This is a genomic window from Lacrimispora amygdalina (assembly GCF_003432035.1).
Lineage (GTDB): Bacteria > Bacillota > Clostridia > Lachnospirales > Lachnospiraceae > Lacrimispora > Lacrimispora amygdalina.
In genome coordinates this window covers 1-57,671 of the sequence record NZ_QOHO01000067.1, presented here as the reverse complement: position 1 = coordinate 57,671, position 57,671 = coordinate 1, and the positions used below count along the sequence as shown (strand labels likewise).

The window sequence follows — 57,671 nt, the reverse complement described above, 5'->3', positions numbered from 1 at the left end:
CCGGAGTTACTCCGATCACTGTGATATTTGCCTGATATGCCCCCTGGCTCATGATCGTATCTGCCTGCAAAAGCGGGGAAGCCGCCTTTACATGATCCATTTTTCCAAATTGGGCAATCACATCATCCGTCATGTGCTTTGGTTCGTTCTTTCCGTCTCCGCCAAACGATTGATTGGAGTACACGGTGATTTCAGTCAGGCTTCCATAAGAAGCGTACTGTTCCATGGTAAGTTCATTAAAACCGATCCCCAGAGATACCATAACAACAATGGAAGCCGTACCAATCAGAACTCCCAGAACAGTTAAAAATGTCCTCATCTTTCTCCGTCTTAAATTGTTCACACTCATGGAAAGCAAATCGCTAAATCTCATCGTTTAATTCCTCTTCTGCTGCCAGCTTCTTCTTTTTTCTTCTTTTCCAGAAGAAAATGGCGGCACCGGCTCCTGCAGCGATTAGTACGCCAGCGGCTGGGACAAGAATTTTACTGTACTTTGCAAAACCTGTGGGCTGTACATCTGCAGGCAGTTCACCCATATCACCTGTATCCGTCCCTGTCTCTTCCTGCTCTGTTACCATTAATGTGACTTCTTTTTCTATCGGATCAGAGACTACTCCGTTTTCATCCTCATAGGTAATTAGAATCTTGATTTTTCCGTCATCTGCTGTGGGAGTTGTACCCGTAATCATGGCATCTACATTACCGGTTTCTCCTGGCTTAATATTACCGATGTAGGTAGTAGTCTGCTGGATAGAATCTCCTACGAATGCCACCATAACATTATAAAGAAGAACCTTGCCCGTATTATTAACAGGGAACATAATATTGGTTTCAGATCCTGCGGCTATTGATTCCGGCATAATATCTATGGTTCCTGTATTTAAACGTGCAACCTGTTTGACCGGAATATTAACTGTTATCTTTTCTTCCGCATTTTTAAATTCAGGGCTGTCATATTTTTCATTTATGGTCAGTCCATAGGTTCTCTGGTCCACCCATGCCCCGGCCCTGAGCTTTACCTTGATGTCTGCGGTCTGTCCTGCCCCAAGAGTATTCACAACGATGGAAGAGCTTCCTTCATCGGTCGTAAACACAGCGCTTTCCGTTACCTTTTCAGACTCCAGATTAAAAAGAATGTTGCTCGCAGTAACACTCTCCGAGGCATTTTTCATATGCAGCGTAAGTTCAAACTCCTCACCGGCGTAAACCTTCTCCGGATTGGTTTCAAAGCCGTCAACAACAATCCTTGCCTTGGTTCTGTCATTGGCATTAAACTCCTTTGTCTCTTCCTCTTTATCCTTATTCTGCACCTTTACATAGAAAGTCTCTTCTGACTTCTGGATATCACCGTCTGTACTGTCCCGGTATTCGATATTAAATACAATAGGATAATATCCGCTGTAAACATCTTTTCTGATCATCATGCTGTAAGGCACGGATATGGTCTCCCCGCCCCCGATCCGGTCGTAATGTTTGGTATAATTCCCATCGTTGATATCAAAAGGGAATTTTGTACTGTCCTGATTTACGCCCATACGTACATTCACGTCGAATGCGGTTAGGGAAGAAGAATTACGGACATTCATATTGAAATTCATGACTTCCGGATAAGTGCCGAAGGGTGTGCTCTGATCTTCGCCAAGCTCAAAGCTTATGGTTCCTTCATTTGCTCCGGAAGAGGTTGTGGCGGAAGATTTCGTAATCCAGATATTTACCTTCTCGTAGGATGCATGGGCTCCATCATCTTTTTTCTTTGCATCTGTAACGACCTCTAACGGCACTAAGTAATAGCCCTCAGATACATCTCTCCTGATTCTGGCAGTCAGGCTGAAGGTTTTAGAGCTGCCGCTTTTAACCTTGCCCAGCTTTTTGTTATCAAAGGTGTTTGAGGATATTTCGAAAGGAAACACGGAGCCTGTATAAGTAGTGGTTTCCTCCGCGTCTTCCGTGGCCCTGTATTCCTGTTCCGGAATATCCCTGTCAAATCTCACTGCCACATCCTCCAAATCACTGCCTGTATTATTGGTAAAAACCATGTTGATGGTAATATTCTCTCCTGTCTTTCCAGACGGAGTCTTCTTCACATCAATATAGGTATTTTTGCTTAAATCATATTGTGCAAAAGCTGTTGCCGGTATTGATGAAGCCACCATAAGCACAGCAAGCAGCCATACAATTTTTCTCTTAACTCTGTACATGTTCCTTATCCCCCTCTGTATCCTCGTGGTGCTGTTCTTCAATCTTAAATATCTTTCCATCCACTATGTGGAACTGTCTGTCTGCAAACTTAGCTATATAATTATCGTGTGTTACCATGACAAGTGTCTGGTTCTGCTCTTTTACAATCTTCTGCATCAGATTAAGAACCTCTTTTGTCGTTTTGGAATCCAGATTTCCGGTTGGTTCATCCGCAAAAATAATCTTTGGATCAACTGCAAGCGCTCTTGCAATTCCCACCCGCTGCTGCTGTCCTCCCGACATCTCGTTTGCCATATGGTTCATCTGTTTCTCCAGCCCTACCAGCTTTATGTACTGTTTTGCCTTTTCATTCCGGACTTTTCTCGGTACTCCCCGAAATGACAGGGGAAGTGCAACATTCTCTACCGCATTCAATGTCTTTATCAGATTATAAGACTGGAAAATAAACCCGACATGCTTTCTTCTGAATGCAACCAGCTGATTCTCTGAAAGCTTTTCAATGTGATTTCCCGCAATGACAATTTCCCCCTTCGATGGTTTTTCCAAACCCGCCATCATATTTAAAAGTGTGGATTTCCCTGAGCCGGACGGGCCCACAATGGCGCAAAATTCACCTTTATATATTGTAAAGTCTACTCCGTTTAGTGCGTAGACTTTGGTATCTCCCACCTGATACACCTTATAAAGATTCTTAACCTGAATCATAGGTGTCTTATTTTCCACCACTTAAGCATCCTCCTTGTTTTATTCACGCAATGACATTATACAACAGGATTGGTAAATCCTGCATTCTTTATTTTCTTAATCTTCCTTACATATTCCTTACACCCCGGAAGGCCTTCCAAAAGGCTGTTAAAAATTTTTAAAAAAAGAGTGGAAATATTTCAAAGTATGCTTTATAATGGGATAGAATTTTAAACCATAACTCAGTGGATAAAGGAGATTCTTATGAGACATTTACTTAACCCGTTAGATTTCAGTCTGGAAGAAACCGGACAACTGCTTGATCTGGCAAAAGATATTGAAGATAATCTTCCGGAATATTCTCATGTATGCAATGGAAAAAAACTAGCGACACTTTTTTATGAGCCAAGTACAAGAACCCGTTTGAGTTTCGAGGCTGCCATGCTTAATTTAGGAGGCAGCGTACTTGGCTTTTCTTCTGCCGATTCGAGCTCTGCTTCAAAAGGAGAAAGTGTCGCTGATACCATTCGGGTCATCTCCTGTTACGCAGATATCTGTGCAATGAGACACCCCAAAGAAGGAGCACCATTAGTCGCTGCCAGCCATTCCGGTATTCCGGTCATCAATGCAGGAGACGGCGGACATCAGCATCCCACACAGACACTTACCGATTTACTTTCTATTCGTTCCTTAAAAGGCCGTCTGAACGATTTAACTATTGGTCTTTGCGGTGATTTGAAATTCGGCCGTACCGTTCACTCTCTCATTAACGCTCTTGTTAGATACGAAAACATCAAATTCATCTTAATTTCCCCCCCTGAACTGCGGGTACCTGAATACATCCGGGAAGATGTGCTAAGGGCCAACAACATTGAATTTATCGAAATGGACAGTCTTGACGATGCCATGCCGGATCTTGATATCCTGTATATGACACGTGTACAGAAAGAACGCTTTTTCAATGAAGAAGATTACATCCGTTTAAAAGACTGCTACATTCTGGATAAGAAAAAGATGAAGCTGGCAAAGGAAGATATGTATGTTCTTCACCCTCTTCCCAGAGTCAATGAGATCTCTGTAGAAGTTGATGATGATAAACGGGCCGCCTACTTTAAGCAGGCACAGTATGGTGTTTATGTACGTATGGCTCTTATCATGACATTACTGGAGGTAAATAAACCATGTTAAATATCGGCGGATTAAAAGAAGGTATCGTATTAGACCACATTGAGGCAGGAAAAAGTCTGGAGATTTATTATAATCTGGGGCTGGACAAGTTAGACTGCCAGGTGGCCATTATTAAAAATGCCAAAAGCAATAAAATGGGAAAAAAGGATATTATTAAAATAGAAGGCGGCATGGATCATATTAATCTGGAGATTCTCGGATATATTGACCACAACATCACGGTAAACATTATCCGGGATAATGAAATTGTAGAAAAGAAGACACTCAGTCTTCCCCAGAAGATCACCAACATCATCCAGTGCAAAAATCCCCGCTGCATCACTTCCATCGAACAGGGGCTTCCCCATGTTTTTTATCTCTCAGATGCGGAAAAGGAAACCTACCGCTGCATGTACTGTGAAGAAAAATACAGCAGATAATACTGTGACAGAACCGCTTCCTGCCTAACTGACCGGAAGCGGCTTTCTTTTGTACCTTTCCTTAATCATATCCCCAAAAGCAAATACAGCCTTGGACTGATATCCCATGGCAGAACAGGCCAGTGCCAGATCAAGAAAAATTCCCTGCCTGCCAACCGATATGTAAGCCGTATCCTCGTATTCCTCCATACAGGACCGGTAAGTAAAAGCAAGCCCAAGACCCGCTCTTGCCATTCCCACCGACAGGGCTGCAGTTATATTGCTGTTGTCCGAATGCACTTTTAAATTCTCTTTTTCAAACAGCTGCCTGCTGATAGTTCCAAGCATTGTATTGTAATCGCTGAGTATGAAGGAAAACATGGCGGCATCCTTTAGTTCCATGTGGTACTGCCCTGTTTTATCATCCCGATATACATATTCCATTGCAGGGTGATTTTTACTGCATACAATTACTACTTCATCCCTGTAGAATTTCTCCACTTTACCTTTTAAGTTAACGGGCAGTGCAACCACTGCCAGGTCAAGCTTGCCTGCAGTCAGTTCTTCCTCCAGTTCCATACTGTTAGCTTCTACAATGTCGACCTTCACCTTCGGGTACTTCTTCTGAAAGTCGGCGAGAATACCCGGAAGCATGTACCTTCCCCGAAAAGAACTGATACCAAAAATAATTCTTCCACCTTCCAGATTTACACTGTCCCATAATTCATTTTCCGCTCTTCTGTACTGAATTAAAATCTGTCTGGCGTTTTCTATAAAGTTTGCACCTCCTGTTGTGGGACGTATCCCTTTTGCAGTCCTTGCAAACAATGCAGTTCCAAGCTCTTTCTCGTACTGCTGTAAAAACTGGCTCAGACTGGACTGGGCCATAAACAGCCGGTCTGCTGCTCTTGATATGCTGCCTTCTTCTGCCAGAGTAACAATATATCTCAATTCTTTCAGTTCCATTTTTACCTCCCATCGGTTTTTTCGATATCAGCTATTACTTATTTTAGATTGCACCGATAATATATTCATTATAGAATCGACTTATTATTTGTGCAACTTTATAGATACAGGAAAAATTATCATCAGTTTCTGCCAAAACAACATAAATATTCTTTTTTTCCAAGAAGTGTATTTGATGATTTTCTACAAAGCTCTATCGTTGCCAGATAAAAGAAAGGAGATGTTAAATGAGTAAGGTATCTTTAGGGGGTATCATTGATATGCATGTCCACTCAAATCCTGATATTCGTCACCGTGCTTATGACGATTTCGAATTGATGGAAGCTGCCATAAAGGTGGGTGCCAGAGCAATTGTAATTAAAACACACCAGGGCACAACCGTGGACCGGGCATACTTATGTAACCAGCATAACAAATTAACACACAACGGTGACAATAACTTCACCATGTACGGCAGCGTAACGTTAAACAGACAGATTGGAGGAATCAACCCCGCTGCGGTTGAAAGCGGTTTAAAACTGGGCGCAAAAGTCATATGGCTTCCTACACAGTCTGCAAGAAATCATAAGCTTAAAATGAACCAGTCCACAGCTGACTGCATTGATGTGATCAGAGATTCAAAAATCGTACCGGAATTAAGGGATATTTTTGAGCTGGTTAAAGACTATAATGCAGTACTAGCAACAGCCCATATATCTCCAGAGGAGTGTTTTCAGGTTGTAGAAGCCGCCAGAGACGCAGGAGTTAAAAAAATAGTAGTAACTCATCCGGAATGGTGGCTTGTGAGCATGGACATTACTGATCAGGTACGCATTGTAAAAGATTACGGTGTAATTCTGGAACACTGCTTTGCCCAGCCGCTGGGAGGAGGGAAATATAAAAGCAACCTGCCTGTGAATCTGGAGGCCATAAAAGAATGCGGATATAGAAATGTCATGGTCTCCACCGACGGAGGACAGGTAGAAAATCCAAACTGGGAAATTGCAATGGAACAATATATGCAGTATCTTGTGGATAACGGCATACCGGACTCAGAGGTTTTCCACATGACTCATACAATCCAGTCAGAACTACTTGATATAACGTAACATGAAAGTCAATAAAACAAAAAAAGGGGTTATGTTTTATGATAAACATATTAATCGTATCAGCAATTGCACTTGCAATCATAATCGGGTACAAAACAGGCTTTAATACTGGTTTATTCGCAATTATATTCGCCTATCTGTTAGGCTGTTTTGCTCTGGGGTTAGCACCAAAAAAGGTAATCGGGGGATGGCCCGTCAATACCATGTTTGTAATATTTTCTGTTTCACTTTTCTATAACTTTGCTCTGGTAAACGGGACACTGGAAAAAACCGCCCGGTATCTGCTTTATGCCTGCCGCAGATTCCCTGGTCTTCTTCCCTTCGCTCTCTATTTTGCCAGCGCGGGAATCGCAGCATTAGGTGCCGGATTCTTTACCGTTATGGCTTTTATGGCACCAATTGCACTGTTAATCTGTGAAGAAGCGAAAATGGATAAAATGGTAGGGGCTGCAGCGGTTAACTGCGGTGCTCTGTCAGGAGCAAATTTCATGACCAGCGGAAGCGGAATTATATTCAGAGGGCTGATGGATGAAAATAATTATGCAAGTGTTTCATTTAACTATACTTCTGTAATCTTTATTGAGAGTGTTATCTTCTCTCTTTTACTGATTGTGATATTCCGCTTTATTACAGGAAAAAACAGAGAAGTACAAAAAAATATGGTGTTTGAAAAGCCGGACGCATTTACTGCAAAGCAAAAAACCAATCTTATTCTGATCATTGTTATGATAGCAGTTGTTCTGCTGTTCCCCATCCTGCACATTATCTTCCCTGCTTCTGCTGCAGTAACCTTTATTAACAGCAAAATAGATGTTGGTCTGACAGCCATTGCATTTTCAGCTGTTGCTTTATTTCTAAAGCTGGCTCCTCAGGATGAAGTCATCAAAAAGGTTCCGTGGAATACCATTATCATGATCTGCGGTGTGGGCATGCTGATCAACGTAGCCATCGAAGCAGGTACCCTTGATTTAATGGCATCCTGGGCAGGTTCCAGTCTGCCGGTTTATGTGGTTCCGGTCGCATTCAGCCTGATCGGATCAATAATGAGTTTCTTTTCCAGCACCCTTGGAGTTGTATGTCCTGCACTGTTTCCCCTGGTTCCTTCCCTTGCGGCTGCAACGGGAATCAGTCCGCTGATCATTTTCAGCAGCATCGTAATCGGCGCACAGAGTTCAGCGATCTCCCCATTCTCTTCCGGGGGAAGTCTGGTTCTGGGTACCTGTACTACTGACGAAGAACGCACTGCCATGTTCCCGCGTCTTTTATTTGTTGCTGTACCCGTCAGCGTCATTTCTGCTACTATCTTTAATGTTGTTGCATCACTGTTTATATAAAATGAAAAAGCCTGCAGCCAGAATAATATCTTTATTTTGGCTGCATATTTCATACGTTACAAATGAAAGGATATCTTATGAAAAATTGGAAAATAGGTCAGAAAATCATAGCAGCATTTGGATTGATTTTTCTCCTGTTTATTATCTCAGCCCTGCTCTCCGGCAGGGGAATGAACAAACTATACACAACTTTTACCTCTTTTTATAACCGCCCGTTTACAGTATCCAATGCCACACTGTATATCAAGTACGATTTACGTACAATTGAAAAAAACCTGATTCTGATTATCCAGAGCAAAAACGGAGATGATATTTCCAAATGGGAGGATGAAATTAATCAATCATCAGCGCGGCTCAATGAAAAAACCTCACTTTTAAAAAAGAACATGACACAACCGGAAAGTCAGGAAAAACTGGCTCAGATTATAGATTCCCAGAAGGAACGTGAGCAGATGGCTGAGGAAATCATTAATTTGAGTAAATCAGGCAGCTCTGCCAATGCTTTTCGCATCTATATAGATTCCTTTGAACCAAGTTCAGCCGCTGCCAGCGACATTGCCACTCAGTTAGAGCAGGCAGCCATCAATCGTGCAAGCCAGTTTTATACAGATGGAAAAACGGAATCAGCAAGAATTTATACGGTTCTCATTCTGTTTACGACAATCACATTATCTGCCATTGTTTTATTATGCATCTTCCTGACGAAAAGCCTCACTAGACCAATCAGGGAACTGGAACTTGCTACCACAGCTTTGGCCGCAGGTGAATTAGACACTGATGTCACCTACCAGTCAGCAGATGAGCTGGGTGTTCTTGCTGACAACGTCCGGAGTCTTATTAAAACACTGAATCTCTACATAAGTGATATTTCCCAGGTGCTAAAAAAAATGGCTGACAAAGATATGACTGTAACAATCAGCATGGATTACAGAAACAGTTTTTCACCCATCCGTACCTCAATGGAAACAATTCTGCATTCCTTAAACCTTACATTAAATCATGTGCAGACTGCCTCACGTGAGGTCAAAAACGGTTCTGAACAGGTATCACAGGGTTCACAGATTCTGGCGGAAAATGCCATAGATCAGGCCGATTCCGTTGAACGGCTTTTTGAAACAGTAAGCCATATATCAGGCCAGATCAAAGAAAACACTGACGGAATTTTAAAATCAAACGCTCTGCTGCTTGAAACACAGGAGGAACTTAGTACAAGCAATGACCGGATGATGGAACTGAATACAGCCATGAAAGATATCTCCGATAATTCCAGTGAGATAGGCGGAATCATAAAAACAATGGAGAGTATTGCCTTCCAGACAAATATTCTTGCCTTAAATGCTGCCGTAGAAGCTGCCCGGGCCGGAGCTGCCGGAAAGGGATTTGCTGTTGTTGCTGATGAAGTACGCCGCCTCGCTTCCTTAAGTACGGAATCTGCCCAAAAGACGCAGTATCTGATCGACCGCACGTTAAACGCCATAGTAAACGGAGCACAAATGGCTGATGATACCAAAGGTTCCTTAAACACTGTTCTCACTAAATCTGAGCAGTTAACCGAACTGATGAATAAAATTACCGAAGCTTCTTTATTGCAGACTTCTGCTCTGGAAAAAATCAGCCATGAAATTAACCAGATATCTACGGTTGTACAGACTACATCAGCCACCGCGGAAGAAAGCTCTGCTGCAAGCGAGGAACTGGCTGCAGAAGCAGAAAATTTAAATCAGCTTATTTACCAGTTCCAGCTGGATCATTCATCTGACATGATATAACAGTTTTCTATTTTCCGTAAAATAAGAGGGTAACGCCAAAATCACCAGAAATGTGATATAGCGATACCCTCTGTTTCATTTCATTTATTAAATGCTTTGAGTAAGACGATAAGCCGGGTTATGTCGTTGAATGGCCATCTATCTAGGCCTGCCGTCGCCGGCAGGCTCAAGCGACCTACCCGGAAGCAGACGGGCCGCCTTATGCTTCCTGTTCGGTCTTGCTTCGAATGGGGTTTACATGGACCCCTCCTGTTACCAGAAGAGCGGTGGTCTCTTACACCACCTTTCCACCCTTACCGCAGATGCGGCGGTTTATTTCTGTTGCACTTTCCCTGGAGTCGCCTCCGCCAGACGTTATCTGGCATCCTGCCCTGTGAAGCCCGGACTTTCCTCACCTGCAGCCTTTCGGCTTTGCAGCTGCGGCCATTTGTCTTACTCAAAACCATATAATTCTATCATAGTTCCAGGCATTTGTAAAGCTGCCTTTTCAATGACCTGATTTTTTTATACCTTAAAGCAGCTTCCTCCAATAAATTCTCTCACTATGGAGTTGCGTGGAATGTCTTCACTGTTGACTCCCAGAAAATAATCCAGGAATTTTAAAAGCCGTTTTGCTTCCATATATTCGGGCGATTCTCTGGGTATACCGAAAAGGAGCGGCTCTGCATACTGTTTCAAAACGGATAATTCATATACGGTAGCCGAATTAAACATCATATCTGCGGATTCCTGGAACGGAAAAATATAGGCTTCCTCTCCCTCTCTCACAGTCGGCCACATGCGTATGGTATCCTGGGCTGATGCGCCTCTTGTTCTGGCATCCCGCACCATACGCCTTATGAGGCGGCAGTCGGTAGTGGGAATCCGGTTGTGTTCGTCAATGTTTAACTGGGTCAGCGCGCTGACATAAACACGGAATTTACTTTCTTTTGGAAGTGAATAGGATAATCTGTCGTTCAGGCAGTGAATCCCTTCAATTACAAGAATATCATCCTTCCCAAGCTTTAAATAATCGCCCCGATACTCCCGTTCTCCTGTTTTAAACTGGTACCTCGGCATTTCTACCGTTTCTCCGGCTAGAAGAGCCGTCATGTCTTTATTAAACTGATCAATATCCAGGCATTCCAAAACTTCATAATTATAGCTTCCGTCTGGATTTTTCGGACTGTTTATTCTGTTTACAAAATAATCATCAACTGCAATTGGGTGGGGAATCATCCCCTGCGCCTTCAGCTGTACCGATAATCTATGGGAAAATGTTGTCTTTCCTGATGAGGATGGGCCTGCAATCATAACAAATTTTTTGCTCCGGTCAGCGCCGATCCTTGCTGCGATTTCAGCAATCTTTTTCTCCTGAAGTGCCTCCTGGATCAGGATCAGTTCATTGATATCACCTGCAGCTATCACTTCATTTAAGGCTCCGACATGAGAAACCTTGAGTCGCTCCCCCCATTTTACACTTTCTTTTAATACCTGATAAAGCTTCTGCTTTTTTTCTGCTTCAAAAACAGGCACCTCCTGGGGATTTTCCTTCTGGGGAAGCATGAGCATAAATCCCTCATCATAAGGAATGATATTAAAATACCTGATATATCCAGTATTCTGCACCATATAGCCGTAAAAATAATCTTCAAAACCGCCGATGCTGTATAAGTTAACGCGGGATACCCTGCGGTAGCGGAAAAGCCGTTCTTTGTCATACATCCGGTGCTTGTGGAACAGTTCTATGGCATCATCCGTATTAACGCTTCGCTTCATGATGGGGATTTTCTGGTCAACATATTCTCTCATACGCGCCATCACACGGTTTAACAGTTCTTCTGTAAGCGGTGCCGTTCCGTGAGGCTGAATGTAGTAGCCTTTTCCCAGGGAAAAGTCCACGGTCACCTTTTCGATATTCTCTGATCCCGCCACATCATAATATGCTTTCAGCATAAGGAAAATCGCACTTCTGTGATAGGTCTGTATCCCGGGCTGATCTCTTCCGGTAAAAAAATGAAGGCTGCAGTCAAACTGAACCGTCTTATGAAGTTCTCTTAACTTTCCGTTGATGCCTACCAGAAGAATCTCATCGTCATACTGCGGCTGATACTCCTTCGCTATATCCTGGTAAGTCGTGCCAATTGGGTATTCTCTCTTTGTTCCATCTATTGTTACAATCGCCATTCTTTTCCTCCTTATAAAAATGTCTCAGGAAATCTCACGTCCGCCTTGTAAATCTCCAGTTCCTCTCCTGCTTTTTTCTTCAGAAAATCTTCCATGTAATCAAGGAAAAGATATTCCAGACCATAATGACCTGCATCAATGACTGCCATATGGTTTGCTGCCGCGTCAGTTCCGCTGTGGTGTCCGATATCTCCTGTAATCAGTACTTCAACTCCCGCTTTCAGGGCAGGTTTTATCATGCTGGAACCTGCGCCCGGGCTGATTCCCACAAAAGCCACAGGTTCTTTTAGATCCTGCTCTCCGTATATGGTGACAAACGGAAGCCCGAACCTCTCCTTTACCAGTCCGGCCAGTTCCCTCACTGTCACAGGCTGTTCTAAATAACCGGTCTTTCCGATTCCATATGCAGTCTCCGCAGAGCCTTCCGTGATATCTGTCTTAACAGTTCCTTCTATTTCCAGGACATTCGTTTTCGTTAATCCCAGTATTCCCGCAGCCGCATCCGCCATACATCCGGGAGCCGCATCAAAATTGGTATGCATGGCATAACAGCAGATATCATTCCGGATCAGCTTCATCAGCCTCCCGGCAATAAAATCACTGTCATTAATCCGGTTTAAAGGCTTAAAAATTATGGGATGATGAGTCAAAAGAAGATCGGCTCCGCAATCCACCGCTTCTTCTATCGCTCTCTCATCCCCATCCAGGGCGATATACACCTTTTTTATCTCTTTTTTGCTCCGTCCTACAAGAAGCCCTACATTATCCCATTCACAGGCACAGGCGGCAGGTGCCAGTTTTTCCAGTATTTCAATCAGTTTGCTGCATTGCATCTTGTGCCTCCTTATTCCACTTTAAGTCCAGTTCCAGTTCTCCGATTCTGCTTTCTGCGTTTATTGTTCCGCTTGACTTTAAACCTTTTAAAATCAGGCCAAGCTTTATCTGCTCTTTCTTTAAGTATTCCTTTAAAACAGGATCTCCTGACTTCAGTAAATCCCTGCCATACCGATACTCCAGTTCCGGATTCAGACCGCTTAAAACAGAAGCTTCTCTGGTAACACCCATGACGGAATAATATTTTCCGTCCTCTTTTATCATAGTCTCTCTCCCGATAGAAAATTCATGCTCTATGAGAAACTTACGTACTTTATAAAGTTCAGAATGAGGTGACAGAACCCAGTATGAGATACTGTCCCATAAATGCCGTCCCTCTTCCAATATATGTATAATCAGTTCTCCGCCCATGCCGGCAATGACAACACAGTCTGCCTGATTTTTCTCTAACTTTAAAAGTCCGTCGCTTAAACGGACTTCAACCAGATCTTCTAAGCCCGCCTCTTTTATGTGAGTCTGGGCCCTTAAAAGAGGCCCTTTTCTCACATCCATGGCAATGGCTGATTTTGCAATGCCTTCCTGTACTAAATGAATCGGGATATAGCCATGATCCGTTCCCACATCAGCCACATGGCTGCCTTCCGGAACAAATGAAGCGATCACTCCCAAACGTTTTGATAATTTCATAGTAAACTCCGTCTTGCTTCTTAATCGTCCAGATAATCTTTCAGCTTTTTGCTTCTGCTGGGATGGCGCAGTTTTCGCAAAGCCTTCGCTTCAATTTGTCTGATCCGTTCTCTTGTAACATTAAACTCTTTCCCCACCTCTTCCAGAGTCCTGGGGCGTCCGTCATTTAAACCAAACCGCAGCTTTAACACCTTCTGTTCCCGCTCCGTTAAGGTATCAAGTACTTCCATAAGCTGTTCATGAAGCATGGTAAACGTAGCCGCGTCCGCAGGGACCGCCACCTGATCATCCTGAATAAAATCACCTAAATGGCTGTCCTCTTCCTCACCGATAGGCGTTTCCAATGAAACCGGCTCCTGGGAAACTTTCATAATCTCCCGCACCCGCTCTACCTGCATATCTGCCCTTGCTGCAATCTCTTCCGGCACAGGTTCCCTGCCCAGTTCCTGCAAAAGCTGTCTGGATACACGTACCAGACGGTTAATGGTTTCCACCATATGAACAGGAATCCGGATTGTACGGGCCTGGTCTGCAATGGCACGGGTAATCGCCTGTCTGATCCACCAGGTCGCATAAGTACTGAACTTATATCCTTTTCTGTAATCAAACTTTTCAACTGCTTTGATTAACCCCAAGTTTCCTTCCTGTATCAGATCCAGAAACTGCATTCCACGGCCGACATACCGCTTGGCAATGCTTACTACAAGGCGGAGATTGGCTTCTGTTAATCTCTGCTTGGATTCTTCATCCCCCAGCTCGATCTTTTTAGCCAGTTCAATCTCATCTTCGCTTGAAAGAAGAGGGACTTTACCGATTTCCTTTAAATACATACGGACAGGGTCTTCTACACTGACACCTTCAGGAACAGACAAATCGATGCTTTCCATATCGATTTCTTCCTCTTCCTCAATGTCTTCTTCCAGAAAAAGATCCTCGTCTAAATCCAGTTCTTCCCCGCTGATGGAAAGCACGTCCACCTTACTGCTCTCCAGAAAATCATAGATCTGATCCAAACGGTCTGAATCTAAATTTTCTCCTATAAAGAAATCAAGTATTTCCTGATTTTCCAGGACATTTCTCTTCTTTCTCGCTAATAGGAGGAGCTGATTTAACTTCTCCTCAAATGCCACTGTTGACTCTTCCTGCCTGCTGCCAACCTGTTCCTCTTCTGTCTTTCCTGAACCCACCATCTTATCTGCTGTCTTCTTAACATTCTCGTCCATGTTTTTCCATCCTTCCACAGCCTGCCTATAGTGTACACCCTAATCCAGTGAAATATTCAAATCCCTCAGCGCAGCCTGTTCCTTTATAATTCTTTGCAGTTCTTCTATCCCTGCTGCATGACGGCTGGCATGATCCAGACTGTTTTTTTTCACTTTCATTATTGTTTCCGAAAACGCTTTTTTCTGTTCTTCATTATCAAGAGACTCTTTTAAGCTCGCATGGAAAAGACCTGCGACAGTCCGGTATTGATCCTCATCATCTATGAAATGATTTAAAATCTCGGCCGGATTCAGTGTTCCGGCAGCGTGTCCGTCAAAAACCATCTGTGCCACCTTATGATACAGTTCTTCTATAAAATCATCAGGAGTAATCACTCCTTTAATCTTATCAAATAGTACAGGATTCTCAATCAGCCAGGTTAACAAAAGCCTTTGCGACTGCATAACACCATCTTCTTTTTCTTTTTTGCGCTGATTCTTTCCGGTTTCCTCTTCCTCTCCCCTTACAGAAGACCGGACCGGTCCCAGTGCAGCACCCAGCCGGTTCACCAGGCGCTTTAAATCCTGGTAATTAATGAAAAATTCTCTGGATACAGCCTCTAAATAGTTTTCCCTCTCAAGCGCTTCCGGAAATTCCAAAAGCTTCCTTGCCGTCTGATTGTAAAACTCTGTTTTCTGTTCCGGATCATCCATCTTATAATTCTTTTTCAAGACTTCAATTTCAAAGAGAAAACTGTTGCGCGCCTCCTCAATTCTCTTCTTAAATTCATCGGCTCCAAGATTCTTTATAAATTCATCCGGATCCTTATAGGGCTCCATATTCAGAACGCGAATGGATATCCCCACTTCCCGTAAAATAGGAATCGCCCTCAGTGCCGCTTTCTGTCCGGCTCCGTCACTGTCATAGGTAAGGATCACTTTATCCGTATACCGTTTTAAAAGCTGGGCATGCTGGGTGGTAAATGCCGTTCCTAATGAAGCTACCGCATTGGTAAAACCGGCCTGGTGCATGGCGATCACATCCATATACCCTTCACAGATCAATATGTATTTTTCCCGTGACAGTCTGGCATAGTTCAGTCCGTATAAGTTTCTGCTTTTATCAAACAGCTTTGTCTCCGGAGAATTTAAATATTTCGGTTCCCCGGCTCCCATGACTCTCCCGCCAAAACCGATGACCCGGTTATTCACATCCATAATGGGAAACATCACCCGGTTCCAGAACTTATCATGGCTTCCCTTTTCTTCTATTGTCACAAGTCCTGACTGCTTTAAAATATTATCGTCATACCCTTTGCCTCTTAAATAGCGGTATAGATCGTCACTGGTCTTATTGGAATATCCAAGCCCGAAGCGGACTATGGTCTCATCACTCAGCTGTCTGTCCCTTAAATACCGGTAACCGGCTTCTCCCTGTGGATTCTTCAGCTGGTAATAAAAATAGCCGGCAGCCAGCTTGTTCATCTCCAGAAGAGCGGCCTTTAAATCCTCCTGCTCCCTGGCCTCTTTGCTGTATTCTTCAACCGGCAGTTTTACTCCCGCCCGGTCTGCAAGCATCTTAAAGGCTTCTGAAAAGGAATAATTCTCATATTCCATAATAAAAGTAATAACATTGCCGCCTGCACCGCACCCGAAGCAGTAATACATCTGTTTGGCCGGTGAAACGGAAAAGGAGGGAGACTTTTCGTTATGAAACGGGCATAAACCAAAATAATTACTGCCCTTTTTCTGCAGTTTCACGTATCCTGATACGATATCCACAATGTCATTCCTCATCCGGACTTCTTCAATTATATCCTCCGAATATCGCATAAAGCCTTCTTCCTCCTTTCACTAATGATAAAAATGCTTATTTGTCAAATTGCTTTCCATGCCTTTGGAACAAACAGTTCTTCAAACCGGTCAATGGCATAGCTGTCACTCATTCCGGCAATATAATCACAGACTGCCCGCTCTTTGCTTGCATCCCTTTTTTCCATCAGAAACCTGTATTCTTCCGGAAGCCTGTCCGGATGCTCCATATAATACTCAAAAAGCATGGCGATCATCTTCTGTGCTTTACCTTCTTCTGCTTTTGGAATCTCATTCTTATAAACATGCTGAAACATCCAGGTTCTTAATCCCTGCATGGCGGCTTCCATATCAGGAGACATGATGATCTCATTCTTCCCATAGCTGTTGTGAATGATATCATGAATGAGATTATTCAGCCTTTCCCTGACACTATGTCCTAAAATATCGGTATAGCAGGCAGGCAGGTCCTCTTCTACAAACATCCTTGCACGGATTGCGTCATCGATGTCGTGGTTGATGTAGGCTATTTTATCAGACAGCCTGACAATTCCACCCTCTAAAGTTGCCGGATGCCCGCTGGTCCGGTGATTTAAAATTCCATCTCTCACTTCCCATGTGAGATTTAAACCCATTCCGTCTTTTTCAAGGATCTCAACAACCCGCACACTCTGCCTGTAATGGGCAAATCCCTGGGAACAGATCTCGTTGAGAACTGCTTCTCCGGAATGGCCAAACGGCGTATGCCCCAGATCATGCCCCAGAGCAATCGCTTCTGTTAAATCTTCATTCATACGAAGTGATTTGGCTATGGTTCTTGCGATCTGGGAAACTTCCAGCGTATGTGTAAGTCTTGTCCGGTAATGATCACCTTCTGGTGCCAGAAACACCTGAGTCTTGTGTTTCAGCCTTCGAAATGCTTTACAGTGAATGATTCTGTCACGATCCCGCTGATATGCGGTGCGGATATCACAGGGTTCTTCTTCCCGTTCTCTGCCTTTGGTGTTCTTGCTAAAAGCAGCATAAGGACTTAAATAAGCTTCCTCCCACTGTTCTGTGGATTCTCTGATATTCATTCGATCACATCCTTCGCAAAGTTATGGTACATTATATCATATTTTCAGTAATTTTAACACCCTATATTAAATTATTTGCAATACCACTTACCTTGTGCTGCTGATACGTTTCCTGTATTCACTGGGAAGGCATCCATACCTCTTTTTAAACGCTTTGGCGAATGCCCTGCTGTCAGGAAACCCATGCTTCATGGCAATTTCACCAATTTCATGATCCGTTCCCATCAGTTCACGTACCGCATACTTGACACGCAGGTCAATTAGAAATGTACGGTAATTGACCTGCGCATACTTCAAAAAGATCCTGGATAAATAGGTAGGACTGAACCCAAAACGCAATGCCACCGCATCCAGTTTTAGGTCCTGGTCGTAATTCTCTCTCATATACTGGGTTACATCTGAGAGTTTATCAAGCTGCTTTTTCTGACGGATCACCTCTTTATCCATATTCTCTGTTTTAAACTCCGTAATCAGCAGATATAAAAGCTGGTAGAACTGGCTTTTCACCTGAAAGCCATAACCATATTCCTGCTTTTCATAAACGAAAAAAAGAGAAGTCACAAGATCTTTCAGCTTACGATTTGCCTCTTCTCCTTTTCTTTCAAAGTTTACATACGAATCTTCTCCCATGTAATCTTCAAATGTTTCTCCGGGTATCTGCAGAACAATGGTAATATTCGGATTGGGGCATTCGATGGAATGTACTTCATTGGAATTAACCAGTACAAATTCATCTCTGGTCAGTTTTAAATGTGTGTTATTAATAAAAAAATCAATTTCCCCCTCCAGAACCAGAAAAATTTCCACAGAATGGTGCCAGTGCTTCGTCACTTTATAATTCCCTTCCCTGCCTTCAAAAATAAACAGCCGGAAGGGAAGATCATTATTGGGTATGACCAGTTCATGTCTGATTTCCATTTCACACCTCCAAAATGTACTGTATCCATTATAGAACATTTCTGCCTGTTGTCCAATGGATTTTCTTTCGTTTTAAACAGGAAGGCTGTCGCTGACGCATAAAACACCATATCCCAGTTCCGGGTTTGGATACCGGGTGATCCCGGGAAGCTTTCTTGCGCCGCGGATTAAATAAGCTTTTATTTTTTCCCCAAAAAGGAACGGATCTCTGCCATCCACGATCCCCCACTGCATCAAAAGGGCTGCACTTCCTGTGACAAAAGGCGTGGCAAAGGAAGTTCCTGTAACAGGATCATACCCTCCTCCGGCCCGGGCTGCAATAATTCCCACTCCTGGTGCTGCCAGATCCGGCTTAACCAGATTTGTTCTTCTTGTATAGCCTCTTCCTGAAAAATCTGCATAAGACTGATACGTATCATCATAAGCCCCGACGGAAATGACCTTTGATGCTGTAGAAGGAATCGTCAGTGTTGTTTCAGGCGTTGCCCTTAAAAAGCGGGTGGACTGATTTAGCACCCCGGAAGAAGGAAGCCACAAATCATAATTTCCCTCTACAATCTCTCTCGGTGTCAGCCGGAATTTCCAGATTCCGCTGTCAATATAGTCTTCCACAGGAAGAAAATCCAAATAAATCTCCTGAGCCACGCTGTATGGTCCCGGTTTCCCATAATACAAAAGAATCCGGGTGTTTCCGTAACTGATGGTCTGGGGTCCCAGTCTGCTGCTGATGGGACCAATTACTTCCCCGGACGGGGTGATAATGCTGATATCAAACAGATCTGCATAGGACTTCCAGAGTTGAACGCTGAAGCTCTGCTGAAAGCCTCCCACACTGAGCTCGATCTCCTGGGGACTTGCCATGGTTAAGGTACCGGATATATGTCCCCCGCCAACCCCCTCATTGCCCGTACCAACCACAATTACGGTCTTACCATAATTGGAGATATCATCGAGAAATGTTTCCAGCAGACTGGTCCCGTCATGGGATCCATAGGTATTGCCAAAGCTTAAATTAATGGCAATTGGCATCTGCAAATCAACAGCTTCCTTTACTGCAAAATTAACTGCACGCATAAGTTCTGTTGTTCTTGGAAACCCGCCTTCCTGGGGTACTCCCAGTTTCACCACTAAAAGAGGACTTTCATAAGCAACGCCTCTGAACTGCCCCCTGTTTTCCCTGCCGTTTCCTGCCGCAATGGAGGCGACTGCCGTTCCATGACCGCTGATATCAACAGACGGAACCAGCTTATTCGCCTCTTCTCTGCTTCCTGTTGCCAGCGCTGCATCTATTTCCTCTTTCGTAAATACCCGGTTAAGCGTCTGATCCCATAACTTTAAAATCCGGGTTGTTCCGTCTGCATTGCGGAAATCATCATGATAATAATCAATCCCTGAATCAATGACAGCTACAAGCACGCCGTTTCCGGTCAGATTATTGGTCCCCTGTTGGACCAGATTGACACAAGAGGCCGCTTTTGCCTGATTCACGGCAAAAAACAGCCTCTTTGGTTTCTCCACATATTCTATCTGCGGCAGATCACTTAACTGATCGATAAAGGACTCCGGTACATTTAAGATGGCATACTCATTTACCATCTGCTCCACCCGGATTCCCACCTGGGTAAGGCCGCTGATATCCCCGGAATGCTTTACAATTACATCCCAGGTCTGTTCCCCGGGATTATATCCTACATTTAAACTACCTGACTTTTCCCGTTCCTCCGGACTGGCACTGAGAGCGAGATTCAGCAGGTTCTCCAATTTCTGATCCTGCATATGACATCCTATGGTTTTTTTACATTCTACGCAGAAAGAGTCACTCTCATTCCTTTACACTGTCTGCCTCGCATACCCGGACCTCATGGTAAAAGAACTGAAGGATATCCTCATAGGATTTTCCTTCCTTCGCCATCTCCTGAGCTGCGTTCTGGCTCATTCCCACTCCATGGCCGAAGCCGCCGCCATAAATATGGAACGTAGTGATGTTCTTATCATCAACTCCCTGATTTTCTATGGCAATATAGGCACTGGGAAGAGAATCGAAATTTTTCATCTGGGTTCCGTCTTTTTTGGTAATGGTCATATATTTATTGCCAAGTTTTGCTCTGACCTGCCCCTCACCGCTTATGGTCATGACGCCTTCTGAACCTTCGACTCTTAGCTTTTTTACAATACCGCCCACGCCCCGTTCAACCACTGTAATATTTAAAATGGAGCCTACTTCTGTAATTTCTTCCTCCAGCTGCCTGTTCGTAACCGTGGTCTCCCACCGGTACATGGGGAAAGAAGAATCATAAGCCGGATAATCTTTATTCTTTATAAATTCTTCAAAATCAGAATTGGTGGACAGATTTAACACTGCTCCTCCATCCTGAAGCAGTCCTCCATCTAAATAAGGGTACTGGGATGGGTCTCCTCCCCATACGCTGCCATCGGTAGTGTGTCCGCAGGAAGTAGAAAAATAAAACGCTTCGATAGGCGTATCCCCGTAAAAGAGCAGCTTGCCATACGTTTCCCGGACCGCATCCTCTGTCTTTACAGCCGCAGGGAGGTTGTTGTATACCTGAAAACGTGTACTGTCATCCACATGAGCACCATATTTGCTGTAGGTATTGCTCTGGATCTGGCGGTATGCATAGGTTCTTGCACACACGGCCTGGGCTTTTAATGCTTCTTTTTCATAGCTGTCAGGCATCTCACTTGGCACAACTTTTGTTAAGTAATCCTCCAGATACAATTCATTAATCAGAAGCAGTCCGTCTGAATCCTTCCTGATCTCTATCGTTCCGTTATAAGAAGGCGTCCCGTAGGATCGGTTTATGGAGTTCACCTCAATGGATCCCCCCTTTTCAAGGGGCGCTGCTACAATTCTGCCGCTTTTTAACCTTTCATCCGAAGGTTCTATAATCACCTCTGCCCCTGGCGGTATCTGAACCGTCTCTTTGTCATAGGTCAGTGTTAAGCCTGTCTTAGAAGACAGTGTCACCGAAGGATGAAAAATCGACTGAAAGTTCGTGTTCATAAGGAGTACCCGAATGGTCTTTGCATCAAATTCACGGACTAGTAAAGCTGCGCAGATCTTACCATGGGCTACGACAAAATCCTGTATATCATAACCGACTAAAATATCGGAAATGGTCCGTTCTTCAAATTGTCCATATAAACGGTAAACTTTAAAATCCTTATCAAACTTCAGTTTACCATAATTTTCAATTTCTATGGAAGTATCTGTAATAGCAAGTACCTTTCCTGAAATTCTCTTTTTCTTAAGCGTAACTTTCTGAAGATTTCCTCTTTTCAGACTTAAATCTGCCAGATTGTTAACAAGGTCCTCTGCCTGCCCCAAAGATGCATCCAGAGGAAAAGTTCTGATTGCAGATCCAAAATGTACCTGAAATGTCTCATTCTCGCCGGCGGTCAGCCAGACGTTTTTGTATGTAACAGAATCGCTTACGATTTCTTTTAAGGAAATGATTTCACTGCCTTTTACCAGTATCTTCACTTCCCAGTCTATGTAGGAATCCAGACTGATTCCTTCGAATCCAAATGTTCCTTCGCTGGTATAGGCAGTCCATGAGGAAGAAGGCCTTATGTTCGAAGGGGTTCCATAAAGAAAAACATCCATTGTTTTTATCTGATTTTCTTTATCAAGCGCCTTCGTTAAATCTTCAAACAGATACCACCATTCATCAGCGGTTATGTGTTTATTCTTATTCTTCTTTCCTCCATGAATGCTCTTTCCTGAACCAGGGACCAGTGCTTCTGCCAGGCTTTCTGCTTCCTGATAAGTTAAAAGTCCCTGAGCAGTCTCCTCATTTGCTGGCATAAGATCTGTATCAAGATAACCATTGGCATATAAATAATCCATATATTTCGCATACCAGACGCTCTGATCCTGTTTGGAGAAATATTGCTGCTTCTGATTCTCCTGCATTTTTTCCAAGCTTTCTCTGTCTGTAAGAAGGAGAGCTGCTGACTTGCATGCCAGCCCCCTTGAAATCCCCTCCGGCTCCGGCTCATTCATCAAAATAATGATAATAAGAACTATAACCAGAAGAGGAATACCGACGACAAACCCGATCAATGACTTTTTATTCATGCGCTCCTCTTATCTCATATATGTTTTTTTCTCTTCTTCAATCCGGTCTAATTTTAAATAGTCTTCTGTTTTTAAAGAGAGGTCTTTCTTTGACAGCGACCTGTTTACCATTCTGGTAATCACACTGTAGATCACAGCAAACGTGGGCACTGCAATGATCATTCCAACAAATCCGAACAATCCCCCGAAAAGGAGAATGGAAAACAGAACCCAGAAGCTTGGCAGCCCCGTAGAATCACCAAGAATTTTAGGTCCCAGAATATTCCCGTCAAACTGCTGAAGCAGCAAAATGAAAATCAGGAAATAGAGACACTTTACCGGACTGACTAAGAGTATTAAAAATGCGCTTGGAACTGCTCCAATGAAGGGACCAAAAAACGGTATTACATTGGTAACTCCCACAATTACGCTTACCAACAGTACATACGGCATCTTCATGGCGTTGAGCAGTACAAAGCACATGATTCCGATAATTAAGGAATCCAGAAGCTTGCCGGTAATGAATCCTCCAAAAACCCGGTGCACAAAGCGGACCTCCTCAATGGCCTGATTCGCTGTTTTTATAGAAAAAATACTGTAGATAATCTTTTTTCCCTGAGCGGAGAGAGTCTCTTTGATATTAAGAATATATACCATTACAATAACACCGATTAAAATATTCTTAAATACCAGTACAACACTTAAAAGACCGCTGGATAAGCTGCCGATTAAGGAAGACATATTGGGAACCAGATCCGTAGTCATCCAGTTCTGGAGCCGGCCTGCAACCTGATCGTAAACAGGAATTATGAATTTCTCAAACGATGGGTTATCCTGAAACACCTTTTGAAGTCCCAATGCAATGTTATTGATATTCTCTCCGAAATTATCCTGTATTCCCATAATGCTTGTATATATTTCAGGTATGATCATTGAGAAAAGTCCTATAACAATCACAAACAAAAAGATCAGACTGACTATGGTGGCCACTACCCTTGAAATGGAACGGACTGCTTTTTTGCTGTGAAATACTGCATTCAGTAAGCGGGCACAAATATCTCTTGTTTTGTTATAAACCGGCAATAAAAGATATGCCAGCACTGCACCATAAATGACAGGCATTAATATTTCTACAATCAGATGTACTGTACCTTTTACCGATTCAAACCGGGAAAGAAAAAAAGCAAATGCAATGCTGAGTGCAATTACTGCAAGGGCAGTTACACCCCAGCAGATGTAACTGCGGTATTTATAATCCTTCATGTTCATCTCCTATGTGGTTCCTGTTAATATATGTCTTATCATACTTTACCATATTTTACCATAAAGTTAAAGCAGCGATTTCTCGCTGCTTTTTTCTTTTGTAACCCCAAAATGCCGGTTCTTACTTATTGACGCCTAGCTAAGCTAGGTGGGCAACCTCACTCAGGCATCTGCCTTCCACTACTACGGAGGCCTGACATCCGCCTGAAAATATTGGAATCCCTTATGTCATAATGTAGGTTCAAAAAAGGTAAGATTATCGTACATCTCAGGAATTACATTCACTATTTTCTATGGCTTCAGTATACAACAATTCCAAAGATTTTTCAAGTTCCTTTTCCTGTCAGTTTTTTTACGCTGATCAGAAAACAATATTCTTACCGCCGAGGAGTCTTCCATGTTCCACGTATAAATCCAGACGATTTAACAGGGAATCACAGGATTCTTCCTGAATAATCAGTTCAACCGCTTCAGCAGTTACCAGGGAAAGAACAGATAAAAGTGATTTCGCATTCACGATACAGTCTCCATTCACCAATTCCATCTTTTCTTTGCACTTACCGGCTATGGATACAAATTCCAATATGGAATCCATGCCCCAGAAACCGATCCTAACCTTTTTCATCTGCTGTAATCCTCCTGATTTTCTTTGCGTCTAATACAGTCCGTTCTCCAGATTTCCCAGTCTGTATACCTGATATTCTTTTTCAAAAATATAGCCAAGCTTTTCCGCCAGTCCGGCTGCAGGGATGTTGTCCGCATCCCAGGTTGGAAAAATCTTCTGTTTTAAACAGGATAAGATTAACCCGGCACTGCATGCCAGAGCAAGTCCCCGGCGCTTATATTCCTTATGAGTCGCAACTTTCACCACAAACATCTCTTCACTGATTTCATACGCCAGACAGCCGGATACCAGCCTTTCACCGTCCAGTGCTGCAAAGCCAAATCCGTAATGAATAAAATCTTCCCTGGTTTCAAAATTGGAACAGATTTCCCTGCTCCACTCTGAATCCATCGCTTTGTCAAAAAGCCCGGAATCAATCTTTTTAATCCGGATTCCCTCAGGAATGGACTTCAGATAATTAGCCAGTGCCTCTTCGGAAAAATAATTTTCATCTGTTCTCATGGCATAACGGGACATAATCCGGCAGCTGCCTGAGAACGTCTCTTCCAGCCATTCACCCCAGCGTTCGTCAGATGGAGTAATAAAATCCTGGCTGCAGTTTTTAATCAGAATCTCTTTCAGTTCAAGTGCCTGTTCTCCCTTGGGACAAATCCCAGTCAGATATACAAAATTACCCGAATGAATCAAACAAAAGGACGGATTATCCCGCTGCGGGACCCAGACTTTTCCCATTCGCCCTTCTGCAGTGGCTGAGGGGACCATATCTCCGCTCATGCTGCAAAGTTCTCTGACAATCTGTCTCTCATCTCTTTCTAATTCAATCACAATAATTCTCCTTCCGCTCGTGCTTCGTCTGCCAAATTCCGATATCAAAAGGACTGTTTCCTGTTAAAGCCCTAGTATAGCACACTAGAAAAGATTCTGCAAATCAAAAATTGATTCTGCCAGAAAATCTGCGCCTGCATCCAAAAGTTCCTGTCTGCTTCCATATCCATACAATACCCCGACAGATTCCATTCCAAACTCTTTCGCTCCAAAAATATCATGTTTTCTGTCGCCGATCATCACTGTTTTCGATAAATCACTGATTGCGCAGGTATCCAGCACATAGCGGATTACATCCGCTTTTTTTACACGGATCTCTTCAAAATCCGCTCCTCCCATAAATTCAAAATAGGAGTCCAGTTCAAAATGTTTTAAAATCTTTCTTACAAACAGTTCAGGCTTTGAAGAGGCAACATAAAGCTTTCTGCCTGACTGGACAAGTGACTTTAAAACTTCTGCCGTTCCCTCGTATACTTTATTCTCAAAGATTCCCTTCGAGGAAAAATATTCCCGGAAGATCCCAACTGCCTTTTGGGCATCAGATTCTGAGAATCCATAGTATTCCATAAAGCTTTCTTTTAACGGTGGTCCGATAAAACAGCATAATTCATCGAGACCTTCCACCTCAATCCCAAAAGCATGAAGTGCATGGCGGACCGATTTGGTTATACCTTCTTTTGGATCGGTCAGAGTTCCATCCAGATCAAAAAGCAAATAATCTTTTTTCATAACATCTCCTCTGCTGGCTTAAAAAACAGAGACGAAAAGGTTCCCCTTTATCGTCTCTGTAACAATTACTTCAATTGATCAACAACCTTCTGGATTGCCTCTAAAGCATCATCAGGAAGCTTGTCGTATCCTTCTTTTACAACTGCAGTATTGGCAACAAATTTCACACGGTCTTCCATGCGGGCCTTTAACTGTGCTGTATACTCGGGATCATTGAGATCCGGAACAAATCCTTCCCACTCAAAGATATCGATGTCTGTAAATGGTCCCCACTGTTTGAATTCGGCCTTTTTATCAACAATTGCTTCCAGAATTCCAAGTGTATCCTTCGGCTGAACCTTTTTGCCCATAAAATCGCCTGTATTAATAATATAACAGTCTACATTCTTTTCTTCAACTAATTTTTTGAATTTTTCATAATCATTGGCAAGAGGATATGTTCTGAATGGATTTGCATAAGGAACAACTACCAGCGCGTTAGGATCTGCTCCCGGAGCAAGTCTTTCTGCAGAGGATCTCTTGGTTGCAAGAGTTGCACCCATAACAGATGCAAGTGATGCTCCTTTTAATTTAACTACTGGCGGAATGGTAGGATCCTTCATAATCCAGAAAATCGCATTAACAGGAGATTCAATTTTATCCACACGGTTGGGTGACCATAATTTTGACTTAATAGCACGGCCGTTGCCGTTCCTGATGTCTTCTGTAACCAGCTGAATCTTTCCATCCTCATCTAAGGTACAGGAACAGTTCTGAGCAGTCAGTAAGAATTTGTTATCCTCACAGCCGGTAGGATAATCCTGTGTCTTATCAAAATATGTAGGCTCAATTGCTACTGATGAGCAGGTGTCTGTGTTGATGATAAAGGCATCATCATGAAGTACGGTAACACCGTATTTGCCGCCGTGTTTTGCATGTGTAATGGTGGATTTACCGGATCCGGATAAACCAAATACAGATGCAACATATTTTGAACCATCAGAGAGAGTATACTCCTTCTGTCCGCCGTGGCAGGAAGCATAGCCGTTACGGTTGGCAAGTGCCCATACCATGGTAAGCGTACCTTTCTTATGCTCTCCAAAATATCTCATACCGAGAATTGCAGCGCAGTTTTGATCTGTGTTAAAGTAACATAAACATTTAGGATCGCTTAAGCAGGACAGATCTACACCTGGACGGTCGGAACCGTTCCACTGCGGATCAGAGAAGATATAGATATCAGGCTCTTTTCCATCCCCTACCGGTTTGGAAGCCTTATACATATTAACATACTGATCAGACATATACTGGAAATTCAGCATCCAGTTATATAAGATATTTTCTTCGCCTTCCGGAATGAGAAGATGCACCTTCACCATGTATTCCGGATCAAGACCTGCGAAAACTTCCGCATGATACATGGTTTTCCACCGTGTTTCATAAACTGCATCCATAACAACTTTATCAAGTGCTCCGCAGTTTACTCCGGGTTCCCCTGCAATTCTTCTTGCGGTTGCATACCGTCCGGTAATCGCACCATCATTAAATAAAAGTACTTTTGCGTCCTTATCCAGACCGAATTCTTCTCCTCTATAAACGGGCATATCCGTAACTATGGTTCCAGGTGAGTTTTTTGCTAATTCATATGCCTCACGAAGCGTATTAACTTTAATAACGTTATTCCCATAGAATGGTGCCTCAATAATTGAACGTGTCGTAGCAAAGCCAGGTTTGCCTTTTCCAATTTCATTAATTGGGTAATAAGCTTTTGTTGACATATAAAAATCCTCCTTATAAAATTCAAATTTGATACCATTATCTCATTTTGTTAAGAAAAAGTCAATATTTTCTATTGCATTTTCCACAAAAATTGTTTATATTTAATGTGCATTATGCATCATGTATACAATAACTAGAAAGAAGGTCAAATATGATACACATTTCCAAAGATGGCACCGGTGATTTCGAAAGCATACAGAAAGCGCTTGACTCATTGCCAAAGAATAATACTGACGAACAGATCCTTTACATACACAAAGGAGTTTATGAGGAACAGATTACAATTACGACTCCTCACATAACCTTTCTTGGTGAGGACAAAGACAATACCATTCTCTCCTATGGTTTATATGCACGCATGCTTATGGAAGACGGCATGAAACGCGGAACGTTCCGAACCTATTCCTGTTTTATCGATACGTATGATTTCACAGCAAAAAATATTACTTTTGAAAACAGCGCAGGGAAAGGAACTGATGTGGGACAGGCCCTGGCTGTTTATGCGGACGGCGACCGTCTTTCATTTGAAAACTGCCGTTTTCTTGGCAATCAGGATACCCTTTTTACAGGACCGCTGCCGCCAAAGGAGATTGAACCTAACGGATTCATCGGGCCAAAGCAGAATGCCCCCCGGATCAACGGACGGCACTATTATAAAGACTGCTATCTGGAGGGAGATATTGACTTCATCTTCGGAGGCGCCACTGCCTATTTTGAGAACTGTACATTTTTTTCCAAATATACTGGAAACGAAATCAGCAGCTATGTAACAGCAGCATCAACTCCGGAAGGCCAGGAATATGGTTACGTAATGGAAAACTGCCGTTTTGAGGGCAACTGTCCTCCTGATAACGCTTATTTAGGAAGACCATGGAGAGAATATGCCAGGACCGTTTTAATCAATTGCTACATCGGCGACCATATCTGCAAGGAAGGCTGGCATGACTGGAACAAAGAAGCTGCCCATAAAAATGCCTTTTATGCAGAATACGGAAGTTTCGGACCTAAGGGAAGCATGGAGAGCCGGCCGGACTGGATTAACAGACTAAAGGAATCGGATCTGTTAAAATATACAAAAAAAGCTGTCTTATCAGGATCTGACGGCTGGATGCTTTAAAAAAGCGGGATTTTGTTCTAAGATAAAGAACAGAATCCCGTTTTAATTATATTGACCTTTTAGTTTTCTTTGATTTTAACAATTACTTTCTTAATGGGGGCTGGTTCACCGGCCGCAGCCTTGGGCTTATGGCCATCCCAGGGATTAAAAATCATATATTCTCCAGACTTTACTACTGCCTTTAAGCCTGGATTTTCATTGTCGTAAAATACAACATCTTTTTCATCGTTATATGGTACCTTTTCATTCAGTTCATCGATTCTTGCATAGGTCATAATCTCAGAACCGGAAATCACATACTGAATATCTGTATAATTATGGTGAGCTTCATACTTCGCTTCTTCCCATCGAATTGTTGTATATTCTACTACATTGGCAAAAACATTCTTGCCGTCAATCTCATATTTACCTGGCTCCAATTTCTCCAGATCAGTATTCTTAAGAAAATCCACTGCCTTGGCATACCGGCCTTCCACACCAAGGTTTCTGTAAAAATCAAGGTTTTTTGCTGTGTCAAAAATCATATGAATACTCTCCTTTTATGTATCAGTATAGTTTAACAAACTATAGTATACACCTAAAGCAGAATATTTAACAATGTTTTTATTTAAAAAATTCATGGTTTCCGTGCTGGAACAAATAAGTCAAATGAGAATCAAACCAGCTGATGGCTCCGCTTCTGGATCCCCTTCGATTCATAAAATACAAAGCTCCGTTTGAATAGTCTTCACCTTCCAGGGCCCGATTCACACACTCAATGGTATTGCTGGTAACTTTTACGGAATTAATGCTTCCATCGGATACCGGGGAAAACTGGGAGGGCGAATAAACAACTCCTTTCACCGTACTTGGAAATTTACCGCTTTTTACACGGTTTAAAATCACATTTGCTACAAGAATCTTTCCTTCATCATCGCAGATTCCAGCTTCCGCCTGCACAATCTTTAACAAGACATTATAGTCTTCATCCGATACAGACGTAGCATGAACTGCTTTTTCCTCTTCTGCCTTTTTGGCCGCTTCTTCTTCCGCTTTTTTTGCTTCCTCTGCGGCTTTTTGCGCCTGCCTTTTTGCTTCCTCCTCCAGTGCAATCTGTTCATTCATGCGCTGGACTCTGGTAAAGGATTCTTCTTCCAGTTCCTGCTTTTGTATGACTTCTTTTTCCAACAGATTTCCAGCGAGCTGCTGTGCCTGCATCTTGGGATCGGTAAGGTTAATTTGTACTTTTGCTTGTGAAGCTGTTTCCTCTTCTTCAACGTTCTCATCATCTGTAGCGTCTTCTAATGCCCGTGTCTCCGCAAATGCCGTTAATGCATTTTTCCCGCTGCTTCCAAAACCTGTGGAAGTAAAAGCAATCACTGTAATTACCGCGGCACCTGCCATAAAAACTGCTGAGGAACGATACATTCGCTTCGAAACCTTTACGGACATTCCTCTGAAGAACTGACTAATCTGCTGAAGGATAGAGCGTAGTGTAAGCATAAATACTCCTCTTTCTCTAATCTCATTTGCCTGGGCAGCGGACAAAACCGTACCCGTTTCTTTGTGTCGTCCGTAATTATAGAAGAATCCCGTTAAAAATGTCAATGGCAGTTTAACATTTTTGTGATAATTTAACTTGTTAATTTTTTTGTGTTTTTATTTTTTTGTTAGTTATACACTATTTTTGCTTGTACTTATGTGATATTTTTGTATTAAATATGTGTTAACATTTTACAATAGTATTACATTTCTGTTAATTATTATCCCGGAAGCATTCGGCCTGTCCGACCTCTTTTTTGTTTTATGTAAACTAATTCATCATAAATGATGCAAATTTACCCTGAATAAAGGCAGCCAGTTTCCGGGGAGCAATGACAATCTGCTGTCCTCTTATCCCTGCACTGACTACAATTTCACTGTAACTTTCCGCTGATGCATCAATCCATGTTGGAAAATGCCTTTTCATTCCAACAGGAGAACAGCCGCCTCTGATGTATCCGGTCACGGACTGTAAGTCCTTTACTGAAATCATTTCTACCTTTTTATCCCCTGTGAGCTTTGCTGTCTTTTTTAAATCCAGCTCCCCATCTACAGGAATACAGCAGACAAAATATCCCGTTTTTTCTCCTTTTAATACAAGAGTTTTAAAAACACTTCCATGGTCGACACCAAGCATATCGGCTGCATGGCTGCCTGATAAATCCTGCTCATCAACGGTATATTCCCTGGTGTCATATTCAATCCCTGCTTTATCAAGCATTCGCATCGCGTTTGTTTTTATCATATCACTCACTCCTGCCTCTTTTTTATCCTATAAAAGAGGTCCTTTCCCTGCATAGTATCAGGGGCAGACCTGTTTTCTGCCCCTGTTTTTTACACATTTACATCATAATAAGAAAAACTTCTTTTGTCCAGTGAAAGCTTTCATCGGTTTTTGCTGTCACACAAATCACTACAAGTGTCCTGCAAACTCAAATTTTCTGGCTTTACTTTCCCTTATGGTTCCTGCTATAATACATACATATAGTATAGTGTTATAATATAATAAATAGTTATAAAATGAAAGGATTTTTAACATGGATCAGAATCTTTCCCAATATAAGATTTTTTATGAAGTGGCAAAAGCAGGTAATATTTCCAAAGCGGCAAAAGAACTTTTTATCAGCCAGCCGGCGATTAGTAAATCCATCAGTAAGCTGGAAGATAATTTAGACGTGGCATTATTTACCCGTAATTCCAGAGGAGTCCAGCTTACAGAGGAAGGAAAGCTGCTGTTTCATCACACAAAAACTGCCTTTGAAGCGTTAAACAGAGGGGAACTGGAACTGAAAAGGGTGAAAGATTTTAATATCGGACACTTAAGAATCGGTGTCAGCAATACACTGTGCAAATACATTCTCCTTCCTTATTTAAAAAGTTTTATTGAGAAATATCCTCACATTAAGATCACCATTGAAAGCCAGTCTACCTCCCACACGGTAGCGATGCTGGAACAGCAGCAGATCGACCTGGGACTGATCGCAGAGCCTTCCAACCGCCGTCCTCTTTTATTCAATCCGGTCATGGAGATTCAGGATATCTTTGTAACTACAAATGCATACCTGGAAAATCTGTATTTAAGAGAAGGTAAGAATGCTGATTTATTTCAGACAGGCAACATCCTCCTATTGGATAAAAATAATATGACAAGGAAGTATATTGACGAATATTTAAACGAAAATCAGATCATACCCAATCAGCTTCTGGAAGTTACCACCATGGATTTACTGATCGAATTCGCCAAAATCGGACTTGGCATCGGCTGTGTAATTAAAGAATTTGTCCAGGATGAACTTGATAAAAAGGAACTGATCGAAATTCCCATGATTTCCGGCATTAAGAAACGCACGGTAGGATTTGCCTATAACCCGGCCACTGTATCCACAGCAATGGAAATTTTCTTTGAAGCAATGCAAAAGGCTGGAATCAGAGGCTAAATATACCACAAAAAAGGCTGATACATAAGAGAAACATTCAATCTGCTTTCTCTTTTTATCAGCCTTTTATATGTTACACTAAGGTAAAATTAGTTATCGATCAGTTTTCCGCCATTATTCCAGCTGTAAAGCTTACGAAGATCTGCTCCAACTTTCTCTAATTCATGGGAAGCTTCTGCATTTCTCATGGCTCTGAAATGTGCACCGCCAACCTGGTTCTCAAGCAGCCAGTCCTTTGCAAAGGTGCCATCCTGAATATCAGTCAGTACTTTCTTCATCGCTTTCTTGGTTTCATCGGTAATGATCTTCGGTCCGGTAATGTAGTCGCCATACTCAGCTGTATTAGAGATGGAATATCTCATTCCTGCAAAACCGCTTTCAAAAATCAGATCGACAATCAGTTTCATCTCATGTACACACTCAAAGTAAGCATTCTCAGGTGCATAACCTGCTTCAACCAATGTCTCAAAACCAGCTTTCATAAGTGCGCACACACCGCCGCATAATACAGCCTGCTCACCGAAAAGATCAGTCTCTGTCTCAACCTTAAAGGTTGTCTCCAAAACTCCTGCTCTTGCGCCGCCTAAAGCAAGTGCGTAAGCCAGAGCCTTGTCCATCGCCTTACCGGTATAATCCTGATGAACCGCCACAAGACAGGGAGTTCCTCTTCCAACCAGATATTCATTACGAACCGTATGTCCGGGAGCTTTTGGTGCAATCATGGTAACATCAACATTCTTAGGAGGAACAATCTGTCCGAAGTGGATTGCAAAACCATGAGCGAACATCAGCATATCCCCATCCTTTAAGTTGGGTTCCACTGACTCCTTATACATAGCAGCCTGTTTCTCATCATTAATCAGAATCATGATGATATCTGCTTTTTTTGCCGCCTCAGCTGCAGTATAAACGGATAAACCCTGAGCCTCTGCTTTTGCCCAGGAACTGCTTCCTTCGTAAAGTCCAACGATGACATCACATCCGGACTCCTTTAAATTAAGCGCATGGGCATGACCCTGGCTTCCGTATCCAATCACTGCAATGGTCTTACCTTCTAATAAAGATAAGTTGCAGTCTTCCTGGTAGTAAATCTTTGCCATCTTTCTTTCCTCCTCATATACTGACTCATAATATATTTTGTTAAAGGAACTATGCCGACGACTCACTGTCCGCCTTTGGCAATACCTCTAGCTAACAAATGCAGACTGCCTATGGCAGATAGCGGATATCGTCGGATCCTCTGGAAAGTCCGGTCAGACCGGTCCTTGCCAACTCTAAAATCTCATAATCGCCAAGGAGGTTAATCAGCGCATCCAGCTTTGACTGGTCGCCTGTCAGCATGACGGTTAAAGAATCTCTTCCCACATCGACGATGGTAGCTCTGAAAATATCTGCAATGGCACTGATCGCCTGACGCTCACTGGCGTTGGCGCGGACCTTTACAAGAATGAGCTCACGGTAAACAGAATGCCCAGGCTTTAATTCTTTAATATCCCTGACATCTTCCAGCTTTCTCAGCTGCTTTTCAATCTGATCCAGGATCTCCTGTTCGCCCACAGAAACAACTGTCATCCTCGAATATCTCTCATCCGCAGTTACTCCTACCGTAAGGCTCTCAATGTTATAGCCACGGCGGCTGAACAGTCCGGCTACACGGCTTAAAACGCCGGCAGTGTTATCAACCAACAATGATAATACGATTCTTTCCATTCATATCCCTGCCTTTTTGTATAATATTTAAATGATAACAATGTAACTGTTATTTGTCAACTAAATAATAGGAATGTGTATTATAATCTGAAGTTATACCTATAGACAGATCTGATCATTTTCTTCCATATCAACAATTGGATTCACGTGAACCATGCAATGCTTCACATCAGGAAAGTGCTCTTCTATGCATAGATGCACCTTTTCAGCAATTTCATGTGATCTTACCAGTTCCAGCTTTCCTTCTGCTGCAATTTCTATATCCACATATACCTTTGCTCCAAACATTCTCGTCCTGATATCATCAATCCGTTTCACACCCATAATTGACATGGCAAATTCACTCATCTTGCGGACCGTCTCTTCATCACAGGATTTATCTATCATTTTATCCATGGAATCACGGAATATGTCAATTGCCGCCTTTCCAATAAAAATGCAGATTACCATACTGGCCAGAGGATCCAGAACCGGAACTCCCATTCTTGCCCCTGCAATCCCCACCATGGCTCCCACCGACGACAAAGCATCCGAGCGGTGATGCCAGGCATCTGCCATCACTGCGCCTGAATTTATCTTTTTAGCTGCTGCTCTGGTATACCAGTACATCCATTCCTTTACAACAATGGATAATATTGCAGCAATGAAAGCAACCATGCCGGGAATGGGGGCTGCTTTCCCATTCTGTCCTATAATTACCTTTATACCCGTCATACCGATTGCCGCCCCAGTTGCCATGAGCAAAGAGGCCAGTATGACAGAGGCCACACATTCCATGCGGTCGTGACCGTATGGATGCTCTTTATCCGACTTCTTATCTGCCAGATGTACTCCGATCATAACAATAAATGTGCTGAAAACATCGGAGGCGGAGTGAACTGCATCCGAAACCATGGCACCGGAATGACCAAGGATTCCCGCTGTCATTTTAAAGACAGAAAGCAGCAGATTTATTCCAATACTGACCGCAGATACATGCATGGCAATGCTTTTTCCATCTTTTTCTTTCTTCTTTCCGATTATACGCCTCATAAACTTCTACCCCCGTGAGATAAGATTGCCCCAATCACCTGCATTCACTCCATAGAATTGTAAATAAATAAAAATGCACCTGTGGAACAATTAGAGTTAACTACTGTCCCACAGATGCATGAAAGTCATCTGCTGCTGCACGAGGCAACCCGGCTTACAGCTTTAAAAAGCTGATGCCTGCTCAGTTTGTACTGTAGAGTAATGTGCAGTGCAAAGAGTGTTTTATTTATTACCAAAACAGAGCGATCCAGTCAATCTGCATTTAAAATTCTGCTGACCGGGCTTCTGTAATAGGATATGAGCGGTCTTCTGTAAAAGTTACTATATTACGTATAATCAATAATGCAATATTCATAAGCATTGATTACAATGGTACTGCCGTACTGGTCTTCTCTCTTAAAAGCATTGCCATAGTTGGCATGAATATGGCCATGGAAAAAATATTTAGGTGAATACTTGTCCATCAAAGCCTTAAAGCAGGAAAATCCCCGATGAGGAAGATCCGGCAGGTCGTTAAGTTCAAAAGCAGGCGCATGGGTTACCAGTATGTCAAACCCCTTATTTTTTTTTAACTTCCACCACATGCGCTTAATCCTCTGCTCCATTTTCTTTTCTGTAAACTGATCGGGTGAACCCGGAATATATTCCATGGAACCACCCAGCCCCAAAATTCTGACTCCATTGAAGGTAACAATCTCATCTTCAATGCAGATACACCCCTCCGGAGGGCAGGTTTGATACTGACAATCATGGTTACCACGGACATAAAAGACCGGCGCATGGGAGCAGGTGGCAAAAAACGTCAGATAATTCGCCCTTAAATCCCCACAGGAAATGATTAAATCAATATCTTTCAGTTTCTCCGGTGTATAGTATTCGTAGAGTGACTTGGACTCATGATCCGCCAGTACCAGAATTTTCACGCTGCAGTTCCTCCGTATCCATGTTCTCGTATATTGTCTGACCCTGAAGACGGACCAACGACCGGGCTTCCTCTGTCAATTCCTCAAAATCAGGAATCTGCCCCACAACATTTTCCGTAAGCCAGTTCATCGTGGTAATCTCCTCCGGTGTAAGACTTAAGCCTTCTTCACACTGAATCAACCCATCCTGAGAATAAATCGTTCCTACAAACGGCTGGAAGCTTCCTGCCCGAATGGAATTTTTTAAAAATGTGATCAGCCTGTTTGTACCGTGAGGCAGATTCTGGGAGCAGATCACATCAATGACATCTGCAGACATCCCCCACCAGTAGTTAATCGCCTGCTTTCCTTTCATTTCCTTCCGGTCAACGGACCCGTGGCAGGTGAGATTTACAATTTTTTCATAGAACTTACCCCAATGCCAGATGGGAGTAGCCAGATTTTTAAGTCTTCCATCGGGAGCTTTCTGATAAAGTCCGTATTCTCTTGTAGGTGTCTGAGGCGTGATCATATCGTCTCCGGAAATAAAGCGGATGCCTTCCCTTTCAAGTTCTGCCTGAGCATCCCGCCCGGTGATCCTGGACCATTCTAAATAAACCTTTGCATATGGATTAATCATTCTTGCCCCTAATGCAAATGCATTGATATTGGCAATGGTGCCGTATATGGGATAATCAGCAATATAGCCCAGTTTGTCATCCCGCGACATGGAAGCAGCCAGAGCACCCATCAGAAATTTTGACTCATACATTCTTCCGTAATAAGTACAGACAGAAGAATACGACATATTGACAGAGCAGTTGAAAACCTTGATTTCCGGATGGTCAATTGCTGCCTTCACACTTAAGTTGATCATCTGGGAGGCTGTGGTAAAAATCATGTTGCACCCGCCCGCGATAGCAGCATCGATTGCCTTAGCCGTCTCTGCTTCCGTATCTGCGTGGAAAAAGACCATAGTCTCTGTCTTTCCGTCAAATGCCTGCTCCAGATACATCCTGCCCAGTTCATGACCGTAAGTCCAGCTTGAGGTCTCCGCTGTTTTTGCATGTATAAACGCTATTTTTAACATGGAAGGGTCAATCACCGGATTTGGAAGCAGCCAGTTAATCAGCTTCAGTGTGGTGTTATCCGCCCCATCACCTGCCTCTTCCGGCTGTTCTACCAACGCGATCTTATTGCCTCTGGAAGCCAGAAGAAGTTCATCCTTAATCTTAACCAGATCCTTCTTAATCTGCTTTTCCACCCTGTCTTTGACCGACTTGTAGCCAAACAGCTCCACATAAATTAAAAATGCATCGGAACAGGTCATGTCATAATCATCACCGCCGAATGTATGAAAAGCTTTGGAAAAGCGGTCATAGGCAGACTTAAACACAATCCGGTCGTCTTCGCTCCACTGTTCATCCGGAACTTTATTCATCGCCTTTAAAAGCCTGTCATAACTGCCTTCCTTGCTGAACCAGACATCGCAGTTAAAGGAAACCTGGTAAAAGTCAAGGAATTCATAATAAAGACGGTTATTCAAATCATCGGTACGTCTGGGAATCATCCGGATCACCGAGGCTGCGATGCTGAATGCCCCCACATATTTTAATACACTGACCCTTTTATTTCCTTCCTGAACATAGTACTGGTTCATAAACTCATATACAACAATCGGGTCATGGATTCCTTCCTGAATCTGATGGTCATACAGATAGGCCCATTTCGCTCCAAACTCGGATTTTTCCGACAAAAGCGGCATGAAATTACTGGCAAACGCATTGGTACGCCCCTCTGTTTTGGTACCTACCACTTTTTCAAGAGGAATATCCATAATCCCCAGATTAACTTCAGAAACGATATCCGAATAAGACAGGATATCATCTAACACCGGCAGATACGGATACTCTCCTCTTGATACGGATGCCTGGTACTGCCTTCGCCCTTTTCTTAATGCCCCTACATAATCATATAGTGCCATCCGCAGTTTCCTCCCATTATTTTATACCCCTATTTTACCATCCAAAAAGCGTTCTGTACAGACAGGCAGCGATCCCCTTTTTTACACCTTTAAATTACGCACTTTAAAATCACGTTCCAGTTCGCGCTTCTGGTCTTTCTTTGCAATGTCGTCCCTTTTATCGTAAAGCTTTTTACCTCTTGCCAGACCGATCTCCACCTTAACCAGACTGCCTTTAAAATATACCGAAAGAGGTACCAGTGTATACCCCTTTTGCGCAATTTTTTCATCCAGCTTTTGAATTTCCAATTTATGAAGGAGGAGCTTTCTCACACGTAAGGGATCTTTGTTAAAAATATTTCCTTTTTCATAAGGACTGATGTTCATGCCATATACATAAACCTCACCTCTGTCCACTCTTACAAAAGATTCCTTTATGCTGCATTTGCCCATTCGTATGGACTTTACCTCTGTACCAAAAAGCTCGATACCGGCTTCGTATTTTTCATCAATAAAATAATCATGATACGCCTTTTTGTTATTGGCGATTAATTTAAAACTTTCTCCCATATTTATAAATCTCCCTTATTAAAACTTTACACAATCATACTACATTATTTATATCTCGTAAAGGATAAGAAAATGCTTTTTTGTTTTCTACTTCAGATAGGAAAATTATGATTTTTGATTAATAGAACCGGAGCTTCTAGTTGCCCTTTATATTGTTGTAGGCAAAATAAGTTTAATATAATGAGATTTATTAGGCGGACCTAAGATAATTTCTTAGATCCGCCTATGGAATTACTTTACCTGATTTTTAAATACACTCCAAATAGTAATTAATATTGGGTTATATCTAAACTGTTCTGGAGCTTCATTTTTCTACCCCCATTTTATATTAATTTTCAAGGAATAAACATATACAAAAGATGTATGGTATAAGTGCCTACTTAAATTGAAAACTCTGCACTAATAAAATATACTTTAGAATCCTCCTGCGGTGGTTCTATTCTATAACTTTTTATTATTCTATAGAGACCGGGAGACAATTTACCATATAAAACTTCAAAATCAGTAGACCATGGTAAATTATTTCCTTTTTTTAATTCATATCCTATTGAAGTAAACATGATATTATCATTAACAGGTAAAGAATACCACTTATGACCTTTTTTCACTTCAATTACGTAATCTTCACCGAATATTGCCGGATCATCTGCAAGATAATTAATACGTACGGTAATTTTTGTATCAACTACACGTTCCACTGTCATGGTTACATCACCAGATTCATATATAACCAAATTACTTTCTGACTCTTTTTGGTTCATATTGATATTACCTTTGTAATTAATATTATATCTATAAACTAGTATCAAAAATATTGTAACGATGAGAGCAAAAACAAATACTTTTTTTTTCATTTTCTACTTGATTCCTTTTTACTTTGAGATGATTTGCAACTTTTATACTATCCAAATATTTTGATATCACCTCTTCTTGGTTAGATATTAGATACTTTTAGTTAAGCAACACATCTTTTTAAATAACTCCTCTTGTTTTACAATATCATAATCACTCAGAATTGTATTCCCAAAATAAAGTCGATGGTACGAAACAGTTTATCCGTACCCGATACGATTACCCGAATAGACTGATCAAGTTTAAAGGTTTTCCTTATCATTTCTCCCACCAGTGCTTAATGTTCGTCATAAAATCATCCTGAAGATCATTGACGTGGATCAGACCTTCCACGATATTGGAAAGTTCCACATAAAGACCCCAGTTTCCGCTTCATACGCCCTTCTCTCATTCTATTTAAGATAAATAATACTACTGGTATACTGTTCTCCATCCCATTCCGTATACGATAATTTTTTACCGGAAGGACTCCAATTAGTACCTGTCGATTCAGCATTCTCAGCAACCTTTATCGTTTTTCCAGTAAGTATATCATATACATACAAACTACTTACTGTTGAATTATTTTTATCCTCTTTCATACAGTAAGCAATCATTCTCTGATCAGGTGACCAGGATACTCCATACAATTCAGCACTATCTACAATCGTAATTTTTTTATCATGCTCAGGACTATAAATAATCATCGAACCCGTGGAACCATTATTCTGCAAGATTATCATCTGCTTCTTATCAGGAGACGGTAAGATTTGAAATACTTGTTCCAGATTAAGACTAGTCTTTTCCTTCGTAACGAGGTTTAATTTCATTAAAGTAAAATCTGATTGTGTATTATAATATATAGTGTCACCCAATTTTTCAACGAGATATATCCCTTCATCTTTTAATTCATCAATCAATCTCATGTTTCCAGTTCTGTCAGCCAGATATACGCCGCCGCTATATGCCGCACCGATTACAGTTTCGTTATCAGCCCAGTGCGCACTTTTTGCTCCACCAATCGGTTCTCCCATAAGCCCAATGCTCTCATGATTCTCCATATTCATAATGAAGTAAGCAGGATCCCCCAGAACATATTCATCATAGATCAGATAATTCTTATCCCTGGAGAATACAGCTCCCCCCAGCAATACATCTTTTTGTTCCTTGACCAGCTGATATTCTTTTGAGTTAATATCCAGAAAATACAGGCTCTTTGGATACTGGTCTGATAATTCTGATAAACTCATCTTGTCTAGTAACTCATTATCTTTAGAAACAATTACAGTATCTTCATCGAACCAATCGCTAATACTTATCTGTCCCAAACGCTCAATTTTATCAACTAATATCTCTGGTTCACTCTCTTCCTGCTTTGATTCATCAATAATTGTTATGTTTTTCTCAGGCTCTTGAACCGTGATTTTATTCCTGTTCTTTTCACAACCTGTCATGGTTAACACCAATGCTGCCATGATAAATGCATTAAATAAATATTTATTTTTCATATGTAACACCTCTACAGGTCTATAAAGTTAGATAATCTAATGGTTTTAAACTCGTTATCTAAGGCAAAAATTGACGGCAGGATAAAAACACTTAACTCTGAAAAACAAAGATAAGTATTTCCATCCTACCTATAAAAATATCAGTATATCTATGTGTTATTCCCCGTCAAAATCTCTTCCCAAAATGAAGTCAATGGTACGAAGCAGTTTATCCGTACCCGATACAATTACCCGAATGGGCTGACCAAGCTTAAAGGTTTTCCTTGTCATTTCTCCCACCAGTTCATAATGTTCCTCATCAAAATGATAATAATCATCCTGAAGATCATTAACGTGAATCAGACCTTCCACTGTATTGGGAAGTTCCACATAAAGTCCCCAGTTTGTTACTCCTGATATGACTCCGTCAAATTCCTGCCCGATATACTTAGACATATATTCACATTTTTTAAGCTTTATGGTTTCCCGCTCCGCTTCATCCGCCCTTCTCTCAAGAGAAGAGGACTGAACCGCTACCTGCATAAGAAGCTTTTCGTAATGGCTGACCCGTTTCTCACTGAGCCCTGCCCTTAAATTCTCCTTTATGATACGATGGATCTGTAAATCCGGATATCTTCGGATCGGGGAAGTGAAGTGGGTATAATATTTTGCAGCCAGACCAAAATGTCCGGTGTTACCTACCGTATACTTCGCCTGCTTCATGGAACGAAGGGCAAGGCGGCTGATTAACGCTTCTTCCGGAGTATCCTCTGCGTTGGCCAGCAGCTTCTGAACTTCCTTGGGATATACCTCTCCGTTGTGGAAGCGGATGGAATATCCGAAATTGTTGATCAGTGTTGCCAGACTTTTCATCTTCTCCGGATCCGGGTTGTCATGGGTCCGGTAAAGGAACGGGATTTCCTGCCAGAAATAATCCTCCGCAACGGTTTCATTGGCCATAAGCATAAAATCTTCAATGATTTTAGTGGCAGCATTCCGGTCATAAGGCTTTATTTCCAGAGGCTTGCCCCGTTCGTCAAGAATTACCTTTGTTTCGGGGAAATCAAAGTCAATGGAACCTCTTTTTTTCCTTTTTTCTCTTAAAATATCTGCCAGTTCCTTCATCTGCTCAAACATGGGAATAAAGGCTTCATACTCTTTCATCACTGCTTCATCATGATTGGTGATAATTGCATTGACTGCCGTATAGGTCATTCTGCGGTCAACATTGATTACCGTTTCGGCAATCCTGTGACCGGTTACCGTGCCGGTTTCATCAATTTCCATGATACAGCTCAGTGCCAGACGGTCCTCTCCCTGGTTTAAGGAGCAGATTCCGTTTGACAGCTTGTGGGGAAGCATGGGAATTACCCGGTCTACCAGATAGACACTGGTTCCTCTTTTTAAAGCTTCTTCGTCAAGGGGACTGTGCTCTGTCACATAATTGGTTACATCTGCGATATGCACTCCCAGGGTATAAATACCCTCCTTCTTTGAAATGGTGATGGCATCATCAAGATCCTTCGCATCTTCTCCATCTATGGTAACAGTCTGCAGCTCTCTTAAATCCAGACGCCCCTGCATATCTTTTCCGGAAATGGAATCCGCAACAGACTCCACCTGCTTCATCACGCTGTCAGGAAATTCCTCCGGAAGTCCGTAAGCGCGCACAATGGAGAGAATATCGGTTCCGGGGTCGTTGACATGTCCAAGAATCTCCTTGATCACACCCTCCGGCTTTTTCCCTTCTCCTCCAAAGTCAGTGATTTTTACCACTACTTTATGTCCGTTTACAGCCCCCATGTCTTTTCCCTGGGGAATGAAAACATCTTTTGATATCTTTTGATTATCAGGTATCACAAAACCAAAATTCTTGTTTTTCTGATAAAATCCGATTATTTCTTCATTTGCATGCTGGAGCACCTTAATAACCCGGCCTTCTGCTCTTTTGCTGCCGGAGCCTTCCGCTTCTGCGGATATTAAAACGGTATCTCCATGAAGGGCGCCGCCTGTCTTATCCTCTGGTATAAAGATATCCTTCTCAAATCCTTCTACAGATACGAAACCAAAGCCCTTCTGGTGTCCGGAAAATACGCCAGCTATGGAACCGACATCGGGTTTTCCATATTTACCTTTCTGGGATACTCCGATTTTTCCTTCTGCCAGCAGTGCATCAAGCACCTGCTTTAATTCGTCCCTCTGATGTTTGGGTACTCCGAATAACATGGCGAGTTCCTTTAATTTCATCGGTTTATAAGATGGATCTGAAAACAGTTCCATAAACATGGCTTTCCGCTGCGTTAACTGTTCTTCTGTCATTATTTTCCTCTCTTTTCACGTTTTTTTCAAAACGGTTTCATTTATGTTTTATTATCTGCACTTCACCCATTGGTATGACAGATTTTTTCCGTAATGCGAAAAAAACACCCTTGCTGCTATACCACAAGAGTGTTTAATCGCTACAGTATATTCAGATTCAGTACCAATGACAGGATAAAAAACAGGATTGCTCCGTACTTTGTAAACTTTTCCAGTTTACCTTCCATGGAACGACCTTTGTTCCTGCCCCAGTAAGTATCCGCCATACCACCGATAGAACCAAGACCCTGACTCTTTCCTTCCTGCAACAGGATTATCGCTGATAAAGCAATGCATATAATAACAAACACGATTGATAATATAATCCGGATCATTCTTCCACCTCCTTAAGTCAAACACGGACTATCATACCATAAATTTTCAGTAAATACAATATTTTTTTCTATTTTCAACACTGCCGACTGTAGAATTCTTCAATCCTGAGCAGTTCATTGTATTTGGCTGTACATTCCCCCCTGCAGGGCGCACCGCACTTAATATAGTCAGCACCGGCTGCCACAGCCATATCTCCAAGAAATGCTTCCTCTGTTTCCTTATCACTGTTTGAAACTATCACTTTACTCCCCATTTTTTTGGCTTCCTGAATCATTTCCAGTGCAGCTGTCACAGTTCCGGCTTTCTTTAACTGAATTTCCACTCCATTTGAGGCAAAGAAATCATCAGAGGCAATCACGAGACGATGCTGGAACATTTGATACATCCGGTTTCTGCTTTCCAGGTCCTGTTTCCAAAGTCCGTCTGTCACAATGCCAAGTGGAAATCCGTCCGCAAGCCTTAAGTAATAGGATATCATATCTTTTTGGTTCCTGTGTACCAGGATACCATTTTTTAAACTTTCCTTATTAAAGCGGTAAATTCCTTCTTCCTTTGCATAGAGATCATCTGCATTTCCGCAAATAGCCGCAGTTAAGTCCATATCAGGATCATACCCGGAAAGTCTGACGGCATCCATTATATAATGAAGCGCTTCTTCTGAACTTTTCATGTCGGCTGCAAAACCACCGCTCCCCCCAATGGATGTATCAAATCCGTTTAACGTTAAAAGCCGCTTTAACGTCTGATAAACTTCTGCCCCCATTCTAAGTCCCTCTGCGAAGGAACTTCTGTTTAACGGGACTATCATGATTTCTTTAAAATCAATTCCTTTTAACCAGTCGCCTCCATCGATCATACTCATCACGGGAACCGGCATTACAGGCGCAGTTGTACCGCCTAAATAGCGGTAAAGCGGAAGCCCAAGTCCGGCTCCTGCAGCCCTCGCGGCCGCCATGGACAATGCTAACACTCCTGCCTTTCCTCTGCCGTATTCCTTATGGTCAGCATCGTCCTGGTCTCTTTGCTCTGTCAACAGGCGGTCAATGTACTTCTGTTCCGCTGCGTCTTCAAATAAAATGGCTTCCGATAACCATTCTCTTATATAATCTGCTTCTTCCTCTCCGTTCATTTCATCAAAAACAGAAACTGCCGCCTTTCCCTGGGCACCGTTTTCCAGGATCACTTCTGCCTCCACTGCCGGATTTCCTCCTGAATCAAAAAGCATTCTTCCTCTTATCCGTTTAATATCAAGATCATCAAGCATCTGTTTTGCCTCCCTGTTTTCCATCATTCCTCTACCGTAAGGATTGACGGGATTTTTCAGTTCCATGCAGGCAAATAAAAAAAGATGCCGGAAGCGTTTTGCTCTCTGGCATCTTTTTTTATTCCCTCTTTTTATGCTCTTAACTCAATACCAAGTGCCTGTAAACCGTTGAGTATCTTTTTCATAACTCCTGAAACTTCCTGCTCTTCCAGAGTATGGTCTGATGCCCGGAAAGTAATAGAATAGGCAACTGATTTAAAACCAGCGAGAATCTGTGCGCCCTCATAGATATCAAACAGCTCATAGTTTTCTAAAATCTTTCCTCCCCGCTTTTCAATCACTTCCTCAATCTGACCTACAAGGATGTTTTTGGGTACCACCATGCTGATATCTCTGGTAACTGCCGGATACTTGGCAATTCCGGTATATTTGCGGTCGAAACTTGTAAATGGTATCATGGACGGCATGTCGATCACTGCCACATAAGCTCTGTCACCGATTTTGTAGTTATCAGCAACCTCGGGATGAATCTCCCCCAAATATCCGATATTTACTCCATCGTAAATAATGTCTGCCTGTCTTCCCGGATGAAGGAATGTCTTTCCTGCCTTCGGATCATAGTGTGGTTTTAAATTCATGCCGGCTTTTTCAAAGAATTCCTCAATGACACCCTTCATATCAAAGAAATCTCCGTCTCCGTAAAAGCCCAGAGTAAACTGCATTCTTTCATCAGGAAGTTCTGTAAGAGGAAGACTCTTTGGTAAGTAAATATTAGCCAGCTCATAAAGACGCACATTTTTATTACGCCTGTTGTAGTTGGTAGAAAGCGAATTTAGCATACCATGGAGAGGAGTGGTTCTCATAACACTGAAGTCTTCACCCAGAGGATTTAAAATATTCACAGTTACCCGCAGAGGACTGTCCTGCGGAAGAAGAAGACGGTCAAATACCTTCGGACTTTCAAAGGAATAAGTCATTCCCTGGGAAAATCCACAGAATTCAGCAACTTCTCTGGCAAGTTCCTCTACCCTTAACTTATAGGAGAGCTTACCCGTAGTCGCTTCACCCGTTGGAAGAGAAACGGGAATCTTGTCATAGCCGTAGAATCTGGCTGTTTCCTCAGCCATGTCCGCCATACATTCCAGATCCTGACGGAATGTGGGAACAATGATCTCTCCTGTTTTATCATCATATTCCAGTTCCAGACGCTTATAATACGCAAGCATTGTCTCCGGAGCAATATCTGTACCAAGAAGACGGTTCATTCTTTCCGGTTCAAAGGCAATCCTCTTACTCTCTTTTTTTACCGGATAGATATCGATCATGCCGCCGACTACCTCTCCTGCCCCCAGTTCCTCAATCAACTGGCATGCACGGTCAATGGCAGCCTTTGCATTGTTGGGATCAAGGCCCTTTTCAAATTTACCTGAGGCATCGGTTCTTAAGCCCACTTTTTTAGAGGAAAGGCGGATATTGGTTCCGTCAAAGCAGGCACTTTCAAATACCATGGTCCGGACTTCGTCCGTAATCTTAGAATTCTCGCCTCCCATGATACCGGCAATACCCACTGCTTTCTCTCCGTCACGAATCATGAGTACGGTGCTGTCCATTTTTCTTTCCTGACCATCTAAGGTCTTAAACATCTCTCCGTCCTCTGCACATCTGACAACGATTTCATGACCAGCCAGCTGCTCATAATCAAAGGCATGCATTGGCTGACCGTATTCTTCCATTACGTAATTGGTAATGTCAACAATATTATTGATAGGTCTGATTCCGCAGGCAGCAAGCCTTCTCTGCATCCAGACAGGAGAAGGAGCAATCTTTATATTCTTTACCATTCTTGCACAATAACGGGAGCAAAGACGGCTGTCTTCTACTGTTACTTTTAAATAATCATGAACATCCTCGCTGTTGCCAGTCGCAGTTACTACCGGAGGAACAAAGGTTTTGTTAAATGTGGCAGCTGCCTCTCTGGCAATTCCGATTACACTGTAGCAGTCCACACGGTTTGAAGTTACTTCATATTCAAAAACAGAATCATGAAGACCAAGGAGTTCTACTGCATCGGTTCCCGGAACAGAATTCTGGGGAAGAATATAAATTCCGCTATCAGGAGCATCGGGATACATCTCCTTTGTAAATCCCAGTTCTTCAATGGAGCACATCATTCCGCAGGATTCAATTCCTCTTAACTTGCCCTTTTTGATTTTAATACCGTCTTCCGGAAGGGGCCCGCCGTCATGTCCTCCGGCCACCTTTCCTCCATCTAAAACAACAGGAACCTTATCCCCTGTTTTAACATTTGATGCGCCGGTTACGATCTGAACGGTATCAGAGCCCACATTTACCTGGCAGACAATCAGTTTATCCGCATCCGGATGGCGTTCGATGGATAAGATATGACCAACTACGATCTTCTCCAAATTTTTGTCCAGGCATTCATAGCCCTCAACCTTCGTTCCGGTCAGTGTCATGGCATCTGTATATTCCTGAGGTGTCACATCCAAATCCGGTACATATGCTTTAACCCATGATAATGGTGTATTCATCAATCTATCTCCCTTCCTGTTTCTAGAACTGCTTTAAGAATCTGATGTCATTTTCATATAATAATCTCATGTCATCGATCTCGTATTTTAATAAAGCAATTCTCTCCAAACCTACGCCGAATGCAAATCCGGAATATTCGTTAGAATCAATTCCGCTCATGGCAAGCACATTTGGGTGCACCATTCCGCAGCCTAAAATCTCAATCCAGCCAGATCCCTTACAGAAACGGCAGCCTTTTCCTCCGCACTTAAAGCAGGTAACATCCATTTCCGCACTTGGTTCCGTGAACGGGAAATGATGGGGGCGGAACTTTACCTTTGTCTCAGGACCGAACAGCTCTCTTGCAAATTCAGCCAGAGTTCCTTTCAAGTCAGCAAATGTTATATTTTTATCGATTACCAGCCCTTCTATCTGATGGAAGGAAGGGGAATGAGTTGCATCCACTTCATCGGAACGGAATACTCTGCCTGGTGCCAGCATACGAATTGGAAGTTTCCCCTTCTCCATGGTCCGGACCTGAACAGGTGATGTCTGGCTTCTTAAAACGATGTTGTCACTGATATAAAAAGTATCCTGCTCATCTCTTGCCGGGTGGTTCTTCGGAATGTTCAGTTTTTCGAAGTTATAGTGATCATATTCCACTTCCGGGCCTTCTATTACTTCGTACCCCATGCCCACAAAGATTCTTTCCACCTCTTCTAAGGCGATGGTATTGGGGTGGGTATGGCCTACTCTGTTTCTCTTTGCAGGCAGGGTGACATCAATCACTTCTTTTTTTAACTGCTCTTCCCTTGCCTTTTTCATCAGTCCTGCCATGGCAGCATCTAATTTTCCCTCAATTGCTTCACGGGCTTCATTGACCATCTGCCCGATTTTGGGTCTGTCTTCCGGAGTAACGTCCTTCATGCTTTTTAATACACTGGTCAGTTCTCCCTTTTTTCCAAGATAAGCGACTTTAATGTCATTCAGTCTTTCCAGCGCATCGGAAGCTTCAATCTGCTTTAATGCTTCTTGTTTGATTCTCTCTAATTGATCTTTCATCATGCTCTCCTTCTTTGATTCATTCCCTGATACAAAAAAAAGCTCCATCCCTGCAAAGGGACGAAGCTGTGTTCGCGGTACCACCCTGATTCCTGCTTCAAAAGCAGGCACTCGGCATACGTAACGTGTACGGACGTCATGACCTACCCGCCTGACAGACTAACAAATCCACAGGTTTCAGCCATGCTGCTTCAGTGGGAAATTCGATCTCTTAATTGAACTTAAAAGGGCTTTCAGCCGGTGACCCCTTCTCTCTGATAGAAATTAAGATTCTACTTGCACTTTCATAGCATTTCATATTTTATTGTAATATTGTCACTATTATAATAAGTCAGAATTAAAATGTCAAGATATCATTCTATATTTCTGCTATTTTAACTTAAAGCCGGAAACAACCGTTTTAAGTTCCTCCGCAATCCGTTCCTGCTTCTCAGACATTTTAGACATATCCTGTACAACTTCATAAGCTTTTTCGATTGTGGTAAGAACCATGCTGCTGTTGCCCGCGGTAGTCTGAACAGATTCGGAAACATTCTGTATGGCATCACGGACTTCCTGCATCACCTGACTGATGTTGGTAGCCATCTCCTCCACTTCATTGGAGATTTCCTCGATGGTAACTGCATCCCTGCCATATTGCTGTCCTACACTAACGAAACTGTTGTAATCCGGAGTTACAGTGTCTCTTAAGAAAAGCAGCATGGACTGTGAACCATCGAGCATCATGGAAAATGCGTTCTGGACATCAGAAATGGTGCCTTCAATTTCCTTTACAATCTCAGAAGTATCTTTCGCAAGCTTCCCGATCTCTCTGGCCACAACGGCAAAACCTCTGCCCTGTTCTCCGGCTCTGACCGCTTCTATAGAAGCATTAAGTGACAGTAAGTTAATCTGGGAAGCCGTATTGGAAATAAGCCGTGCCATATCGCCAATCCGTTCCACTACTTTTGCGTGCTGGACTGCCATCTGAAGGTCCTGCTCTCTTTCCTGGGAAATGACAAGGGCATTATCATATGCCTCCTGGCTTTTTTTCTCTATGTCTTTTGCCCGTTCCATAATCTCTCCGGCCATCTTACTGCTCTTTTCCGTTTCGCTGGCAAGTATTCCAACTGACGAGTTCACCTCTGCAAGAGATGCGTTCAGTTCTTCTGTTGCCGCACTGGAAGACATCATAGCCTTATCCACATCTCCCATGTAGGTCTTTACATCGCGAAATTGAAGCAGCAGACCGGTGGATACTTTATTTAAATGAATGCTCGCATCTGTAATATCCCCTGCATGATCGGAAATCTGCTCAATGACCCCCTTATTGCTGCGGAACATATTGTTTAACGAGCTGCTCATCTGTCCCAGTTCATCTTTGCGCCTGGTCTTTAACGGCTGAACCGTGAAATCTCCCGCTGCAAGAGAACCGGCAAACTTACGGACTTTCTTAAGGCCTGATGTAATACTTCCCACCTGGAGTAAAACAGCAAGAATACATAATATCAAAGCTGCCACGCTCAGCCTGACCAGTTTCCCGTTTAAAGCAACGATGGGTTCTGCCAGTTCAGACTGAGGCATCCTGATCATGATGATCCAGCCCACTCCCGGCACTGTATCGTAATAGAGATTATAAGTTTCCCCGCCTTCCGTATAGGTCGTCTTACCTTTATCGTTTGCCACCATCTGCGCCGCTGCTGCCGAAAGTGAGGCGTTCTCATCCTGGGTCATATTGACCCCTTTGCTTACCTTATCTGCATCTGCGCCGCAAAGATAAACACCATCTGCGGAAATGAGTACTGCAGTTCCGTTCCTGCCCACTTTAATTGATTTAATCAGCTCATCAATATCACTTAGCTGCATATCAACCGTAACAGCTCCAATAAAGCGATTGCTGCTGTCATAAACAGGAGCCGTGCAGCTTGCCATCATTACATTGAGTGTCGGGTCAAAATAAGGATCTGTAATAACTGCAGTTTTAGCTCCTCCTGATACGGATTTGTAGTACGCCTGATTAAAATAGTCATAACTTTGATTACTGTATTCGTTGGTTAAGGTTACCTTATCGCCGTCTTTGTACCAGTATGGTCCTACATACTTCTGCTGGGGATCATATACATTGGGCTCAAACCAGATTCCGCTGCCAAGGATTAAATCATTGCCGGATATTATATCTGCAATTGCCTTGCCGTATGTATCAAGATCCGTGGACTGATAAGACGCTCCCACTGTATGAGAAATATTCATTGCTGTAGTTTCAACTGCATTTAAATAGTTATCAATACTGTTAACATTCGCTTTCAGTTCCGACTCCATAGTGGAATTACTCTGCTGCTCAATCAGTTCACTGCTTGTAGATTCGCTTAACCTGGCCAGCAATGCCAGCGCCAGCATCACAACTGGCAAAATCCCTAACAGCATCTTTATTCCTATGCTTCTGATTCCAATTCTTTTTTTCATACTTTTATCTCCTGTAATTCGGACTTCCACCTTCTACTGTATGTATCGGCATTTTAATAAAAACAGCATAACATACCAAGGTAAAATTTACTAATAATCTCTGCTAATATTCTGTATGCCTGATTCCGCTTTTCCTATTGCAATTTCACCTGAGTACATTTAAACTGGATATCAGAACTTTTATACCTATTCAAACTCCTTTCCTCCCTGCACTTTTTACATAATATTAACAGTTTTTAATTATACTATTGGTATTCAGATTATGCAATATACGAATTTTACATATTTTAATCGTGTATTTTACAAATTTTATTATCATAAAATATAGTACGAGAGGTGACTATAATGGATCAAGACTATATCAACAAAAGAATCACAGAATTACGTTTAAAAAAGGGAGTGGCGGAACATAAGATGAGCTTGGAGCTGGGACACAGCAGAAGTTACGTGCAAAGCATCTCCAGCGGCAGGAGTCTCCCCTCAATGGCGGAGTTTCTGGCAATCTGTGAATACTTAAGCGTAACGCCAAAAGACTTTTTTGATAATGATAATCCCAACCCGCCCTTAGTCAGAGATACAATAGACAAGCTGAAAACGTTACCGGAAAACGATCTCCTGCTGATATTGACCATGATCAACCGGCTTCAGTCAAAATAGACGGGATTAAACCATTTAAAACAACTATTATTTCATCGTCCCCGTGCGAAAGTATGGGGATTTTGAAGTACAGCGGGATATTCTGTCCACAGACTCATACTGCCAGCTTCAGGGGAGCTGTTAAAATCACTGATTTCATACAAGGATACTATGGTTGGAATTGCCTCCAATGCTCTTGCATATAACTCATCAAGATCTCCTCTGTTTAACATTCCAAAAAAATAACCGTATAAATCCTCAAAAGACTGTTCTTTTATCATAAGTTCTTCTTCCTTTCCCCGGCCGGATCATTACAGGCCTTGTAAATAGTAATACTATTGCGGATTTTGTCAAGGCAGCGGCTCCAATCCAGTCTCTTCTCAAACGGGCAGTTAAACATGACCATCAGCAGTTTTTTACCCACCGGATAAATGATCAGCATATTGAAAAGATTGTCATCGAGTGCTGTGCTGATAAATTCCATCCAGGCAAAAGGAACGTCATGATCTAACTCTGTCCCGTCCTCCAGACAGACACTCATAGGCTGAAAACGCTTTAATACAAGATAAAATTCCTGAATTACAGGCTCAAGCTGTTCCGGCTTAATCTCCCTTTCCACCATGCTGAAGGAAAAATTAACGGTTCCATCTTTATTTGTTTTTATAATTTCAGGCCGCTGTTCAGAAAAATATTTTCTCTTTACATCTTCCGGTTTCATATCCATAAATGCAGAAGGAAGAAAAATCCCTACTTCGTTATCAAACATCTTTGTTTCACAAAACTGAAGCAATTCTCCTTCCACATAAATTCCTGTTTCTATACTGGTAAACCTGTTTATCCGTTCAAGATGCCTGTCATCAATCAGTTTCTCATCATCACACATGATTCTTCCTCTCTGCTTTGTTCAATCTTTATCTAACATGTACTGTCTGATTTCCTCCTCTCCCTGTTCAGCAAAATCAGACAGAACCTGACTATTTACGTAGTCACCCATTTTCTTTTCTCCTGCAGCAGATGCTCTTGACATTACCAAAACCAGTAATACAATCACTTCAATAACAAGAAGCAGTCTTTTAATCAATGATCCTTTTTTGCTGACAGTCTTATTGGATTTATAAGTAAATCTTGGTATTAAGACCAGTCTCTCCTGCAGGATTCTGCATTTTACTATCCCTGGTTCGCGGGAGGCAAAGTCAAACAGCATATTCTGGCTTTTTTTTAAATAATAGAAACGATTCCAAAAATGGAGATCTCCATACAATATGTCTGTTTCCAGTTCGTAATTTTTAATTTCTTCTGTTCCATCTTCCTTGCGGATGGAACAGCTTGCCCTGTATTGATAATAGCTTTCATTGTTTCTTTTATTCTGCACCATCAGCCCTCCTTTCGTTCCGAGAACTATATTACTTATAATTTACATTCTACATATAACTGAAATAAATTCAACCGAAGTGCTAAAATTGTACACATTGAGTTCCAAAATTTGCACGCCAAACAGGTTGATCCGGAATTTTATTTAAAACAGCAAGATTTATTAAACTCTGATTATTAAATTTTGTTATACTTAAAATGACGATTTTACATCAGCAGAAAGGAGGCAACGTGTAATGAAAAACAGAAACATCAGCAATACGGTAGCCGCAATCAATTACATTGAGGAACACTTAAACGAGAAAACAGATTTGGATGCCATTTCAAATGCGGTACATTATTCAAAGCATCATCTGCACCGCATATTTGCTGACACTACCGGACTTACCATTCATGAGTATGTGAAGAGGCGAAAATTAACAGAGGCGGCAAAACTGCTTGTCTTTTCAAATAAACCGATTTTAGATATTGCTCTGATTGCCGGTTATGAAAGCCAACAGGCATTTACTAATATTTTTACTGCCATGTATAAACAGCCTCCAAACAAATACAGGGACAATGAAAAATTCTATCCTTTACAATCAAAATTTGAATTTAAGGGAGGGTATGATATGCTTAATCAAAGTGACAGCATTGAGTGGAATATTGCTTATGCATCAGAATCGGATATTGCCTGCTGGATGGCTCTGGTCCGGCTCGTAATCGATGGTTTTCCCTGTCTGGATGAAAAAGAATACATTGAGGAACTGAAACAACGAATTAAAATCAGGCAGGCATTAATATTAAAAGATAATGGGACTGCAATCGGAGCAATGCTTTTTTCCGCAAAAACCGGAAGCATTGATTTTATGGGTACCCATCCGCTTTACCGGAAAAAAGGAATTCCCAAAGCTTTTCTTGACAGAGTCATGGAAGAGCTTTTCGATGATAAGGACATCAGCATAACAACCTACAGAGAAGGTGACAAAGCAGATACCGGCCATCGTAAGATCATTAAAGATTTAGGCTTTGCAGAAGCCGAACTGCTGACCGAATTCGGTTATCCCACACAGCGTTTTATTTTACAAAGGGAGGGAACAAATGAATAATCAATCTGATATCCTTTATCTTGAAGAGATCAATCGCAAAGTTAATGATGCATTAGAAAAAGCAGATGCTGATGTCAGACGCCTGGATGAGAATTACATGGAATTTAAACGGTATATGGTACAAAACCGCGGAGAAATCGACCCGCATGAGATGTTTCAAAATGAAATGGAACTTAACAGAATGGACAATACCACAGCTCTTTCAGCAAGTATACGGGATAAACTTCTGAAATTAAAAGATTCCCCCTATTTTGCACGAATAGACTTTAAGGAAAATAACAGTTGCATACCGGGAAAGTACTACATTGGCCGTTTTTCATTCCGTTACGGAAATGAACTGCTGATATTCGACTGGCGGACACCAATTTCCAGTATGTTCTACGATTATGAAATCGGGCCTGCAGGATTTGATGCCCCTTCCGGGAGAATAGAGGGGCAATTGACAGAAAAACGGCAGTTCAAAATAAAGAACGGAAAGCTGGAATATGCACTCCAAAGTTCTCTTACCATTCAGGATGATATTCTTCAGCAGGAATTGAGCCATACTTCAGACGAAAAAATGAAATCCATTATAACTACCATTCAAAAAGAGCAAAACCAGATTATCAGAAACGAAAACTCCCGTACTCTCATTATACAAGGTGTTGCCGGATCCGGTAAAACATCGATCGCGCTCCATCGGATTGCTTTTTTACTCTATCGTTTTAAAGACAGACTATCAGCAGATCATGTAGGCATACTGTCACCTAACAGAGTTTTCGGAAATTATATCTCCGAGGTGCTCCCGGAGCTAGGGGAAGAACCGGTCTGCGAACTGGGATTTACCGATATTGCCAGAGAGCAAATAGGGAATTTAATTGGGTTTGAAACAGACAGAGTTCCTTCAGAGTCTAATGACAGCGCATGGATGGAGCGGGTGAGGTTTAAGTCTGCACTGTCTTTTGTAAAACAAATGGATGATTTTATCTCAGCTGCACCAGGAATTATTTTTGATCCAGCTGATTTTACTTACGGCCAGTTCACCGCAGATGCCGATACCATAAAAAAACGTTTTGATGCTTATGGTAATTTTCCTGTCAGGCAGCGTTTAAAGATGATCGCTTCTGATATTTATGAACGTTTCCACAGTGATAACTATATGGGAGATGATATTCCCAAAAGCAGTACCATACTTAAAGCTTTAAATAAAATGATAAAGATTAAAAATACTCTGTCACTTTATAAAGAATTTTATAAATACATGAATAAAACAGAGTTATTCATTATGCCCTCAAAAAACACATTAGAATGGGCGGATGTTTTCCCTTTTCTATATTTATATAACTTCTACGAAGGATTGCAGGAAAACAGGCTCATAAGACATCTGGTAATAGATGAAATGCAGGATTATACACCAATTCAATATGTGGTTATTAACATCCTGTTTCATTGTCCCAAAACCATTTTAGGAGATTTTGGACAATTTATAAATCCCAGCCATGCATACACATTAGACGATCTGAAAAGCCTGTATGAAGGCTCTGATTTCATCGAACTGACAAAAAGCTACCGTTCTACCTATGAGATTATTTCTTTTGCTATGCAGATCAAAAATACTGGAACAATAAAAGCCATAGAGCGGCATGGCACTCCCCCAGCTATCATCAGATGCCAGAATAAAAATGATGAGCTTTTAACTATCAGAAATAAAATTGAAGCTTTTTTACAATCGTCATATTCGTCTCTAGCTATTATCACAAAGACTTCCCATGATGGAAAACTGCTTTACGACCAGCTATCCGGTGATTATGAGGTACACTTTATTTCCACAGACAGCACGGAATTTAAAAGTGGTATAACCGTCACATCCATACAGATGTCAAAAGGACTGGAGTTTGATGAAGTCATAATTCCTTATGCAGACAGCGTTTGTTATTCTGAGGAACACGACAGAAATTTACTTTATATAGCCTGTACCAGAGCAATGCACCGGCTGACACTCTTTTACACTGGGGAAATATCTCCTTTGTTAAAGCCAGAAAATCAGACAAACTATAATGAGAAAACGAGACTGCCATAAATCCGCAGTCTCGTTTTCAAATACTTTTTATTGCTCTTTCATACCCATCTTACTATTTTTCAGCACTCCATACAAAAGCATAATGGACAGCAGAAGGTGGCTTATGGCCAGTACAACACAAACTCTGATGCTGACAAACCAAAATATTCCTCCTGCGATTACTTCTGCTAACCATAGCTGTCTGCTTTTCAACCGGTAACGTCTTGTCTCCTCTTCATCCAGAAGTTTATTCCGGTCAGGGACCGGTGCAAAGATATAGATCAGAATTCCTGAAATAAGAAACCCTGCAACTGGTAAAAAAAGAGCCGCCGTCCCAACTATGTATTTCTCAAGCAGACAGACAATCAGAATAAGGATTGCTGACACTACAGTACAGACTCCGTTGGTTTTCGCATGATACCCGCCGCAATAGGACCTTAAAGGTATATAGCTGGCGAGGAACACAAACACAGGCATAGGGGCTCGCATGATTACTGCTATGATAACAGCCACGACTATGTTAATAATCTGGTTAATTAAGACTTCATAAGCGTAAAGATACAACGCTCGCTGATCGTCTTTTAAAAGATTTTTTCTAATCTGCCAGCTGACTATGTTTTCCGAAATCCGTTGTAACATTAAAATTTCCTGAGACTCTTGGCTTCTTCAGGAACCTCCGGCTGGTGATGAGCCCATGCACAGGTTACATTGATTGTATAAGCGGCAACCAACAATGCACAGACATTCATCATGTTGATCATTGACATTTTTCCCTTTAAAGCATTTAACATTTTTTTCATATTAAATCACTCCTTTTTTCTTTTCATAGTATAACAGTAAATTGCATATTTCAAGTCAAGTGCCAAAATTATACACGTTGAGTGCCAAAATTTGCATTCTGCCCTTCTACAAAGCTTGAAATCGTTAAAGTTGTAACAAATAAATCGCCTTTCTGTACAAGATTTAATGACCCGCCATACTTCTCCGCCAAAGACATTACTATCCCAATTCCCAAACCATGGTGCTTGGAATCCGCTTTTGATGTTAAAAATCTGTCGCCTTCCCTTTTCACTTTTATATTAGAACTATTCTCAATATGAAAAATTAGAAAATAATTCGTGCCCATAAATACCTTTATGTTAACATTGCGTTTTCCAGGATCACATTTTTCCGCTGCCTCAATCGCATTGTCAAGCAGATTGCCAAACATAGAGATCATGTCAGCATCTGATATAAAATCCACATTTATATGATTTTCGACAAACAGAGTCAATTCAACATCAAGCTCCTTTGCCTTGGATACGCGTTCTGATAAAATAGCATTAAATACAGGGTTACTACTGTAAATGGCCAGGTTTGTTTCTTTTTGAATCTTACCTTTTAACTCATCAATAATTTCAACAATCTTGTTATTCTCTCCATTTAATGCAAGCAGACGGAAACTGTTAAAATAAGAATGAACATCATGCATGAAGCATCGATAATGGTCATTTATCTTTAAAATATTCTGAAAATGTTCAGTTTCCATATCTCGTTTGACCGAATAAAGTTCGGCATACTTGATTTTATTCATTACATCAGTATATTTTTCCAATATAATAAAAATCGCAGCATTGGAAAAATAGAGCAATACAGCGCCGGCAAACATAAATAGTTGTACAGAAACCGGTTTTGGAAAATCCATATACAAAAAACTGCTTGATATCATAAGTGATAAAATTGGAACAATAAGTAAATACCAGGAAAAAACATTATTATTGCTGATATTTATTTTTTTCATATATTTCACTATATAAATTATAAATAGAAATCAAATAAAGCATTCTACAATCAGAATATAGCTTACGCCTGCCGAAAACCACGGCTGTATAAATA

General features: G+C 41.9%; 51 protein-coding genes, 2 other RNA genes, 1 pseudogene, 1 riboswitch and 1 other annotated feature (1 of these 56 running past the window's edge). Of the genes and pseudogenes, 10 read left to right on the top strand and 44 right to left on the bottom strand.

The annotated features are described in order from the left end of the window. The 3 genes in view from DS742_RS20140 to DS742_RS20130 are tightly spaced (each overlapping or abutting the next) and all read right to left on the bottom strand, a layout consistent with a single transcriptional unit that may run on beyond the window. Nucleotides 1–373, bottom strand: the 5' portion of a protein-coding gene (locus DS742_RS20140; protein WP_117418758.1) for an ABC transporter permease. 986 nt of this gene lie to the left of the window's left edge; only the first 373 of its 1,359 coding nucleotides appear in the window; it begins with the start codon at nucleotides 371–373; its stop codon lies beyond the left edge, outside the window. Beyond that, nucleotides 363–2,198, bottom strand: coding sequence for a COG1361 S-layer family protein (locus DS742_RS20135; RefSeq protein WP_117418757.1), 1,836 nt, complete (start codon nucleotides 2,196–2,198; stop codon nucleotides 363–365). The genes DS742_RS20140 and DS742_RS20135 overlap by 11 nt, the downstream gene beginning before the upstream one ends. Further along, the gene (locus DS742_RS20130; RefSeq protein WP_117418792.1) at nucleotides 2,185–2,904 is read right to left on the bottom strand and encodes an ABC transporter ATP-binding protein; all 720 of its coding nucleotides are present in this window, start codon (nucleotides 2,902–2,904) and stop codon (nucleotides 2,185–2,187) included. The genes DS742_RS20135 and DS742_RS20130 overlap by 14 nt, the downstream gene beginning before the upstream one ends. Nucleotides 2,905–3,147: 243 nt before the next feature. On the opposite strand from DS742_RS20130, the gene pyrB reads away from it, so the two are divergent. Beyond that, nucleotides 3,148–4,071, top strand: a complete 924-nt coding sequence (pyrB, locus tag DS742_RS20125; protein ID WP_117418756.1) for an aspartate carbamoyltransferase — start codon at nucleotides 3,148–3,150, stop codon at nucleotides 4,069–4,071. Beyond that, nucleotides 4,065–4,490: an aspartate carbamoyltransferase regulatory subunit gene (locus tag DS742_RS20120; protein ID WP_117418755.1), complete on the top strand. Its 426-nt coding sequence runs from the start codon at nucleotides 4,065–4,067 to the stop codon at nucleotides 4,488–4,490. Before pyrB ends, DS742_RS20120 begins: the two co-directional genes overlap by 7 nt. Nucleotides 4,491–4,514: 24 nt before the next feature. Here DS742_RS20120 and DS742_RS20115 read toward each other — a convergent pair whose 3' ends face one another. Continuing rightward, nucleotides 4,515–5,435 (bottom strand): LysR family transcriptional regulator, encoded by a 921-nt coding sequence (locus DS742_RS20115; RefSeq protein ID WP_117418754.1) that lies wholly within the window; start codon nucleotides 5,433–5,435, stop codon nucleotides 4,515–4,517. A gap of 227 nt (nucleotides 5,436–5,662) precedes the next feature. Between DS742_RS20115 and DS742_RS20110 the strand changes: the two genes are divergently transcribed. The 3 genes from DS742_RS20110 (at nucleotide 5,663) to DS742_RS20100 (ending at nucleotide 9,626) form a co-directional block, all read left to right on the top strand. After that, nucleotides 5,663–6,523, top strand: coding sequence for a DUF6282 family protein (locus DS742_RS20110; RefSeq protein WP_117418753.1), 861 nt, complete (start codon nucleotides 5,663–5,665; stop codon nucleotides 6,521–6,523). 38 nt (nucleotides 6,524–6,561) lie between these two features. Continuing rightward, the gene (locus DS742_RS20105) at nucleotides 6,562–7,857 is read left to right on the top strand and encodes an SLC13 family permease (protein ID WP_117418752.1); all 1,296 of its coding nucleotides are present in this window, start codon (nucleotides 6,562–6,564) and stop codon (nucleotides 7,855–7,857) included. A 77-nt stretch (nucleotides 7,858–7,934) separates the two neighbouring features. After that, entirely contained in the window at nucleotides 7,935–9,626 is a 1,692-nt protein-coding gene (locus DS742_RS20100) for a methyl-accepting chemotaxis protein (protein ID WP_170313532.1), read from the top strand. Between the two features lie 93 nt (nucleotides 9,627–9,719). Here the strand turns inward: DS742_RS20100 and rnpB are convergent. From rnpB to DS742_RS20020, 16 genes are all read right to left on the bottom strand, one after another. Then, an RNA gene (gene rnpB / locus DS742_RS20095) (RNase P RNA component class A) lies at nucleotides 9,720–10,065 on the bottom strand. 65 nt (nucleotides 10,066–10,130) lie between these two features. Beyond that, a complete protein-coding gene (locus DS742_RS20090; protein WP_117418750.1) occupies nucleotides 10,131–11,792 on the bottom strand; it encodes a nucleoside kinase in 1,662 nt (553 codons plus the stop codon). Between the two features lie 11 nt (nucleotides 11,793–11,803). After that, entirely contained in the window at nucleotides 11,804–12,625 is an 822-nt protein-coding gene (locus DS742_RS20085) for a Nif3-like dinuclear metal center hexameric protein (RefSeq protein ID WP_117418749.1), read from the bottom strand. Further along, a complete protein-coding gene (locus DS742_RS20080; protein WP_117418748.1) occupies nucleotides 12,603–13,313 on the bottom strand; it encodes a tRNA (adenine(22)-N(1))-methyltransferase in 711 nt (236 codons plus the stop codon). The genes DS742_RS20085 and DS742_RS20080 overlap by 23 nt, the downstream gene beginning before the upstream one ends. Nucleotides 13,314–13,333: 20 nt before the next feature. Continuing rightward, nucleotides 13,334–14,503 (bottom strand): RNA polymerase sigma factor RpoD, encoded by a 1,170-nt coding sequence (rpoD, locus tag DS742_RS20075; protein WP_117418791.1) that lies wholly within the window; start codon nucleotides 14,501–14,503, stop codon nucleotides 13,334–13,336. A gap of 72 nt (nucleotides 14,504–14,575) precedes the next feature. Next, nucleotides 14,576–16,348, bottom strand: a complete 1,773-nt coding sequence (gene dnaG, locus DS742_RS20070; protein WP_117418747.1) for a DNA primase — start codon at nucleotides 16,346–16,348, stop codon at nucleotides 14,576–14,578. Nucleotides 16,349–16,392: 44 nt separating this feature from the next. Further along, nucleotides 16,393–17,403 carry a deoxyguanosinetriphosphate triphosphohydrolase gene (locus DS742_RS20065; RefSeq protein WP_117418746.1) on the bottom strand — a complete coding sequence of 337 codons (1,011 nt, stop codon included), beginning with the start codon at nucleotides 17,401–17,403 and terminating at the stop codon, nucleotides 16,393–16,395. Between the two features lie 87 nt (nucleotides 17,404–17,490). Continuing rightward, nucleotides 17,491–18,321, bottom strand: coding sequence for an AraC family transcriptional regulator (locus DS742_RS20060; protein WP_117418745.1), 831 nt, complete (start codon nucleotides 18,319–18,321; stop codon nucleotides 17,491–17,493). Between the two features lie 72 nt (nucleotides 18,322–18,393). Further along, complete coding sequence (locus DS742_RS20055; RefSeq protein WP_117418744.1) at nucleotides 18,394–20,097, bottom strand: S8 family peptidase; 1,704 nt, start codon at nucleotides 20,095–20,097, stop codon at nucleotides 18,394–18,396. A gap of 46 nt (nucleotides 20,098–20,143) precedes the next feature. Further along, nucleotides 20,144–22,420, bottom strand: a complete 2,277-nt coding sequence (locus DS742_RS20050) for a SpoIID/LytB domain-containing protein (RefSeq protein ID WP_117418743.1) — start codon at nucleotides 22,418–22,420, stop codon at nucleotides 20,144–20,146. Nucleotides 22,421–22,429: 9 nt separating this feature from the next. After that, on the bottom strand, nucleotides 22,430–23,662 hold the full coding sequence (locus tag DS742_RS20045) for an AI-2E family transporter (RefSeq protein ID WP_117418742.1): 1,233 nt from the start codon (nucleotides 23,660–23,662) through the stop codon (nucleotides 22,430–22,432). 99 nt (nucleotides 23,663–23,761) lie between these two features. Then, nucleotides 23,762–23,940, bottom strand: a non-coding RNA gene (ssrS, locus tag DS742_RS20040) — 6S RNA. A gap of 83 nt (nucleotides 23,941–24,023) precedes the next feature. After that, on the bottom strand, nucleotides 24,024–24,287 hold the full coding sequence (locus DS742_RS20035) for an HPr family phosphocarrier protein (protein ID WP_117418741.1): 264 nt from the start codon (nucleotides 24,285–24,287) through the stop codon (nucleotides 24,024–24,026). Between the two features lie 30 nt (nucleotides 24,288–24,317). Beyond that, nucleotides 24,318–25,112, bottom strand: a complete 795-nt coding sequence (locus DS742_RS20030; RefSeq protein WP_117418740.1) for a GNAT family N-acetyltransferase — start codon at nucleotides 25,110–25,112, stop codon at nucleotides 24,318–24,320. Nucleotides 25,113–25,196: 84 nt separating this feature from the next. Beyond that, nucleotides 25,197–25,841, bottom strand: coding sequence for an HAD family hydrolase (locus DS742_RS20025; protein WP_117418739.1), 645 nt, complete (start codon nucleotides 25,839–25,841; stop codon nucleotides 25,197–25,199). 65 nt (nucleotides 25,842–25,906) lie between these two features. Beyond that, nucleotides 25,907–27,598, bottom strand: a complete 1,692-nt coding sequence (locus tag DS742_RS20020; RefSeq protein WP_117418738.1) for a phosphoenolpyruvate carboxykinase (ATP) — start codon at nucleotides 27,596–27,598, stop codon at nucleotides 25,907–25,909. A 152-nt stretch (nucleotides 27,599–27,750) separates the two neighbouring features. Here DS742_RS20020 and DS742_RS20015 point away from each other — a divergent pair, with 152 nt between their 5' ends. Continuing rightward, nucleotides 27,751–28,716, top strand: coding sequence for a pectinesterase family protein (locus DS742_RS20015; RefSeq protein WP_117418737.1), 966 nt, complete (start codon nucleotides 27,751–27,753; stop codon nucleotides 28,714–28,716). A 59-nt stretch (nucleotides 28,717–28,775) separates the two neighbouring features. Here DS742_RS20015 and DS742_RS20010 read toward each other — a convergent pair whose 3' ends face one another. The 3 genes from DS742_RS20010 to ybaK form a co-directional block, all read right to left on the bottom strand. Then, nucleotides 28,776–29,240: a NanQ anomerase/TabA/YiaL family protein gene (locus tag DS742_RS20010; protein ID WP_117418736.1), complete on the bottom strand. Its 465-nt coding sequence runs from the start codon at nucleotides 29,238–29,240 to the stop codon at nucleotides 28,776–28,778. Nucleotides 29,241–29,319: 79 nt separating this feature from the next. Beyond that, complete coding sequence (locus DS742_RS20005; protein ID WP_117418735.1) at nucleotides 29,320–30,198, bottom strand: cell wall hydrolase; 879 nt, start codon at nucleotides 30,196–30,198, stop codon at nucleotides 29,320–29,322. A gap of 310 nt (nucleotides 30,199–30,508) precedes the next feature. Next, nucleotides 30,509–30,982 carry a Cys-tRNA(Pro) deacylase gene (gene ybaK / locus DS742_RS20000; RefSeq protein ID WP_117418734.1) on the bottom strand — a complete coding sequence of 158 codons (474 nt, stop codon included), beginning with the start codon at nucleotides 30,980–30,982 and terminating at the stop codon, nucleotides 30,509–30,511. Nucleotides 30,983–31,274: 292 nt separating this feature from the next. Between ybaK and DS742_RS19995 the strand changes: the two genes are divergently transcribed. Continuing rightward, complete coding sequence (locus tag DS742_RS19995; RefSeq protein WP_117418733.1) at nucleotides 31,275–32,174, top strand: LysR family transcriptional regulator; 900 nt, start codon at nucleotides 31,275–31,277, stop codon at nucleotides 32,172–32,174. Between the two features lie 89 nt (nucleotides 32,175–32,263). Here the strand turns inward: DS742_RS19995 and ilvC are convergent, their stop codons facing one another. The 15 genes and pseudogenes from ilvC to DS742_RS19920 all read right to left on the bottom strand — a co-directional run bounded on the left by ilvC (nucleotide 32,264) and on the right by DS742_RS19920 (nucleotide 50,663). Continuing rightward, nucleotides 32,264–33,274 carry a ketol-acid reductoisomerase gene (ilvC, locus tag DS742_RS19990; protein ID WP_117418732.1) on the bottom strand — a complete coding sequence of 337 codons (1,011 nt, stop codon included), beginning with the start codon at nucleotides 33,272–33,274 and terminating at the stop codon, nucleotides 32,264–32,266. A 109-nt stretch (nucleotides 33,275–33,383) separates the two neighbouring features. Beyond that, a complete protein-coding gene (ilvN, locus tag DS742_RS19985) occupies nucleotides 33,384–33,884 on the bottom strand; it encodes an acetolactate synthase small subunit (RefSeq protein WP_117418731.1) in 501 nt (166 codons plus the stop codon). 99 nt (nucleotides 33,885–33,983) lie between these two features. Further along, nucleotides 33,984–34,916 (bottom strand): cation diffusion facilitator family transporter, encoded by a 933-nt coding sequence (locus DS742_RS19980; protein WP_117418730.1) that lies wholly within the window; start codon nucleotides 34,914–34,916, stop codon nucleotides 33,984–33,986. A 101-nt stretch (nucleotides 34,917–35,017) separates the two neighbouring features. Continuing rightward, nucleotides 35,018–35,111: riboswitch (NiCo riboswitch) on the bottom strand. 131 nt (nucleotides 35,112–35,242) lie between these two features. Next, the gene (locus DS742_RS19975; protein WP_117418729.1) at nucleotides 35,243–35,839 is read right to left on the bottom strand and encodes a metallophosphoesterase family protein; all 597 of its coding nucleotides are present in this window, start codon (nucleotides 35,837–35,839) and stop codon (nucleotides 35,243–35,245) included. Continuing rightward, complete coding sequence (locus DS742_RS19970) at nucleotides 35,811–37,802, bottom strand: BMP family ABC transporter substrate-binding protein (RefSeq protein WP_117418728.1); 1,992 nt, start codon at nucleotides 37,800–37,802, stop codon at nucleotides 35,811–35,813. Before DS742_RS19970 ends, DS742_RS19975 begins: the two co-directional genes overlap by 29 nt. A gap of 81 nt (nucleotides 37,803–37,883) precedes the next feature. Continuing rightward, on the bottom strand, nucleotides 37,884–38,351 hold the full coding sequence (gene smpB / locus DS742_RS19965) for an SsrA-binding protein SmpB (protein WP_117418727.1): 468 nt from the start codon (nucleotides 38,349–38,351) through the stop codon (nucleotides 37,884–37,886). Nucleotides 38,352–38,731: 380 nt separating this feature from the next. Continuing rightward, nucleotides 38,732–39,205, bottom strand: a complete 474-nt coding sequence (locus DS742_RS19960) for an immunoglobulin-like domain-containing protein (protein ID WP_117418726.1) — start codon at nucleotides 39,203–39,205, stop codon at nucleotides 38,732–38,734. Between the two features lie 155 nt (nucleotides 39,206–39,360). Further along, nucleotides 39,361–39,569: pseudogene (locus tag DS742_RS30155) on the bottom strand (S1 RNA-binding domain-containing protein); the annotation flags it as partial. 26 nt (nucleotides 39,570–39,595) lie between these two features. Beyond that, nucleotides 39,596–40,690 (bottom strand): hypothetical protein, encoded by a 1,095-nt coding sequence (locus DS742_RS19950; RefSeq protein WP_117418725.1) that lies wholly within the window; start codon nucleotides 40,688–40,690, stop codon nucleotides 39,596–39,598. A gap of 156 nt (nucleotides 40,691–40,846) precedes the next feature. Next, nucleotides 40,847–42,988, bottom strand: coding sequence for a ribonuclease R (gene rnr / locus DS742_RS19945; protein WP_242996647.1), 2,142 nt, complete (start codon nucleotides 42,986–42,988; stop codon nucleotides 40,847–40,849). Between the two features lie 140 nt (nucleotides 42,989–43,128). Next, on the bottom strand, nucleotides 43,129–43,362 hold the full coding sequence (secG, locus tag DS742_RS19940) for a preprotein translocase subunit SecG (protein ID WP_097005797.1): 234 nt from the start codon (nucleotides 43,360–43,362) through the stop codon (nucleotides 43,129–43,131). 74 nt (nucleotides 43,363–43,436) lie between these two features. Next, the gene (locus DS742_RS19935; protein WP_170313531.1) at nucleotides 43,437–44,627 is read right to left on the bottom strand and encodes a phosphopyruvate hydratase family protein; all 1,191 of its coding nucleotides are present in this window, start codon (nucleotides 44,625–44,627) and stop codon (nucleotides 43,437–43,439) included. 131 nt (nucleotides 44,628–44,758) lie between these two features. Then, entirely contained in the window at nucleotides 44,759–47,179 is a 2,421-nt protein-coding gene (pheT, locus tag DS742_RS19930) for a phenylalanine--tRNA ligase subunit beta (protein ID WP_117418723.1), read from the bottom strand. 22 nt (nucleotides 47,180–47,201) lie between these two features. Continuing rightward, nucleotides 47,202–48,221 (bottom strand): phenylalanine--tRNA ligase subunit alpha, encoded by a 1,020-nt coding sequence (gene pheS, locus DS742_RS19925; protein WP_117418789.1) that lies wholly within the window; start codon nucleotides 48,219–48,221, stop codon nucleotides 47,202–47,204. 53 nt (nucleotides 48,222–48,274) lie between these two features. After that, nucleotides 48,275–48,518 (bottom strand) — a binding site (T-box leader). Between the two features lie 72 nt (nucleotides 48,519–48,590). Continuing rightward, on the bottom strand, nucleotides 48,591–50,663 hold the full coding sequence (locus DS742_RS19920) for a methyl-accepting chemotaxis protein (protein ID WP_117418722.1): 2,073 nt from the start codon (nucleotides 50,661–50,663) through the stop codon (nucleotides 48,591–48,593). A 345-nt stretch (nucleotides 50,664–51,008) separates the two neighbouring features. Between DS742_RS19920 and DS742_RS19915 the strand changes: the two genes are divergently transcribed. Next, nucleotides 51,009–51,320, top strand: a complete 312-nt coding sequence (locus DS742_RS19915; RefSeq protein ID WP_117418721.1) for a helix-turn-helix domain-containing protein — start codon at nucleotides 51,009–51,011, stop codon at nucleotides 51,318–51,320. Nucleotides 51,321–51,352: 32 nt separating this feature from the next. On the opposite strand, the gene DS742_RS19910 is transcribed toward DS742_RS19915, so the two are convergent. Genes DS742_RS19910 through DS742_RS19900 form a run of 3 tightly spaced genes read right to left on the bottom strand, consistent with a single transcriptional unit; the run spans nucleotide 51,353 to nucleotide 52,674 of the window. Next, nucleotides 51,353–51,580: a hypothetical protein gene (locus DS742_RS19910; RefSeq protein WP_117418720.1), complete on the bottom strand. Its 228-nt coding sequence runs from the start codon at nucleotides 51,578–51,580 to the stop codon at nucleotides 51,353–51,355. After that, complete coding sequence (locus DS742_RS19905) at nucleotides 51,577–52,182, bottom strand: hypothetical protein (protein WP_117418719.1); 606 nt, start codon at nucleotides 52,180–52,182, stop codon at nucleotides 51,577–51,579. Before DS742_RS19905 ends, DS742_RS19910 begins: the two co-directional genes overlap by 4 nt. Before the next feature lie 21 nt (nucleotides 52,183–52,203). Then, the gene (locus DS742_RS19900) at nucleotides 52,204–52,674 is read right to left on the bottom strand and encodes a hypothetical protein (protein ID WP_117418718.1); all 471 of its coding nucleotides are present in this window, start codon (nucleotides 52,672–52,674) and stop codon (nucleotides 52,204–52,206) included. 232 nt (nucleotides 52,675–52,906) lie between these two features. Here DS742_RS19900 and DS742_RS19895 point away from each other — a divergent pair, with 232 nt between their 5' ends. Next, nucleotides 52,907–53,758: a helix-turn-helix domain-containing protein gene (locus tag DS742_RS19895; RefSeq protein ID WP_117418717.1), complete on the top strand. Its 852-nt coding sequence runs from the start codon at nucleotides 52,907–52,909 to the stop codon at nucleotides 53,756–53,758. After that, on the top strand, nucleotides 53,751–55,817 hold the full coding sequence (locus DS742_RS19890) for a HelD family protein (protein ID WP_117418716.1): 2,067 nt from the start codon (nucleotides 53,751–53,753) through the stop codon (nucleotides 55,815–55,817). The genes DS742_RS19895 and DS742_RS19890 overlap by 8 nt, the downstream gene beginning before the upstream one ends. A gap of 27 nt (nucleotides 55,818–55,844) precedes the next feature. On the opposite strand, the gene DS742_RS19885 is transcribed toward DS742_RS19890, so the two are convergent. The 3 genes from DS742_RS19885 to DS742_RS19875 form a co-directional block, all read right to left on the bottom strand. Beyond that, the gene (locus DS742_RS19885; RefSeq protein WP_117418715.1) at nucleotides 55,845–56,435 is read right to left on the bottom strand and encodes an accessory gene regulator ArgB-like protein; all 591 of its coding nucleotides are present in this window, start codon (nucleotides 56,433–56,435) and stop codon (nucleotides 55,845–55,847) included. Next, nucleotides 56,435–56,596, bottom strand: a complete 162-nt coding sequence (locus DS742_RS19880; protein ID WP_242996645.1) for a cyclic lactone autoinducer peptide — start codon at nucleotides 56,594–56,596, stop codon at nucleotides 56,435–56,437. The genes DS742_RS19885 and DS742_RS19880 overlap by 1 nt, the downstream gene beginning before the upstream one ends. Nucleotides 56,597–56,664: 68 nt before the next feature. Next, nucleotides 56,665–57,480 (bottom strand): sensor histidine kinase, encoded by an 816-nt coding sequence (locus DS742_RS19875; protein ID WP_170313530.1) that lies wholly within the window; start codon nucleotides 57,478–57,480, stop codon nucleotides 56,665–56,667. Nucleotides 57,481–57,671: the final 191 nt, after the last annotated feature.

Excerpts from the sequence above, each read along its gene's own strand:
- DS742_RS20135 (WP_117418757.1), bottom strand. The coding sequence starts at position 2,198 with ATGTACAGAGTTAAGAGAAAAATTGTATGGCTGCTTGCTGTGCTTATG.
- DS742_RS20130 (WP_117418792.1), bottom strand. The coding sequence starts at position 2,904 with ATGATTCAGGTTAAGAATCTTTATAAGGTGTATCAGGTGGGAGATACC.
- pyrB (WP_117418756.1), top strand. The coding sequence starts at position 3,148 with ATGAGACATTTACTTAACCCGTTAGATTTCAGTCTGGAAGAAACCGGA.
- DS742_RS20120 (WP_117418755.1), top strand. The coding sequence starts at position 4,065 with ATGTTAAATATCGGCGGATTAAAAGAAGGTATCGTATTAGACCACATT.
- DS742_RS20115 (WP_117418754.1), bottom strand. The coding sequence starts at position 5,435 with ATGGAACTGAAAGAATTGAGATATATTGTTACTCTGGCAGAAGAAGGC.
- DS742_RS20110 (WP_117418753.1), top strand. The coding sequence starts at position 5,663 with ATGAGTAAGGTATCTTTAGGGGGTATCATTGATATGCATGTCCACTCA.
- DS742_RS20105 (WP_117418752.1), top strand. The coding sequence starts at position 6,562 with ATGATAAACATATTAATCGTATCAGCAATTGCACTTGCAATCATAATC.
- DS742_RS20100 (WP_170313532.1), top strand. The coding sequence starts at position 7,935 with ATGAAAAATTGGAAAATAGGTCAGAAAATCATAGCAGCATTTGGATTG.
- DS742_RS20090 (WP_117418750.1), bottom strand. The coding sequence starts at position 11,792 with ATGGCGATTGTAACAATAGATGGAACAAAGAGAGAATACCCAATTGGC.
- DS742_RS20085 (WP_117418749.1), bottom strand. The coding sequence starts at position 12,625 with ATGCAATGCAGCAAACTGATTGAAATACTGGAAAAACTGGCACCTGCC.
- DS742_RS20080 (WP_117418748.1), bottom strand. The coding sequence starts at position 13,313 with ATGAAATTATCAAAACGTTTGGGAGTGATCGCTTCATTTGTTCCGGAA.
- rpoD (WP_117418791.1), bottom strand. The coding sequence starts at position 14,503 with ATGGTGGGTTCAGGAAAGACAGAAGAGGAACAGGTTGGCAGCAGGCAG.
- dnaG (WP_117418747.1), bottom strand. The coding sequence starts at position 16,348 with ATGCGATATTCGGAGGATATAATTGAAGAAGTCCGGATGAGGAATGAC.
- DS742_RS20065 (WP_117418746.1), bottom strand. The coding sequence starts at position 17,403 with ATGAATATCAGAGAATCCACAGAACAGTGGGAGGAAGCTTATTTAAGT.
- DS742_RS20060 (WP_117418745.1), bottom strand. The coding sequence starts at position 18,321 with ATGGAAATCAGACATGAACTGGTCATACCCAATAATGATCTTCCCTTC.
- DS742_RS20055 (WP_117418744.1), bottom strand. The coding sequence starts at position 20,097 with ATGCAGGATCAGAAATTGGAGAACCTGCTGAATCTCGCTCTCAGTGCC.
- DS742_RS20050 (WP_117418743.1), bottom strand. The coding sequence starts at position 22,420 with ATGAATAAAAAGTCATTGATCGGGTTTGTCGTCGGTATTCCTCTTCTG.
- DS742_RS20045 (WP_117418742.1), bottom strand. The coding sequence starts at position 23,662 with ATGAAGGATTATAAATACCGCAGTTACATCTGCTGGGGTGTAACTGCC.
- DS742_RS20035 (WP_117418741.1), bottom strand. The coding sequence starts at position 24,287 with ATGAAAAAGGTTAGGATCGGTTTCTGGGGCATGGATTCCATATTGGAA.
- DS742_RS20025 (WP_117418739.1), bottom strand. The coding sequence starts at position 25,841 with ATGAAAAAAGATTATTTGCTTTTTGATCTGGATGGAACTCTGACCGAT.
- DS742_RS20020 (WP_117418738.1), bottom strand. The coding sequence starts at position 27,598 with ATGTCAACAAAAGCTTATTACCCAATTAATGAAATTGGAAAAGGCAAA.
- DS742_RS20015 (WP_117418737.1), top strand. The coding sequence starts at position 27,751 with ATGATACACATTTCCAAAGATGGCACCGGTGATTTCGAAAGCATACAG.
- DS742_RS20010 (WP_117418736.1), bottom strand. The coding sequence starts at position 29,240 with ATGATTTTTGACACAGCAAAAAACCTTGATTTTTACAGAAACCTTGGT.
- DS742_RS20005 (WP_117418735.1), bottom strand. The coding sequence starts at position 30,198 with ATGCTTACACTACGCTCTATCCTTCAGCAGATTAGTCAGTTCTTCAGA.
- ybaK (WP_117418734.1), bottom strand. The coding sequence starts at position 30,982 with ATGATAAAAACAAACGCGATGCGAATGCTTGATAAAGCAGGGATTGAA.
- DS742_RS19995 (WP_117418733.1), top strand. The coding sequence starts at position 31,275 with ATGGATCAGAATCTTTCCCAATATAAGATTTTTTATGAAGTGGCAAAA.
- ilvC (WP_117418732.1), bottom strand. The coding sequence starts at position 33,274 with ATGGCAAAGATTTACTACCAGGAAGACTGCAACTTATCTTTATTAGAA.
- ilvN (WP_117418731.1), bottom strand. The coding sequence starts at position 33,884 with ATGGAAAGAATCGTATTATCATTGTTGGTTGATAACACTGCCGGCGTT.
- DS742_RS19980 (WP_117418730.1), bottom strand. The coding sequence starts at position 34,916 with ATGAGGCGTATAATCGGAAAGAAGAAAGAAAAAGATGGAAAAAGCATT.
- DS742_RS19970 (WP_117418728.1), bottom strand. The coding sequence starts at position 37,802 with ATGGCACTATATGATTATGTAGGGGCATTAAGAAAAGGGCGAAGGCAG.
- smpB (WP_117418727.1), bottom strand. The coding sequence starts at position 38,351 with ATGGGAGAAAGTTTTAAATTAATCGCCAATAACAAAAAGGCGTATCAT.
- DS742_RS19960 (WP_117418726.1), bottom strand. The coding sequence starts at position 39,205 with ATGAAAAAAAAAGTATTTGTTTTTGCTCTCATCGTTACAATATTTTTG.
- DS742_RS19950 (WP_117418725.1), bottom strand. The coding sequence starts at position 40,690 with ATGAAAAATAAATATTTATTTAATGCATTTATCATGGCAGCATTGGTG.
- rnr (WP_242996647.1), bottom strand. The coding sequence starts at position 42,988 with ATGACAGAAGAACAGTTAACGCAGCGGAAAGCCATGTTTATGGAACTG.
- secG (WP_097005797.1), bottom strand. The coding sequence starts at position 43,362 with ATGATCCGGATTATATTATCAATCGTGTTTGTTATTATATGCATTGCT.
- DS742_RS19935 (WP_170313531.1), bottom strand. The coding sequence starts at position 44,627 with ATGCTTGATGATCTTGATATTAAACGGATAAGAGGAAGAATGCTTTTT.
- pheT (WP_117418723.1), bottom strand. The coding sequence starts at position 47,179 with ATGAATACACCATTATCATGGGTTAAAGCATATGTACCGGATTTGGAT.
- pheS (WP_117418789.1), bottom strand. The coding sequence starts at position 48,221 with ATGAAAGATCAATTAGAGAGAATCAAACAAGAAGCATTAAAGCAGATT.
- DS742_RS19920 (WP_117418722.1), bottom strand. The coding sequence starts at position 50,663 with ATGAAAAAAAGAATTGGAATCAGAAGCATAGGAATAAAGATGCTGTTA.
- DS742_RS19915 (WP_117418721.1), top strand. The coding sequence starts at position 51,009 with ATGGATCAAGACTATATCAACAAAAGAATCACAGAATTACGTTTAAAA.
- DS742_RS19910 (WP_117418720.1), bottom strand. The coding sequence starts at position 51,580 with ATGATAAAAGAACAGTCTTTTGAGGATTTATACGGTTATTTTTTTGGA.
- DS742_RS19905 (WP_117418719.1), bottom strand. The coding sequence starts at position 52,182 with ATGTGTGATGATGAGAAACTGATTGATGACAGGCATCTTGAACGGATA.
- DS742_RS19900 (WP_117418718.1), bottom strand. The coding sequence starts at position 52,674 with ATGGTGCAGAATAAAAGAAACAATGAAAGCTATTATCAATACAGGGCA.
- DS742_RS19895 (WP_117418717.1), top strand. The coding sequence starts at position 52,907 with ATGAAAAACAGAAACATCAGCAATACGGTAGCCGCAATCAATTACATT.
- DS742_RS19890 (WP_117418716.1), top strand. The coding sequence starts at position 53,751 with ATGAATAATCAATCTGATATCCTTTATCTTGAAGAGATCAATCGCAAA.
- DS742_RS19885 (WP_117418715.1), bottom strand. The coding sequence starts at position 56,435 with ATGTTACAACGGATTTCGGAAAACATAGTCAGCTGGCAGATTAGAAAA.
- DS742_RS19880 (WP_242996645.1), bottom strand. The coding sequence starts at position 56,596 with ATGAAAAAAATGTTAAATGCTTTAAAGGGAAAAATGTCAATGATCAAC.
- DS742_RS19875 (WP_170313530.1), bottom strand. The coding sequence starts at position 57,480 with ATGGATTTTCCAAAACCGGTTTCTGTACAACTATTTATGTTTGCCGGC.